The sequence below is a fragment of the Pseudomonas extremorientalis genome, assembly GCF_024584605.1.
Taxonomy (GTDB): domain Bacteria; phylum Pseudomonadota; class Gammaproteobacteria; order Pseudomonadales; family Pseudomonadaceae; genus Aquipseudomonas; species Aquipseudomonas extremorientalis.
Genome location: NZ_CP089519.1, coordinates 2,700,872 through 2,758,060, shown reverse-complemented (window position 1 = coordinate 2,758,060; position 57,189 = coordinate 2,700,872). Strand labels below are relative to the sequence as shown.

General features: G+C 61.3%; 52 protein-coding genes and 1 pseudogene (2 of these 53 only partly in view). 17 read left to right on the top strand and 36 right to left on the bottom strand.

From position 1 onward, the window contains the following. The 4 genes and pseudogenes from LUU92_RS12290 to LUU92_RS12275 form a co-directional block, all read right to left on the bottom strand. Positions 1-117 (bottom strand): annotated as a pseudogene (locus LUU92_RS12290) (aldo/keto reductase) (its annotated part extends 33 nt beyond the left edge of the window); the annotation flags it as partial. Between the two features lie 72 nt (positions 118-189). Further along, positions 190-1,485: an NAD(P)/FAD-dependent oxidoreductase gene (locus tag LUU92_RS12285; protein WP_257103712.1), complete on the bottom strand. Its 1,296-nt coding sequence runs from the start codon at positions 1,483-1,485 to the stop codon at positions 190-192. Beyond that, positions 1,482-2,570, bottom strand: a complete 1,089-nt coding sequence (locus LUU92_RS12280; RefSeq protein ID WP_257103711.1) for a polyamine ABC transporter substrate-binding protein — start codon at positions 2,568-2,570, stop codon at positions 1,482-1,484. Before LUU92_RS12280 ends, LUU92_RS12285 begins: the two co-directional genes overlap by 4 nt. 23 nt (positions 2,571-2,593) lie before the next feature. Then, positions 2,594-3,952, bottom strand: coding sequence for a glutamine synthetase family protein (locus LUU92_RS12275; RefSeq protein WP_071490077.1), 1,359 nt, complete (start codon positions 3,950-3,952; stop codon positions 2,594-2,596). Between the two features lie 139 nt (positions 3,953-4,091). On the opposite strand from LUU92_RS12275, the gene LUU92_RS12270 reads away from it, so the two are divergent. After that, positions 4,092-4,979, top strand: a complete 888-nt coding sequence (locus LUU92_RS12270; RefSeq protein WP_071490078.1) for a helix-turn-helix domain-containing protein — start codon at positions 4,092-4,094, stop codon at positions 4,977-4,979. Between the two features lie 115 nt (positions 4,980-5,094). Here the strand turns inward: LUU92_RS12270 and LUU92_RS12265 are convergent, their stop codons facing one another. Genes LUU92_RS12265 through LUU92_RS12255 form a run of 3 tightly spaced genes read right to left on the bottom strand, consistent with a single transcriptional unit; the run spans position 5,095 to position 8,218 of the window. Further along, positions 5,095-6,198, bottom strand: a complete 1,104-nt coding sequence (locus LUU92_RS12265) for an acetoin dehydrogenase dihydrolipoyllysine-residue acetyltransferase subunit (RefSeq protein ID WP_071490079.1) — start codon at positions 6,196-6,198, stop codon at positions 5,095-5,097. Further along, entirely contained in the window at positions 6,195-7,214 is a 1,020-nt protein-coding gene (locus tag LUU92_RS12260) for an alpha-ketoacid dehydrogenase subunit beta (protein ID WP_071490080.1), read from the bottom strand. Before LUU92_RS12260 ends, LUU92_RS12265 begins: the two co-directional genes overlap by 4 nt. A gap of 23 nt (positions 7,215-7,237) precedes the next feature. Next, the gene (locus LUU92_RS12255; protein ID WP_257103710.1) at positions 7,238-8,218 is read right to left on the bottom strand and encodes a thiamine pyrophosphate-dependent dehydrogenase E1 component subunit alpha; all 981 of its coding nucleotides are present in this window, start codon (positions 8,216-8,218) and stop codon (positions 7,238-7,240) included. 298 nt (positions 8,219-8,516) lie between these two features. Between LUU92_RS12255 and LUU92_RS12250 the strand changes: the two genes are divergently transcribed. Then, entirely contained in the window at positions 8,517-10,379 is a 1,863-nt protein-coding gene (locus LUU92_RS12250; RefSeq protein ID WP_257103709.1) for a sigma-54-dependent Fis family transcriptional regulator, read from the top strand. Positions 10,380-10,509: 130 nt separating this feature from the next. Here the strand turns inward: LUU92_RS12250 and LUU92_RS12245 are convergent, their stop codons facing one another. Next, entirely contained in the window at positions 10,510-11,289 is a 780-nt protein-coding gene (locus LUU92_RS12245; RefSeq protein WP_058425756.1) for an acetoin reductase, read from the bottom strand. A gap of 184 nt (positions 11,290-11,473) precedes the next feature. Here LUU92_RS12245 and LUU92_RS12240 point away from each other — a divergent pair, with 184 nt between their 5' ends. Further along, positions 11,474-13,627, top strand: coding sequence for a TonB-dependent siderophore receptor (locus tag LUU92_RS12240; protein WP_257103708.1), 2,154 nt, complete (start codon positions 11,474-11,476; stop codon positions 13,625-13,627). A gap of 3 nt (positions 13,628-13,630) precedes the next feature. Here LUU92_RS12240 and LUU92_RS12235 read toward each other — a convergent pair whose 3' ends face one another. Together LUU92_RS12235 and LUU92_RS12230 are read right to left on the bottom strand one after the other, a co-directional pair. Continuing rightward, positions 13,631-14,068, bottom strand: a complete 438-nt coding sequence (locus LUU92_RS12235) for a carboxymuconolactone decarboxylase family protein (RefSeq protein ID WP_257103707.1) — start codon at positions 14,066-14,068, stop codon at positions 13,631-13,633. A 767-nt stretch (positions 14,069-14,835) separates the two neighbouring features. Beyond that, complete coding sequence (locus LUU92_RS12230) at positions 14,836-15,744, bottom strand: LysR family transcriptional regulator (protein WP_071490112.1); 909 nt, start codon at positions 15,742-15,744, stop codon at positions 14,836-14,838. Positions 15,745-15,948: 204 nt separating this feature from the next. Between LUU92_RS12230 and LUU92_RS12225 the strand changes: the two genes are divergently transcribed. Beyond that, positions 15,949-16,347, top strand: a complete 399-nt coding sequence (locus LUU92_RS12225) for a helix-turn-helix domain-containing protein (protein ID WP_071490086.1) — start codon at positions 15,949-15,951, stop codon at positions 16,345-16,347. A 58-nt stretch (positions 16,348-16,405) separates the two neighbouring features. Beyond that, complete coding sequence (locus LUU92_RS12220) at positions 16,406-19,168, top strand: ATP-binding protein (RefSeq protein WP_257103706.1); 2,763 nt, start codon at positions 16,406-16,408, stop codon at positions 19,166-19,168. Here the strand turns inward: LUU92_RS12220 and LUU92_RS12215 are convergent. Both LUU92_RS12215 and LUU92_RS12210 read right to left on the bottom strand, forming a co-directional pair. Next, the gene (locus LUU92_RS12215) at positions 19,115-20,584 is read right to left on the bottom strand and encodes an ATP-binding protein (protein ID WP_257103705.1); all 1,470 of its coding nucleotides are present in this window, start codon (positions 20,582-20,584) and stop codon (positions 19,115-19,117) included. The genes LUU92_RS12220 and LUU92_RS12215 overlap by 54 nt on opposite strands. A gap of 149 nt (positions 20,585-20,733) precedes the next feature. Beyond that, positions 20,734-21,684 carry a GlxA family transcriptional regulator gene (locus LUU92_RS12210; protein ID WP_257103704.1) on the bottom strand — a complete coding sequence of 317 codons (951 nt, stop codon included), beginning with the start codon at positions 21,682-21,684 and terminating at the stop codon, positions 20,734-20,736. A gap of 180 nt (positions 21,685-21,864) precedes the next feature. On the opposite strand from LUU92_RS12210, the gene LUU92_RS12205 reads away from it, so the two are divergent. Further along, positions 21,865-22,587 carry a pirin family protein gene (locus LUU92_RS12205; RefSeq protein ID WP_071490090.1) on the top strand — a complete coding sequence of 241 codons (723 nt, stop codon included), beginning with the start codon at positions 21,865-21,867 and terminating at the stop codon, positions 22,585-22,587. Between the two features lie 146 nt (positions 22,588-22,733). Next, positions 22,734-23,159 (top strand): hypothetical protein, encoded by a 426-nt coding sequence (locus tag LUU92_RS12200; RefSeq protein ID WP_083351443.1) that lies wholly within the window; start codon positions 22,734-22,736, stop codon positions 23,157-23,159. A 122-nt stretch (positions 23,160-23,281) separates the two neighbouring features. Here LUU92_RS12200 and LUU92_RS12195 read toward each other — a convergent pair whose 3' ends face one another. Next, entirely contained in the window at positions 23,282-24,241 is a 960-nt protein-coding gene (locus LUU92_RS12195; RefSeq protein WP_257103703.1) for a GlxA family transcriptional regulator, read from the bottom strand. Positions 24,242-24,350: 109 nt separating this feature from the next. Between LUU92_RS12195 and LUU92_RS12190 the strand changes: the two genes are divergently transcribed. The 5 genes from LUU92_RS12190 (at position 24,351) to LUU92_RS12170 (ending at position 28,936) form a co-directional block, all read left to right on the top strand. After that, the gene (locus tag LUU92_RS12190) at positions 24,351-24,893 is read left to right on the top strand and encodes an acyl-CoA thioesterase (RefSeq protein ID WP_257103702.1); all 543 of its coding nucleotides are present in this window, start codon (positions 24,351-24,353) and stop codon (positions 24,891-24,893) included. 297 nt (positions 24,894-25,190) lie between these two features. Next, positions 25,191-25,919, top strand: coding sequence for a winged helix-turn-helix domain-containing protein (locus tag LUU92_RS12185; RefSeq protein WP_214497587.1), 729 nt, complete (start codon positions 25,191-25,193; stop codon positions 25,917-25,919). Further along, complete coding sequence (locus LUU92_RS12180) at positions 25,912-26,607, top strand: YuxH family protein (protein WP_257103701.1); 696 nt, start codon at positions 25,912-25,914, stop codon at positions 26,605-26,607. The genes LUU92_RS12185 and LUU92_RS12180 overlap by 8 nt, the downstream gene beginning before the upstream one ends. A gap of 31 nt (positions 26,608-26,638) precedes the next feature. After that, positions 26,639-27,298: a winged helix-turn-helix domain-containing protein gene (locus LUU92_RS12175; protein ID WP_257103700.1), complete on the top strand. Its 660-nt coding sequence runs from the start codon at positions 26,639-26,641 to the stop codon at positions 27,296-27,298. A 246-nt stretch (positions 27,299-27,544) separates the two neighbouring features. Then, positions 27,545-28,936, top strand: a complete 1,392-nt coding sequence (locus LUU92_RS12170) for an undecaprenyl-phosphate glucose phosphotransferase (RefSeq protein ID WP_257103699.1) — start codon at positions 27,545-27,547, stop codon at positions 28,934-28,936. Positions 28,937-28,975: 39 nt separating this feature from the next. On the opposite strand, the gene LUU92_RS12165 is transcribed toward LUU92_RS12170, so the two are convergent. From LUU92_RS12165 to LUU92_RS12070, 20 genes are all read right to left on the bottom strand, one after another. Next, positions 28,976-31,051 carry a YjbH domain-containing protein gene (locus LUU92_RS12165; RefSeq protein ID WP_257103698.1) on the bottom strand — a complete coding sequence of 692 codons (2,076 nt, stop codon included), beginning with the start codon at positions 31,049-31,051 and terminating at the stop codon, positions 28,976-28,978. Further along, positions 31,048-31,815, bottom strand: coding sequence for a capsule biosynthesis GfcC family protein (locus tag LUU92_RS12160; protein ID WP_257103697.1), 768 nt, complete (start codon positions 31,813-31,815; stop codon positions 31,048-31,050). The genes LUU92_RS12165 and LUU92_RS12160 overlap by 4 nt, the downstream gene beginning before the upstream one ends. Continuing rightward, on the bottom strand, positions 31,812-32,465 hold the full coding sequence (locus LUU92_RS12155; protein WP_306459264.1) for a YjbF family lipoprotein: 654 nt from the start codon (positions 32,463-32,465) through the stop codon (positions 31,812-31,814). Before LUU92_RS12155 ends, LUU92_RS12160 begins: the two co-directional genes overlap by 4 nt. A 12-nt stretch (positions 32,466-32,477) precedes the next feature. Beyond that, positions 32,478-33,590, bottom strand: coding sequence for a polysaccharide biosynthesis/export family protein (locus LUU92_RS12150; protein WP_257103696.1), 1,113 nt, complete (start codon positions 33,588-33,590; stop codon positions 32,478-32,480). Between the two features lie 87 nt (positions 33,591-33,677). Further along, positions 33,678-33,917: a hypothetical protein gene (locus tag LUU92_RS12145; protein ID WP_058425523.1), complete on the bottom strand. Its 240-nt coding sequence runs from the start codon at positions 33,915-33,917 to the stop codon at positions 33,678-33,680. Between the two features lie 180 nt (positions 33,918-34,097). Next, positions 34,098-35,507, bottom strand: coding sequence for a mannose-1-phosphate guanylyltransferase/mannose-6-phosphate isomerase (locus tag LUU92_RS12140; protein WP_257103695.1), 1,410 nt, complete (start codon positions 35,505-35,507; stop codon positions 34,098-34,100). A gap of 23 nt (positions 35,508-35,530) precedes the next feature. Continuing rightward, on the bottom strand, positions 35,531-35,989 hold the full coding sequence (locus LUU92_RS12135) for a GDP-mannose mannosyl hydrolase (protein WP_257103694.1): 459 nt from the start codon (positions 35,987-35,989) through the stop codon (positions 35,531-35,533). Between the two features lie 5 nt (positions 35,990-35,994). Further along, positions 35,995-37,203, bottom strand: coding sequence for a glycosyltransferase WbuB (locus tag LUU92_RS12130; protein WP_257103693.1), 1,209 nt, complete (start codon positions 37,201-37,203; stop codon positions 35,995-35,997). Continuing rightward, positions 37,203-38,180 carry a GDP-L-fucose synthase gene (fcl, locus tag LUU92_RS12125; protein ID WP_214497579.1) on the bottom strand — a complete coding sequence of 326 codons (978 nt, stop codon included), beginning with the start codon at positions 38,178-38,180 and terminating at the stop codon, positions 37,203-37,205. Before fcl ends, LUU92_RS12130 begins: the two co-directional genes overlap by 1 nt. Before the next feature lie 2 nt (positions 38,181-38,182). Then, positions 38,183-39,304, bottom strand: a complete 1,122-nt coding sequence (gene gmd, locus LUU92_RS12120) for a GDP-mannose 4,6-dehydratase (protein ID WP_214497578.1) — start codon at positions 39,302-39,304, stop codon at positions 38,183-38,185. Positions 39,305-39,373: 69 nt separating this feature from the next. Then, complete coding sequence (locus LUU92_RS12115) at positions 39,374-40,309, bottom strand: glycosyltransferase family 2 protein (RefSeq protein WP_257103692.1); 936 nt, start codon at positions 40,307-40,309, stop codon at positions 39,374-39,376. Then, positions 40,306-40,875, bottom strand: a complete 570-nt coding sequence (locus LUU92_RS12110; RefSeq protein ID WP_257103691.1) for an LbetaH domain-containing protein — start codon at positions 40,873-40,875, stop codon at positions 40,306-40,308. Before LUU92_RS12110 ends, LUU92_RS12115 begins: the two co-directional genes overlap by 4 nt. Further along, positions 40,872-42,017, bottom strand: coding sequence for a glycosyltransferase (locus tag LUU92_RS12105; RefSeq protein WP_214497575.1), 1,146 nt, complete (start codon positions 42,015-42,017; stop codon positions 40,872-40,874). The genes LUU92_RS12110 and LUU92_RS12105 overlap by 4 nt, the downstream gene beginning before the upstream one ends. Before the next feature lie 31 nt (positions 42,018-42,048). Then, entirely contained in the window at positions 42,049-43,371 is a 1,323-nt protein-coding gene (locus tag LUU92_RS12100; protein ID WP_257103690.1) for an O-antigen ligase family protein, read from the bottom strand. Then, complete coding sequence (locus tag LUU92_RS12095) at positions 43,349-44,581, bottom strand: glycosyltransferase family 4 protein (protein ID WP_257103689.1); 1,233 nt, start codon at positions 44,579-44,581, stop codon at positions 43,349-43,351. The genes LUU92_RS12100 and LUU92_RS12095 overlap by 23 nt, the downstream gene beginning before the upstream one ends. Position 44,582: 1 nt before the next feature. Beyond that, positions 44,583-45,176 (bottom strand): acyltransferase, encoded by a 594-nt coding sequence (locus LUU92_RS29015; RefSeq protein ID WP_306459263.1) that lies wholly within the window; start codon positions 45,174-45,176, stop codon positions 44,583-44,585. Then, entirely contained in the window at positions 45,166-46,467 is a 1,302-nt protein-coding gene (locus tag LUU92_RS12085) for a lipopolysaccharide biosynthesis protein (protein ID WP_257103688.1), read from the bottom strand. The genes LUU92_RS29015 and LUU92_RS12085 overlap by 11 nt, the downstream gene beginning before the upstream one ends. A gap of 8 nt (positions 46,468-46,475) precedes the next feature. Then, entirely contained in the window at positions 46,476-47,813 is a 1,338-nt protein-coding gene (locus tag LUU92_RS12080) for a UDP-glucose dehydrogenase family protein (protein WP_257103687.1), read from the bottom strand. 73 nt (positions 47,814-47,886) lie between these two features. Continuing rightward, positions 47,887-50,109, bottom strand: a complete 2,223-nt coding sequence (locus tag LUU92_RS12075) for a polysaccharide biosynthesis tyrosine autokinase (protein ID WP_257103686.1) — start codon at positions 50,107-50,109, stop codon at positions 47,887-47,889. Between the two features lie 170 nt (positions 50,110-50,279). After that, the gene (locus tag LUU92_RS12070; protein WP_257103685.1) at positions 50,280-50,729 is read right to left on the bottom strand and encodes a low molecular weight protein-tyrosine-phosphatase; all 450 of its coding nucleotides are present in this window, start codon (positions 50,727-50,729) and stop codon (positions 50,280-50,282) included. A 220-nt stretch (positions 50,730-50,949) separates the two neighbouring features. Here LUU92_RS12070 and LUU92_RS12065 point away from each other — a divergent pair, with 220 nt between their 5' ends. Both LUU92_RS12065 and LUU92_RS12060 read left to right on the top strand, forming a co-directional pair. Then, positions 50,950-51,258: a phosphomannomutase gene (locus LUU92_RS12065; protein WP_250883603.1), complete on the top strand. Its 309-nt coding sequence runs from the start codon at positions 50,950-50,952 to the stop codon at positions 51,256-51,258. Continuing rightward, entirely contained in the window at positions 51,255-51,587 is a 333-nt protein-coding gene (locus LUU92_RS12060; protein WP_252993991.1) for a hypothetical protein, read from the top strand. The genes LUU92_RS12065 and LUU92_RS12060 overlap by 4 nt, the downstream gene beginning before the upstream one ends. Here the strand turns inward: LUU92_RS12060 and LUU92_RS12055 are convergent. Further along, positions 51,539-52,159, bottom strand: coding sequence for a hypothetical protein (locus LUU92_RS12055; protein WP_257103684.1), 621 nt, complete (start codon positions 52,157-52,159; stop codon positions 51,539-51,541). The genes LUU92_RS12060 and LUU92_RS12055 overlap by 49 nt on opposite strands. A gap of 291 nt (positions 52,160-52,450) precedes the next feature. Between LUU92_RS12055 and LUU92_RS12050 the strand changes: the two genes are divergently transcribed. Further along, entirely contained in the window at positions 52,451-53,533 is a 1,083-nt protein-coding gene (locus LUU92_RS12050) for an LLM class flavin-dependent oxidoreductase (protein ID WP_092245654.1), read from the top strand. Positions 53,534-53,583: 50 nt separating this feature from the next. On the opposite strand, the gene LUU92_RS12045 is transcribed toward LUU92_RS12050, so the two are convergent. Together LUU92_RS12045 and LUU92_RS12040 are read right to left on the bottom strand one after the other, a co-directional pair. Beyond that, a complete protein-coding gene (locus LUU92_RS12045; protein ID WP_071490093.1) occupies positions 53,584-54,381 on the bottom strand; it encodes a class II aldolase/adducin family protein in 798 nt (265 codons plus the stop codon). A gap of 107 nt (positions 54,382-54,488) precedes the next feature. Further along, positions 54,489-55,394, bottom strand: a complete 906-nt coding sequence (locus tag LUU92_RS12040) for a LysR family transcriptional regulator (RefSeq protein WP_071490094.1) — start codon at positions 55,392-55,394, stop codon at positions 54,489-54,491. A 217-nt stretch (positions 55,395-55,611) separates the two neighbouring features. Between LUU92_RS12040 and LUU92_RS12035 the strand changes: the two genes are divergently transcribed. Together LUU92_RS12035 and LUU92_RS12030 are read left to right on the top strand one after the other, a co-directional pair. Beyond that, positions 55,612-56,223: a cysteine dioxygenase family protein gene (locus tag LUU92_RS12035; protein WP_071490095.1), complete on the top strand. Its 612-nt coding sequence runs from the start codon at positions 55,612-55,614 to the stop codon at positions 56,221-56,223. Then, on the top strand, positions 56,220-57,189 hold the 5' portion of the coding sequence (locus LUU92_RS12030) for a rhodanese-related sulfurtransferase (protein ID WP_071490096.1). The gene runs 614 nt beyond the window's last position; 970 of the gene's 1,584 nt are visible here — the first part of the coding sequence; the start codon lies at positions 56,220-56,222; its stop codon lies off the right edge, out of view. The genes LUU92_RS12035 and LUU92_RS12030 overlap by 4 nt, the downstream gene beginning before the upstream one ends.

The following is a 57,189-nucleotide window of genomic DNA, read 5'->3' as shown; positions in this document are numbered from 1 at the left end:
TCGGGCCTCGCGCAGGGCCTGCCAGAAGGCTGCCGGGATCTGTTCAGACAACGCCGCGACGTCTTCGGCAATCCGCCCCGGACGACTGGCACCTGGAATCACCAGAGGTGCAAAGGGTCGCTGTGGTCGTTGAGCAGATTCTAGACTGCGGAGATCTTCAGGAAGGTGCTGACCAAGCCCACAGTCTGATCACCCCATCAGTTCCCGCAACCGAAACCACATCATCCCCAACGCCAACAGCGGTGACCGCAATGCCTTCCCCCCCGGGAAGGTCATATGCGGCACCTGGCTGAAAATATCCAGGCCAGGGCTCACACCCGCGTGAATTCCCTCGGCCAGCAACCTTGCGCACCAGTGCGTCACGTTCAACCCATGCCCGGAATACCCCTGGGCATAAAACACATTGGGGTACTGCTTGAGCCTACCCACCTGCGGAAAACGATTAGCGGTGATGCCGATCTTCCCGCCCCACTGAAACTCGATGGCGGTCTGCGCCAGTTGCGGGAACACCTTGAGCATTTTCGGGCGCATGTAGGCGGCGATGTCCGCCGGATCGCGTCCGGAGTAATGGCAGGCGCCGCCGAACAACAGGCGCCGGTCAGCGGACAATCGGTAGTAATCCAACCCGACTTTCTGGTCGCACAGCGCCAGGTTCTGCGGGATCAACTGCTGGGCGACGGCCTCCGATAATGGCTCGGTGGCGATGATGTAGCTGCCGGCCGGAAGCACCTTGCCGCTCAAACGCGATTCCAGCTCCTCCAAATGCGCATTGCAGGCCAGCACCAGGCTGGCCGCGCGCACCGTGCCGCCGGCGCAGCGCACTTGCACCGTGTCGCCGTGAATGAGCTGCAGCACTTCGGTGTGCTCGAAAATCCGCACGCCAAGGGACTCGGCCAACTGCGCTTCACCCAGCACCAGGTTCAGCGGATGCAAATGCCCGGAGCCCATGTCCACCAGCCCCCCGGCATACACCGTCGAACCGACCACGTGCGGCATATCTTGCGGGCCGACCAGGCGCGTTTCATGGGTATACCCCAGCGCCGCCAGGTGCGCTTGCTCGCCCTTGAACGCGGCGAACTGCGCGGGCGTATTGGCCAATTCGCAAAAGCCCCAGCGCAGGTCGCAGTCAATCCCGTGCTCGCGGATGCGCTGGCCCACCAGGGCCACCGACTCAATCCCGGCGCGCTCCAGGTAGCGCACGCCCTCCTCGCCCACGTACTTGGCGAACCCCGACACGTCATGGCCGATGCCGCGAATCAGTTGCCCGCCGTTGCGCCCGCTGGCGCCCCAGCCGATGCGCCGGGCTTCCAGCAGGATCACCGAGAGCCCGCGTTGCGCCAGCTCGATGGCGGTGTTGACGCCGGTGAAGCCGCCGCCGATCACGCACACATCGGCGGTCAGGTCGCCGCCCAGTGCAGGGCGCTCGGGCATGGCGCTGGCCGTAGCCCGGTAGTAAGACCGGGCGTGGTCGGTTGACTGCATCATTTGTTGGTCTTCACTTTGCTCCAGGCGCGGGTCATCAGGCGCATGGTCGCCGGGGTCGGCGTGGTCGAAATGTAGAGTTTGTCGAGCACCGCCTGCGGCGGGTACACCTCGGGGTTGTTCACCAGTTCCGGGGCCATGAACGCCTTGGCCGCCGGGTTGGCGTTGGCATAGCCCACCGAGGCGCTGACCTTGGCGATCACCTCAGGATCGAGCAGGTAATTGATAAACGCATGAGCTTCCTTGGGGTTGCTCGCATCGGCGGGAATCGCCAGCAGGTCGAACCACAGGTTGGAACCTTCCTTGGGAATCGAATAGGCGATGTTCACGCCGTTCTTGGCCTCCCTGGCGCGGTTGGCGGCCTGGAACACGTCGCCGGAATACCCGAACGCCACGCAGATATCACCGTTGGCCAGGTCCGAGATGTACTTGGACGAATGGAAGTAGGTGATGTACGGCCGCAGCGTCAGCAGCTTGGCCTCGGCCTGCTTGTAGTCCTCCGGGTTCTCGCTGCGCGGGTCCTTGCCCATGTAGTTGAGGATCGCCGGGAACAGCTCATCTGCCGAATCGAGGAAGGCCACGCCGCACTGGTTGAGCTTCTTGATGTTCTCCGGTTCGAACAGCACCGCCCATGAATCGATGTGGTCGATGCCCAGCACCTGCTTGACCTTGTCGACGTTGTAGCCGATGCCGTTGGTGCCCCACAGGTACGGCACCGAATGCGCGTTACCCGGATCGTTTTTCTCCAGCAGCGCGAGCAGCTTGGGATCGAGGTTCCTGAAGTTGGGCAATTGCGCACGATCCAACGTGAGGAACGCGCCGGCCTTGACCTGGCGCGCCAGGAAGTGATTCGACGGCACCACCACGTCATAACCGGTGCGGCCGGCGAGCAACTTGCCTTCCAGGGTTTCGTTGGAGTCGAACACATCGTAGATCGGCTTGATCCCGGTCTTGGCCTGGAAGTCGGCCAGGGTGGTCTCGCCGATATAGTCGGTCCAGTTATAAATACTGACTGTCGGCGCCGCCTGGCCGCCAGCGCTGAACGCGGCCATCAGGGCCAGCGGGAGAAGCTGTTTCACTAGACGCATATCGACACCCCTTTATTGGTTTTTTAGACGCTCAACAGCAGGAACTCACGCTCCCAGGAACTGATCACCCGCTTGAAGTTCTCGTGCTCGGCGCGTTTGACCGCGACGTAGCCGCGCACGAATTTATCGCCCAGGTACTGCTTGACCGTGTCGCAGTCCTCCATGCGTGCCAGCGCATCCTCGAGGGTGAACGGCAGGCGCAGGTTACGACGCTCGTAGGCGCGGCCTTCCACCGCTGCGCTCGGTTCGATCTGCTCGACCATGCCCAGGTAGCCACACAGCAGACTAGCCGCAATCGCCAGATACGGATTGGCATCGGCGCCGGGCAAGCGGTTTTCCACGCGCATGGCGTCCGGGCTGGAAGTAGGCACGCGCAGGCCGACGGTGCGGTTTTCTTCGCCCCACTCGACATTGACCGGCGCCGAAGTGTCCGGCAGGAAGCGGCGGAACGAGTTCACGTTGGGCGCGAACATCGGCAGCAGCTTGGGGATGTACTTCTGCAGGCCCCCAATGTGATGCAGGAACAACGGGCTAATGTTGCCTTCGGCGTCGACGAACACCGGTTTGCCGGTGGCTATGTCGACCACACTCTGGTGCAGGTGCATGGCGCTGCCTGGCTCGTCGGCCACCGGTTTGGCCATGAAGGTCGCAGCCACGTTGTGCTTGAGCGCGGCCTCGCGCAGGGTGCGCTTGAACACGGTGATCTGGTCGGCCAGGTCGAGGGCGTCGCCATGGCGGAAGTTGATTTCCATCTGCGCCGGGCCGTCCTCGTGGATCAACGTATCGAGGTCCAGGCCCTGGGCTTCGCACCAGTCGTAGACGTCTTCGAACAACGGGTCGAATTCGTTGGCGGCGTCGATGGAAAACGACTGGCGGCCTGTCTCCGCGCGGCCGGAGCGGCCAATGGGGGTTTTCAGCGGCAGGTCCGGGTCTTCGCAGCGCTGGGTCAGGTAGAACTCCATTTCCGGCGCGACAATCGGCTGCCAGCCTTTGTCGGTGTAGAGCTGCAGGACTTTCTTCAGCACATTGCGTGGCGACAGCTCGATGGGGTTGCCCTGTTTGTCGAAGGTGTCGTGGATCACGATCGCGGTGGGCTCGATGGCCCACGGCACCACATAAGTGGCGTGGGCCACCGGGCGACAGACCATGTCGATGTCGGCGGGGTCGAGCAGGTCGTAGTAGATCTCGTCGTCGACAAAGTCCCCGGTTACCGTTTGCAGCAGCACACTTTCCGGCAGGCGCATGCCTCGCTCATGCAGGAACTTATTGGTGGGCGCAATCTTGCCGCGGGCGATGCCAGTCAAATCACTGATCACGCATTCGACTTCGGTAATCTTGTGTTCTTTCAGCCAGGCGGACAGCTGATCGAAGGGGGCGTTCATAAGGACCTCGTCATGGGTTGGGTGCATGCACCGGCTTGTACTCCTGGCGCATTGAGGTCTATCTTGAGGCCGCCGCACCCCGGCATCTATCCACTTTGCACGCACCACAACGCACCAATAGAGTGCGCCCAGGCTTCCCATGACACAGGCAACCGCTTTGCGCGTACAGGCCTTCACCACCGGTGATGTGGCCGCTCAATGCAGTGCGACACCCGGTTGGGTGCAGCAGTACCAACAGATGTCCCCGGGGCATTTTGCCGGGCGCATCCGCTACCTCGACCTGCAAGGCGTGGAGGTGTACGAAGAGTGCATGAACACCCGCGTCGAGCAGCATTTCAATGCGCCCGCCGGCTCCCTGGCGTTCTGTTTCGACGGCAGCGACAACGCGCTGTACCTGCTCAATGGCGAAAGCCGCAACACCTGGATCACCCCGGAAAACTACCGTGAAGTAGCGGTGGTGTTCGGCCCGCAGTTCGTGCAGCGCCATGGGTTGGAGGTGGCGACGCTGGAAGGTTTGTTCATGGCGCCGCTGACCGGCCAGCAGAACGCGTTGTTCGCCCGTTGGCTCAGTGGCACGCTGACACGCTTGTCCACGGTCAGCGACCCTGCCGCGCTTATCCAGCAATTGCTCGACGATTGCCTGTTCATCCTCGACAACGCCTGCGTGTGCCTGGACCGCAGCTCCTTGCAGCGCCGCAACGAAGAACGCCGGCTGATGGCGCGCATCGGCGAATGGGCAGCAGACGCGCCGGACGAAACGGTCAACCTGCTGGAACTGGCGCAGATTGCCGGGGTGCCGTTGCGCCAATTGCAACAGGGGTTCAAGACCTACACCGGGATGAGCCCGGCGCAGTGGTTGCGCTTGCGCAGGTTGAATGGGGCGCGGCGGGAGTTGCTCAATTCAACCGGGACCACCGTGGCCGAGGTGGCGATGAATTGGTCGTTCTGGCATTTGGGGCGGTTTTCCAACAGCTACCGCGCCCTGTTCAAAGAGCTTCCCAGCGAAACCCTGAAGCGTTCCGTTTGAAATCCAATCCAAATGGTGGGAGGGGGCTTGCCCCGATTGCAGTGTGTCAGTCGCCACAAAGATTGACTGAACCACCGCTATCGGGGGCAAGCCCCCTCCCACAGTTGATTGCATTTCAAGGTTGGGATTTGAGGAAGGCGGCCATCACCTGGTTGACCCGCTCCGCCGCCTCCAACTGCACCATATGCCCCTGCCCCGGCAGAATCTCCACCTGGGCATCCAACCCCTCGGCATGCCGGGCCGGGATGATCGCATCGTCACTGCCCCAGATCACCAGGCTCGGCTGCCGGCCCACGCGATGACGTAAGTCCAGCTTCTGTCGTCCGCCCTCGAACAACGCGGTATTGAGCTGCTGCAGCGCCTTGTCCACCCCTTCCAGGCGCTTGAACTTGAGCATGTCCTCCAGCATCTGCCGCGTCACCAGCGCGGGGTCGCTGAACAGTTGGGTCAGTGGCGGCTTGAGCGCATTGCGGTTGCTGGCGTCGGCAAACCCTTGCAAGTAATCGCCGTTGATCTCCTGGCCGAGGCCGGCGCTGGCGATCAGAGTCAATGAGGCAACACGCGCGGGCGCCTGGTCGGCAACGGTCAGTGCGACCAGCCCGCCCATGGAATGCCCGGCCAGGTGTACGCGGTCGAGCCTGAGGTGATCGAGCAAGGCCAGCACCGCAAGGCTCAGCTCCTCGGCATCGCCGCTGCGCAGTTGCTTGCCCGACTCGCCATGCCCTGGCAGGTCCAGGGCAATTACCCGGCGTTCGGCGGCCAATACCGGTTGGTTGAACAGCCAGTTGTTCAGATCCCCCCCGAATCCGTGAATCAGTACCAACGGCGTGCCACCCTCGCCCAGCTCGAGATAGCGCAACAGACGCCCGCCTATCTCGACTTTCTGCGCACTCGGTCCCGAAGCTTCGGTTTCGGCGCTGCTGGAGACAAACCCGGCATTGAAGCTGTCGATCACCGCATCGATTTCCTCTTCGGTGGCTTCGCCCTCCACCACAATCCCCAGCAACGCGCCCACCGGCAGGGTTTCGTCGCTCAGTGCCAACACACGGCGCAGGACGCCACTGAACGGCGCCTCGACACTGCTGGAGAGCTTATCGGTCTCCACGTCCAGCACTTCTTCGCCCTTCTCCACCCGGTCGCCAGGTTGCTTGAGCCAGACATCGATGCGCCCCTCGGTCATCGACAGCCCCCACTTGGGCATGGTCAAGGTATGGATCATGCGGCGTTCCTCTTGTCGGCGATCTTCAGCACCGCGGCTTCGATCTTCGCGGCGTTGGGGATGTACAGGTCTTCCAGCGCATCGGAGAACGGCACCGGCGTGTGCGGCGCGGTGACCATTTCGATTGGCGCGCGCAGGAAAGAAAAACCCTGCTGGGCGACCAATGCACTGATATCGGTGGCAATCGAGCAGCGCGGGTTGGACTCGTCGATCACCACCAGGCGCCCGGTTTTTTCCACGCTTTCGAGGATGCTGTCTGCATCCAACGGACTGGTGGTGCGCAGGTCCAGCACCTCGCAATCGATGCCTTGTCGCGCCAGGCTGGTCGCGGCTTCCAGGGCGATGTGCACCATTCGCCCGTAGGTCACCAGGGTCACATCCCTGCCCTCGCGGACAAAATTGGCTTCACCGAAAGGCACGGTGTACAGCTCTTCGGGCACTTCGCCCTGCAGGCTGTAGAGCATCTTGTGCTCGAGGAAGATCACCGGGTCATTGTCGCGGATCGCCTGGATCAACATGCCCTTGGCGTCATAGGGCGTGGCCGGGCACACCACCTTGAGGCCGGGAATGTGGGTCCACATCGAGGTGAGCATCTGCGAATGCTGGGCGGCCGCCCGCAGCCCGGCGCCGTACATGGCGCGCACTACCAGCGGCGTGGTGGTCTTGCCGCCGAACATGTAGCGGAACTTGGCGGCCTGGTTGAGCAACTGGTCGAGGCAGCAGCCGATAAAGTCGACGAACATCAGTTCGCACACCGGGCGCATGCCACGGGTGGCTGCGCCGACGGCCATGCCCACGTAGCCGACTTCGGACAGCGGCGCATCGAGCACGCGGTCGGGAAACTCCGGGTACAGGCCCTTGGTCACGCCAAGCACACCGCCCCAGGCGTCCTGCTCGCCAGGGGAACCGGTGCCGCCGGACACGTCCTGGCCGATGATGAACACGCTCTGGTCGCGGCGCATTTCCTGGGCCAGGGCTTCGTTGATTGCCTGCTGGTAGCTGATTTTGCGAGCCATGAAATTCTCTCCACGAATTGTTGTTATGAGTGGTAGGCGACGTAGACATCGCTGAGCAGGTCGGCGGCCTGGGGCTTGGGATCCGACTTGGCCAGGCGCACGGCGTCGTCGATGAGCTGGGCGATCTCGCCATCGATGCGCTCGAATTGCGCCGCGTCCAGCCAGCCTTCAGTGCTGCAACGATGGCGGAACAGCGCCAGGCAATCGGCGTGTTCCCGCAGGTTCTTCACTTCATCGGGGCCGCGATAGGTTTGTGCATCGCCTTCGAAATGGCCGTAGAAGCGGCTCAATTTCACTTCGACCAAGGTTGGCCCGTCGCCCTTGCGCGCACGTTCCACGGCAACACCAAGCGCTGCGTGCACGGCGAAGAAATCATTGCCATCGACGATCACCCCCGGCATGCCAAACCCCACGGCACGCTCGGCGATGTCCTTGCACGCTACCGACCAACCGGATCCGGTGGCCTCGGCATAGCCGTTGTTTTCCGCAACGAACAGGCACGGCAGTTTCATGATCGAGGCCAGGTTCATCGCTTCGAACACCGCACCTTCGTTGGAGCCACCGTCGCCAAAGAACGCCACGGCCACGCCCTGGCTGCCCTTGAGCCTGGAGGCCAGCGCCGCACCGGCCGCCAACGGTGCACCCGCGCCGACAATGCCGTTGGCGCCGAGCATGCCCTTCTCCTGGTCGGCAATGTGCATGGAGCCGCCTTTACCGCCACACACACCGGTTTTCTTGCCGTAGATCTCGGCCATCATGCCGAACACATCCACGCCCTTGGCGATGCAATGGCCGTGGCCACGGTGGTTGGAGGCGATGCAATCTTCATCGTTGAGGTGAGCCATGACTCCGGCGGCACTGGCTTCCTGGCCGGCGTAGAGGTGCACGAAACCGGGGATCTCGCCGGTGGCGAATTCCACGTGCAGGCGTTCTTCGAAATCACGGATGGTGCGCATCACGGTGTAGGCATGCAGCAGTTGATCGGTGGACAGCTGAGTGGACATCTTGTTGTTCTCCAGGTTGTCTCGACACACAAAAGGCTGATCGTGGTCAGCTACAGGGCCTTCAGCACAGCCTGTGCCAAGGCCGTAAAAAACCTGGCATAACCTTGATCCAGAGCGGTTGTCGCAACCGGGCCGGGATCGCAGAATGAGACGCGGCATTGCGACTCGAAGGCGGCGTCTCAGCCGGTTTGAGACGCTGCGTCTCAGCCCGGGCTGTTGGTCAGGCCGCGCTTGTCGCGCCCGACGCATGCGCGCTTAATGGCGGGCATAACAACAAAGACCGAGAACCGGAGGCCTTATGCTCGCCGCGAACTCCAGGGAGCACGTCGACTGCGTCAGTCGCGTGGTCCGCAATGCCGACCGCCTGCCCCAGGCGCCGGTGCCGTCGCTGATCTTCGATTCGTGGCGGCGCTCCATGGAGCAACACCACCTGGACCCCGGCTCCCTGCAGGGGCCACGCATCCTCAGCGAACCCTTGCTCAAGGAATGCCGCGAACGCGCCGAACTGTTCATGCGCATTGCCGGCGAAGCCGTCGGGCAACTGCATCACCGTGTGCGCCAGGCCGACTACTGCGTGATGCTCACCGATGCCCAGGGCCAGACCATCGACCACCGCGTGGACGCCTCGATCCGCAGCGATTGCCGCAAGGCCGGCCTGTACCTCGGCACCTGCTGGTCGGAAGCCGAAGAAGGCACCTGCGGCGTGGCCACCGTGCTCACCAGTCAATCGGCGGTGACGGTGCACAAACGCGACCACTTCCGCGCAGCCTTCATCGGCCTGACCTGCTCCGCCGCGCCGATCTTCGATCCCCAGGGCAACCTGCTGGGAGTGATGGACGCCTCGGCGCTCAAATCGCCGGATGACCGCCGCAGCCAGCACCTGATACGCCAGTTGGTGGCGCACAGTGCCGAGGCCATCGAGAACGCCTTCTTCATGCACAGCGCCCAGCAGCACTGGGTGCTGCAAGCGCACAGCACGCCGGGTTATGTGGACAGCCAGCCCGACCTGCTGCTGGCCTGGGACCAGGACGGCCGCCTGCAGGCCTTGAACAGCAAGGCGCGCCAGGCCTTGCGCCGGCGCTTTGGCCAGGTGCCGGCGCACATTGGCGAGGTGTTCGACCTGAACGCCTTGCGCACCGTCACCGACCAGTCCACCCAGCAACTGCATTGGCTGGGAGAACCGGGTGCGCTGCACGTGCGGGTCAACGCGCCCCGACGCAAACAGGCGCGTGCGCCGCTGGTGCCTTTGGTGGATGCCCGTGTCGAAGAACACCTGCGCCTGGCCGTGCGGGTCAAGGACCGCAACCTGCCGGTACTGGTGCAAGGCGAAACCGGCGCCGGCAAGGAAGTCTTCGCCCGCCAACTGCACGAGCGCAGCGCCCGGCGCGGTGGGCCGTTCGTGGCGGTGAACTGCGCAGCGATTCCGGAAAACCTGATCGAGAGCGAGTTGTTCGGCTATGTGGCCGGCGCCTTTACCGGCGCCGCCAGCAAAGGCATGCCCGGGCTGCTGGTGCAGGCCAATGGCGGCACCTTGTTCCTCGATGAAATCGGCGACATGCCTCTGGCCCTGCAGACGCGCCTGCTGAGGGTGATGGCTGAAGGTGAAGTGGCACCGTTGGGCGCGGCGAAAACCCGCACCGTCGATATCCAGGTGATTTGCGCCAGTCACCGCGATTTGTCGGTGTTGGTCAATGAGGGCCGCTTTCGCGAGGACCTGTACTTTCGCCTCGGCTGCGCGCGCTTCTGCCTGCCGCCGCTGCGCGAGCGCACCGACAAACTGGCGCTGATCAACCGTTTGCTGGAACAGGAAGCGCGCAACAGCGGTATCACGGTGGGTATCGGCCAGGTGGCATTGGAGTTGCTGTTGGGGTACGCGTGGCCGGGCAATGTGCGGCAACTGCGACATGTGCTGGCGTATGCCTGTGCGGTGTGTGAGGGCGGGACGGTGCAGGTGGCGGATTTGCCGGTGGAGGTGCGTGGGGAACAGGTTGAAGCATTGACGGAAGATCGCGCGAGCCCGGAGCGCCAGGTGGTGCTGGATGCGCTGATTCGGCATCGCTGGAAGCCGATACCGACCGCGCAGGCGCTGGGAATCTCAAGGGCGACCCTGTACCGCCGCGTCAACCAACTGGGCATCGACATGCCGAACAAAACCCGCTGATACAACGGGGTCAACACTGTGGGAGGGGGCTTGCCCCCGATGGCGGTGGACCAGCTAATACTTCCAGTGGCTGACACACTGCTATCGGGGGCAAGCCCCCTCCCACATTGGACTGGGTACATCTGAGATGTCAGCGGTAGACAAGGCCACCGTCGATCAGCGGCGATTGCCCGGTCATGTAGTCCGCATCCGGCCCGGCCAGGTACGCGACCAGCCCTGCCACATCCTCCGGCGTCTGCGCCCGGCCCAAGGCGATGCCATCCACATACTTCTTGTAGGTCGCACCGACTTCGGCGCCGGTGATCTCGGCCATGCGCTTGTCGATCTCGACCCACATATCGGTGCCCACCACGCCCGGACAGTAGGCGTTTACGGTAATCCCGGCGCTCGCCAACTCCTTGGCCGCCGCCTGGGTCAAGGCACGTACGGCAAACTTGGTGGCCGAGTACACCCCCAGCAGCGCAAAACCTTCATGGCCAGCGATGGAGCAGGCGTTGATGATCTTGCCCTTCTGCTTGAGCGCCTTGAATTTCTTGCCGGCGGCCTGGATGCCCCACAACACGCCCTGCACGTTGATGCCCAGGGTGCGCTCGACCTGTTCCGGGCTGACGTCCAACAGCGAATCGATCTGCGCCACACCGGCATTGTTGACGATGATGTGGAAGCCACCCAGGGTCAGGTGCGCATGCTCCACCGCCGCCACCACCTGTTCGCGCTTGGACACGTCAGCGACGAACACCGAGGCCTTGCGGCCCAGCGCGACGACTTCGGCGGCCACGGCTTCGAGCTTGGCGCCATTGATGTCCACCAGGGCGATATCGGCACCGTCCTGTGCCAGGCGCAAGGCGATGGCCCGGCCAATGCCCTGCCCGGCGCCGGTCACCAGCGCGACTTTTCCAGCAATACTCATGGGGTTCTCCTGCAATTGATGAGGGACGCCTTGTCTATCGCAGGTGCGCTGCGGGCTGTCGAGGTGCACATGGATGGGCATGCGGCCTGAGACGGGATGTCTCAAGGTGCGAATCATTCTTGTAAAAGTGCGCACTTATGCCTAGCTTATGCGCCCCCCGCCCGCGCTTTAAGGCCCTGCCCCCATGGTTTTGCGTTTTCGTCCCGTCGTCACCTCACGTTTCGCCCTCGGTCTGCTGCTCAGCGGGGGCATCGGTCACAGCCTGGCGGCAGACCTTGAACTGCCGGCGGTGAAGGTCCAGGGCCAGGATGCATCCGGCTACCGCAGCGACACCGCCTCGGTGAGCGGCGTCGACGAAGCGCCACTGCTCGACACCCCGGCCTCGATCACGGTGATCAACGCCGCACTGATCAAGGACCAGCAAGCGCGCCTGCTCAGTGAAGTACTGCGCAACGACGCCTCGGTGGGCGACAGCTATGCGCCCATCGGCTACTACGAAAACTTTGTGGTGCGCGGCTTTTCGCTGAATGCGGCGAGCAGCTACAAGATCAATGGACGCACCATCACCGGCGAGCAGAACGTCGCGCTGGAGAACAAGCAGCAGGTCGAAGTGCTCAAGGGCCTGGCCGGCCTGCAGAGCGGGATTTCCGAGCCCAGCGGCGTGATCAACTACGTGACCAAGCGCCCGGAAGATGTGCGCTCAGTGACCGTTTCCACCGATGATCGCGGCAGCGGCTATGTCGCCACCGACGTCGGTGGCTGGTTCGGCAGCGAGCAACAATTCGGCCTGCGCGCCAACGTCGCCCACGAAGACCTCGCCTCCTACGTGGAACACGCCAATGGCCAGCGCGATTTTGTGTCCCTGGCCTTTGACTGGAACATCAGCCCCGATGCCGTATTGCAACTGGACGCCGAGTACCAGGACAAGCAACAACGCTCGGTGCCGGGCTACCAATTGCTGGGCGGCACCGAGGTGCCACACGGGGCCTCACCGAAGAAACTGCTGGGGCACCAGAGCGGGTCCAGGCAGGTGGGCATTGATTCGCTGAATCTCAACGGCAAGTTTGAATACCGCTTCAATGATCGGTGGAAAGGCAGTGTGAGCGCGGCGCGCAGCAAGGTGGTGATCGATGACTACAGTTCGTTCGCCTATGGTTGCTTCTATGTGACCGATTGCGGCACCGCCTTCTTCAGCCCCACCGGCGACTACGACGTCTACGACTACCGCAGCCCCGACGACACCCGCCGCGACGACGAAGTGCAGGCGGCCATGACCGGGCTGTTCAACACGGGCAGCCTGGGTCATGAACTGACGTTTGGCACCAGCGCCTTTCGCCGGATAGTCGACAAGCGCAAGTCGGTCAACGAATACATCGGCAGCACCAATATCAACGTCGACGCCCCAACTTTCACCCCCACCGACAAGCCGCTGAACGACAGCCATCGCAACCTCGACAGTCGCCAGTACGGCCTGTTCGTCACCGACCGCATCCGCCTCAACGAGCAATGGCAAACCATCCTCGGTGGCCGCGAAGTGCGTCTGGACGAACAAGCCTTCGACGGTACCTCTGGTGACGAGGTACGGCATACCCAGCAGTACGTGTTCCTGCCCCAGGCGTCGTTGATCTACAAACCGGTCGAAAACATCTCGCTCTACACCAGCTACAGCAAAGGCCTGTCCTTGGGCGGTCAGGCGCCGTGGACAACCCGAAACGAAGGCGAAACCCTCGCCCCCACCACCTCACGCCAAATCGAAGCCGGGGTGAAATACGACTGGCGCCGCATCAGCTTCGCCGCCGCCGTGTTCCAGACCCGCCAGGCCTATCAGTACGCCAAGCCAGATGGCGCGGGCAAATTCGACTACGTACAGCAAGGCGAGCAAAAGAACACCGGGCTGGAATTGTCAGCCAACGGCTGGGCCACCGAACGCCTGCAGATCGCAACCAGCGTGGCGGCGATTCGTGCGCGAGTGACCGGCAGCGGCACAGCGGACTACGAAGGCCACCAGGCGATCAACGTGCCCAAGCTGCGCGCCAGTGTGTATGCCGACTATGCGTTGCCCTGGGTGAACGGCCTGGCGGTGCTGGGCGGCGTGCAATACAGCGCCAAGAAGTACGCCAACCGCAGCGGCAATGTGCAAGTGGGAGATTACGCGGTGGTGAATGTGGGCAGCCGCTACACCACCCAGGTGAGCGGCTATGACACGGTGTTCCGCCTGAGCGTCGACAACCTGTTCGACAAGCGCTACTGGCGCGACGCGGGCGAGTACATGGGCGATGACTACCTGTTCCAGGGCGCGCCATTGACGGCGCGCCTGAGTGCCTCGGTGAATTTCTGAGGCTTACTTCGGCATCTTGCGGAAACCCACGGCCAGGCGGTTCCAGCTGTTGATGGTGGCGATGGCCACGCTGAGGTCGACCTGTTCCTTGGGGCTGAACTCGGCGGCCAGTGCGTTGAAGTCTTCATCCGGCGCGTGGGTGTGGCTGATCAGGGTCAGGCTTTCAGCCCAAGCCAATGCAGCGCGTTCACGCGGGGTGAAGAACGGCGTTTCGCGCCAGGCTGACACGGTGTACAGGCGACGTTCGGTCTCGCCACCTTTGCGGGCGTCGGCGGTGTGCATGTCGAGGCAGAAGGCACAGCCGTTGATCTGCGATACCCGCAGGCGTACCAGCTCCAGCAGTGGCAGCTCGATGGAGAGTTTGCCGACGGCGGCTTCCAGGGCGAGCATGGCTTTCATGGCGTCTGGGGAGGCGGTGTAGAAGTCGGTACGGGGTTGCATGGTGATGCTCCAGGGCAGTGGGGATTGATGGCTAGGTTAGTCATCGGGCCTTGGGGGAGGAATAGCCAATTCGGGGTAAGAATGGGTGACCAATTTTTGTGAGTACATATCCGTTATTTAGGTAACGGCCGCTTATGGTTCCGCCCTTAGATCGGCTCACTTTGGAAAAGCCGGAATGCCGGCCCAGCCCAAAGTAAGCAAAGGGCTCTTGCCCCAACACTCGGCACCTCGCCTAGGCTCGGTGTGCCCGTAATCCGACAGTGATTTGGGGGGCCTAAGATCAAAATCAAAAGCAGATCAAAAGCCAGAGCCAGAGCAAACCACCCTTCAACTGATACATGAAGATCAAACTGTGGGAGGGGGCTTGCCCCCGATGGCGGTGCCAGCCAACTCATCAGTGACTGACACACTGCCATCGGGGGCAAGCCCCCTCCCACACTTTGACCGAGTACCGGCCATTCAATCCGGTCGGCTCTAAGGCCGCCGCGCTCTTGCTTTTGATCTTAGGCGCCCCGTCAAACACGCTGGCCGAACGCAGGCTTGAATCCGTGGGTAACCCGGCAGGACGCCGGGTTAGCCGCACTGGGCCATGGATGGCCCATTGCGGCGGCCCACGGATTCAAGCCGGAGAGAGGGCACACCGAGCCTAGGCGAGGTGCCGAGTGTTGGGGCAAGAGCGTTTTGCTTACTTTGCGCTCTTCAAAAGTGAGCCGCTGTAAGAGCGGAACCATAAGTAGCCGTTACCGAAGCATCGGATATGTACTCAGTCAAACCACCCGAGCCATATGCTCCCCAATCCTGCCCCTCAACCACCGCTCCGCCGGGTCATTGTCATGCACCCCACTCCACACCATCGACAACTCCGCCGCATCGATCGCAAACGGCGGGTCCTGCGCCCGTAGCGACGTGCCCTCCGTCAACGCACACGCAGCATAATCCGGCACCGTCGCAATAATCTGCGTACCGGCAAGCAACGCCCGCAACCCACTGAACTGCGGCACCGCCAGCACCACCCGGCGGGTACGACCAATGCGCGCCAGGTCCAGGTCGATGTTGCCGCTCAAATCCCCCGAAAACGACACCATCGCATGGGGCCGTTCGCAGTAGTCGTCGAGGGTCAACGGTTCAACACCGTCATCCCCACGCAAGACCTTGCACGGAATATCCCGCAGTTTCTTGCGCTTGGCATTCGCCGGCAATTCCGTGGTGTAGCTCACCCCCACCGAAATCTCGCCGCTGGCCAGCAGCGACGACATCAACAGGTAATTGGCCCGACGCACCACCACGATGATCCCCGGTGCCTCTTCGCGCAGTTGGCTGAGCAACGGTGGGAACAGGCCAAATTCAGCGTCGTCCGAGAGGCCAATGCGAAACACTGCACAACTGGTGGAAGGGTCGAAATCCTTGGCACGGCTGACCGCGCCGGAAATGGTGTCCATGGCCGGTTGCAACTCCTTGAGTATCGCCACGGCGCGTGGCGTGGGTTCCATGCCCCGCCCGTTGCGCAGCAGCAACGGGTCGTCGAACAGATCGCGCAAGCGTCCCAGTGCCGCACTCACCGCCGGTTGGCCCATGAAGAGTTTTTCGGCGACCCGGGTCAGGTTCTTCTCGAACATCAACGCCTCGAAAATCACCAGCAGGTTCATGTCGACGCGGCGCAGGTCGTTGCGATTCATGATGATATCCACACGGTTGGCAAGCTCACAGATAACCACGCCAGGCGCCGGCCACATTGCACGCCTGTGCTGTCTTTTCCTGGTCGGCACCTGGCGAAATTAACAACGATTAACTCGTCAGCCGGACGGTCCGGCAACAAGATTGGCCACGTCTACACTGCATCCATCCACCGGGAACGCTCCCATCGACTGCGGATATCTGTCATGGCCCGACTCGATCAATACACCCCTCGCTTGTCCGCCACCGGGGGCCTGTGCCCCCGGCGCGAGCGCATCGCCAAGCAACTGATCCTGGCCAATCTCGGCGAAAGCCTGGCCATTGCCGACATCGCCCAGGCCTGCGCCCTGTCGCGCAGCCATTTTTCCCGTGCCTTCAAGTGCACCACCGGGCTGTCGCCGCAGGAATGGATCCGCCAACAGCGCATCCAGCGGGCCAAGGAACTGATTGCCCAGTCATCCTTGAGCCTGACGCAAATCAGCCTGGAATGCGGCTTCTGCGACCAGGCGCACTTTTGTCATATGTTCACCCGTAGCGAAGGCGTCAACCCGATGACCTGGCGAAATCACCACTCTCGCCCTAAACCGCAAGTGATCGCGGCCTAGTGGTCCTGGCCTGCCTGGCCTATGCTGGCCGCTCATCCCGTTCCGAGCATGGCCACCCATGAACGACCTCAGCGACCAGGCCGTGCATTTCGGCCCCTACCGCATCCACCCGCGCCAGCGCCTGGTGCTGGAGGCCGGTCGACCGTTGCGGCTGGGCCGGCGTGCGGTGGATATCCTGCTGATCCTGCTGGAACAGGCCGGCAATGTGGTGAGCAAGCAGGAACTGATTGCCCGCGTCTGGCCCAGGAGCGTGGTGGAAGACGGCAACCTGCGGGTGCACATGGCGGCGTTGCGCAAGGCATTGGGCGATGGCCAGGCCGGGCAGCGCTATATCGTGACCGTAGCCCAGCGGGGCTACAGTTTTGTTGCGCCACTGAGCATCGAGCCGATGACCCTGCCAACCGAAGGTGCCCCCCAACGCCCGTGCCACAATTTGCCGCTGCGCCGTACGCGCATGCTCGGCCGCCAGGCCCTGATCGACAGCCTGGTACAGCAACTGCCCGAGCAACGCTTTATCACCCTGACCGGCGCCGGCGGCATCGGCAAGACCACAGTGGCGCTGCGGGTGGCGGAATTGCTGATCGGGCACTACCGCGACGGCATCCGCTTACTGGACCTGGCGCCACTGAGCGCGCCATCGATGATCCTGCCCAACCTTGCCGCCCTGCTCGACCTTACCCACGCTGAGCACGAAGCCCTGCCCACGTTTGCGCGGCGCTTGCAGGAGCACCAGTTGCTGCTGGTGATCGACAATTGCGAACACGTGCTCGACGACATCGCCCTGATCAGTGAAACCCTGCTGCGCCACGCGCCCCGATTGCACATCCTGGCCACCAGCCGCGAGGCATTGCGCGCCGAGGGCGAACACGTGCAGCGCCTGGAGCCCCTGGCCTGCCCGCCCGCCACCGGCAACCGCGCCCAGGCGCTGGGCTACCCGGCCCTGCAATTGTTGATCGAGCGGGCCATGTCCCATCAGGACAGCTTTGAACTGAGCGAGGCCGAGCTGCCGCTGGCGATTGATATCTGCCAGCGCCTGGACGGTATTCCCCTGGCCATCGAACTCGTGGCGGCGCAGATCGAACGCTTCGGCCTGCCCGGACTGCTGGTGCAAATGGAAGACAACTTTCGCCTGCTCACCCGAGGCCGGCGCAGCGCCCTGCCCCGTCATCAAACCCTGCGCGCCACCCTGGACTGGAGCTTTGCGCTACTGACCGCCTGCGAACAGATCTGCCTGCGTCGCCTGGCGGTATTTCGCGGAGGGTTCAGCCTGGCCAGCGCAGCGGCGGTGATTGCCGGGGAGCAGATTGCACCACACGAAGTGCTGGGTTCGATCACCCAGTTGGTCGCCAAGTCCTTGCTCAATGTGGAAGCCGGCGATGACGAGATGGTCTACCGCCTGCTGGACATCACCCGCACCTATGCCCTGGAAAAACTCAGCGTCGCCCAGGAACTCCACGCTACCCGCCAGCGCCACGCCGAGCGCTGCCTGGCGCTGATGAACCAGGCCCAGGACGATTGGGAGCTGATCGCAACCCAGACCTGGATCGACCGTTATGCGCCGCTGCGCGAAGACATCCGCGCCGCCCTCGACTGGGGCCTGGGCGACCAGGGTGCGCACCTGCTGGGCATTCGCCTGACGGTGAGTGCGATGCCGTTGTGGCAGGAGTTGTCGCTGCTGCGCGAACATGGCTTGTATGTGGGCAAGGCCCTGGCGCGACTGAGGCAATCGAATGCGCCGAGCCAGCGCTTGAACATGGCCTTGCAGCTGGCGCTGGGCAGTTTTTCCTATCACACCCAGGGCGGCACGCCGCAGACCATTGCAGCATTCAGTTGCGCGCGTCGCCTGGCGGAAGCCGGCAAGGACCTGGCCGGCCAGTTACGTGCGGTGTCGGGGCACATGGCGGTAAACCTGTGCTGCGGCAACTACCTGGAGGCCTTGGCGCAGAGCCTGCACTTCGACCAGCTCGGCCCCCGTGCCGAGCCTTTGCTGTCCCTCAGTGCCCAGCGCCTGCGGGTGTTGGCGCAGCACTTCGCCGGTCACCAGGCCCTCGCGCAGCACAATGCCGAGCAAGTGATCCAGCGCATGGCCCAGAGCGGCCATCTCAACCGCTTTACCCATGGCTTTGGCGTGCAGTACGACCAGAGCGTCGCCTCGCTGACCATCCTTGCACGCATCCTGTGGCTGCGCGGTTATCCGGAGCGTGCGTGGCGTACGGCGAGCCAGGCGCTGGCGCTGGCCTTGCAAATCAATCACGGTACGTCGATCTGCTACACCCTGGCATTGGCCGGGGTGGTCATCGCTCGCTACAACGGCGACAGCGCCATGGCCCACGAACACCAGGATCAACTGCTGCAGCAAGCGCAAAAGCACTCGGTGCAGTTGTTTCACACCTGGGCGCGTTGTTATGAGGGCACGCTACCCATCGCGGATGTGCAGGGGTTGGGCCTGGTCGAGGATATCCTGGTGACCTTCAATGCAATCGAGGTCAGTGACGCGGCCTTCGAGCGCGCCAGAAGTGGCGCAGCCGGCTGGTGCACCCCGGAAATCCTGCGAGTGCGCGCCGAAAGCCTGGCCGACAGCCGTGCGGCAGAAGCCCTGCTGCTAGAAGCCCTGGGCCTGGCGCGCCAGCAAGGCGCGCTGGCCTGGGAATTACGCAGTGCAACCTCGTTGGCAAGCCTGTGGCAGACGCAAGGCCGCGTACAGGCGGCGCGCGATTTGCTGGGTTCGATCTACGCCCGCTTCACCGAAGGCTTTGCCACCCAGGACCTAGTCCGCGTACGCAGCCTGCTCGACCAGTTGCAGGACAAACGGCCGGCCTGAAAACGGCCCTAGGTAATGCCCGTAGCCCTGCTGCAAACGCGCCACCTGCAACGGGTCGCGCAGTTGCGCCAGGGCGTAGCTGCGCACGCAATTGAGCAGGCGGTAACGCGGGCTGCCTGGGCCCGGTTCCAGGGTCAGCAGCGACGCACCCACCAAGCGCCCCAGCAGGTAGGACAGGTCGGCGTGTTCCAACTCGGTCCCGGCGACCAGTTCACTCAAGGTGGGCACGGTCACGGCCATCTTGAATAAACCCAATTGCAGGAATAGCCAGCGCTCCGGCAGGCTCAGGCGCTGGTAGCTCCAGTCCAGGGCCGCCGTCAGGGATTGGTGGCGTTCCACCGCGGTGCGCCGGCCTCGGGTCAGCACCTGCAAGCCCGCGCGCAACTGCTGCTGCAAACCGCGCACACCGAGGGCATCGACTTGGGCGGCGGCCAACTCCAAGGCCAGTGGGATACCGTCCAGACGCCGACAGATGTCTCGCAGCGGCGCCAGGTCATGGAGGCGCAGCGCGAACCCTTGCTGGCCGGCACGCACCCGCGCAACAAATAACTGCACCGCCGGGTAAGCCATCGCCTGTTCGATACTGCCCATGGCCGCCGGCGCCGGGATCGCCAGCCTCGGCACACGCTGTACCCATTCACCGGGGACTTGCAGGCTTTCACGGCTGGTCACCAGCACGCTGACCTGAGGCGCGGTTTCGCGCAGCACACGCACCAGATGCCGGCAGGCGCCGAGCAGCAGGTCTGCGCCGTCGAGCACCAGCAACAGTTGGCGCGAGGCCAATTGACGGCACAGCTCGCTGGCGTGGGCGCAGGGTTCCAGGTGCAGCGCGGCAGCCAGGTCGCGCAGCATGGTCATCGGTGCTTCCACCGTGGCCAGGTCAACCCACCACACACCGTCCCGGTAGCCCGGCAACACGCGCTGGGCCAATGCCAGGGCCAGGGTGCTTTTGCCGACACCGGCGCACCCGGTGAGGGTCATCAGGTGTTGCCCGGACAGACGCCGAACCAGCACGCCCAACACCTCGTCACGGCCCACCACCGCACTGAGCCGCGCCGTCAGGTTGTGCCGAGGCAGCGCGGCGGGCTGCGCGCCCTGCAGCGGGGCTGCGAAACAGTAGCCGCGCAGAGGGTCATTAAGAATGAACTGCTGCCCATCGAGCACGCGACGCAGTGCGGCGATGTGCACCCTCAGGTTGTTTTCTTCCACCACGCTGTTCGGCCAGACCCGCTCGATCAGAGTGGCTTTGCTGATGAACTGCCCGGGCGCTTCGAGCAGCGCCGTGAGGATATCCAGCGCACGCCCGCCCACAGGCACCGGCCAACCCGACTTGCTGACCAACCGCTGCTGCCGGTGAAACACATAGGCACCGAAGCGTACCGTGCCATCAGCGTCAATCGCCTGAGGATTGTTCATGTGTGCAATAGCGCTGAAACGCCCGGCCCTGGGCGTTTGCGCATCCTTTTCCGTGGGCTTGACGCTATCTTGCCAGCTACCCGTGACAGGACAATGCTGGCACAGGGAGCGATACGGACATTCGGGTGCGCGAGACGGACATTCTGTCGTTAACTGAACTGCTGTCGGTATTGGGTCGGGTTGAGGCCCAGTTTTTCACTGAACAGAAAGCGCATATGCCGCACGCTACCGAAGCCTGCGTGAAAAGCCACGGTCTTGAGCGGCAGGTCGGTGGTTTCCAGCAATTGCCGGGCGCGGTCGATGCGTGCACCTTGCAGGAAGACCATGGGCGTCATCTGCACTTCCTTGGCGAACAGCCGCGCAAAATGGCGGGCGCTCATGCCGGCCAACTCAGCCATGGACTCGATGGTGAACGGTTGGTCCAGATGCGCCAGCACATGGTTCTGTACCCGGGTAATCGTGGTTTCCTGCGGTGCCACCGCCGCCGTCATCGGGCTGAACTGCGCCTGGCCGCCCTGGCGTTTCATCACCACCAGCAACACCTTGGCCACGTCCACGGCGACTTGTTTGCCATGGTCCTGGGCCACCACCGACAGCGCCAGGTCGATGCCGGCCGTGACGCCGCCCGAAGTGATCAGGCGCCCGTCCTGCAGGTAGATGCGATCCGTTTCGACCATTGCCTTGGGAAACGCCTTGATCAGTCGCTCGGTGTAGTGCCAGTGCGTGGTCACGCGGTGACCGTCCAGCAGCCCGGCATGCCCCAGCACAAAGGCCCCGGTGCAGATCGAACCGAAGCGCCGCGCCCGCGGAGCCGCGGCCCTCAGCCACGGCAGCAGCGCCGGATGACATTCGTTATAGGCACCGGGGCCGCCGGGCACCAGCAGCAGGTCATAGGCATCCTGGGCCTGGTCCAGCAGCAGGTCAGTCTGCACGGCTACGCCATTGGAGGCGCGCAATGGACCGGGCTCGGTGCCGAGGGTGAGGATCTGGTAGTGCGCCGACGCTGGCAGGTAACGGTTGGCAATGGAAAACACCTCGAGCGGCCCTGCCATATCGAGCAGGAGGAAGTCCGGAAACAGCACCATGGCCACGGTTTTCATAGCGGGAAAGGTCCATCGGGAAGGAGTACGGCAGGCATTATGACACGCTTGAAACTGTCAACTTTAAAGCGACAGTAATTCAGTTTTCATCTTCTTAATGAATATTCCAGTAACCATTAACCTTCTTCTCAACGCAAGAGCCCTGCATGCCGCAGCCCGCTCTCACTTGAGGACAAGACCATGCTGACCCTTCGCAAAGCTTCCGAACGCGGCGCCGCCAATCACGGTTGGTTGAAGTCGTTCCACACCTTCTCGTTCGCCAACTACTGGAACCCGAACGAACAAGGGTTTTCCGACCTGCTGGTGATCAACGATGACCGTGTCGCCGCCGGCAAAGGTTTCGGCCAGCACCCACACCGCGATATGGAGATCTTCTCTTATGTGCTCGAAGGCGCCCTGGAACACAAGGACACCCTGGGCACCGGCTCGGTGATCCGCCCCGGCGATGTGCAACTGATGAGCGCCGGCAGCGGCGTGGCCCACAGCGAGTTCAACCACAGCCAGACCCGTGGCGTGCACTTCCTGCAAATCTGGATCGTGCCTGCCGTGGCCGGTGCCGAACCACGCTACCAGCAGGAACACTTCAGCGAGGCCCAGAAACGTGGGCGCCTGCAGTTGATCATCTCGCCGGACGGTGCCGATGGCTCCCTCAGCGTGCGCCAGGACGCACGGGTGTATGCCGGGCTGTTCAACGGTGATGAAACCGCGACCCTGGACCTGCCGCCCGATCGCCATGTGTACCTCCATGTGGCCCGGGGCAGCGTTGAAATCAACGGCCAGCGCTTGCGCGAAGGCGACGGCGCCCGGGTGCGGGATGAACGGCAGATCCGCTTGAGCCACGGTGAAGATGCCGAGGTGCTGGTGTTCGACCTGCGCCCGCAGGAACTGCCGCAGATGCCATGACCGGCCCCGCGATGGCTCGCAAAAACGAGCCATCGCTGGCGTCGATAGTCACCATCAGCCCAATGAAGTTCTCTTGAAAAATGCAACGCGTAACATCAACCCCATACCAGGCAACACCCCAACCAACACACTCGGAGCACACTCTCATGAAACGCCAAATCTTGCTTAGCCTCGCTTTCTCGGTACTCGCTGCCAATGCTTTTGCCCACCCGGTCGTGGCTGAAGGCGGTTCGGATCGCCTGATTGAAAGCCGCGTCGCCGAGGGTGGTGCTGACCGCCTGCAAGGCAACCGTGTTGCCGAAGGTGGTTCGGACCGCCTGCTGGAACGCCGTGTCGCCGAAGGTGGCGCTGATCGCCTGCAGGAACGTGGCCTGGCCGAAGGCGGTGCTGATCGTCTGCAGGAACGTGGCCTGGCCGAAGGCGGTGCTGATCGTCTGCAGGAACGTGGCCTGGCCGAAGGCGGTGCTGATCGTCTGCAGGAACGTGGACTGGCCGAAGGCGGTGCTGATCGTCTGCAGGAACGTGGACTGGCCGAAGGCGGTGCTGATCGCCTGCAAGGCAACAACGCATAATCCCGCGCTGTTTGCGGGAACCCCAAACCGGCCTGATCAGCCGGTTTTTTTTCGTCTGTGATTAATGCAGGTCACGGTCGATCCACAGCAACGCCTTGCCGATCTGTTGCCGCACCCCTGAGTCAAACCGGCCGGACCAGGAACTTCTTGCGATACGCCGCCGGCAACATACCTACCCGTTGCTGGAACAGGCGGCGGAATGAATTGCTGTCTTCGTAGCCCACCGCGTAGGTGATGCTTTCCAGGGTCATGCGGGTCGACTCCAGCATTTGCTTAGCCCGTTCCAGGCGCAAGGTCTGCAGGTAGGCAATAGGCGTGAAGCCAGTGGCCTCCTTGAAGCGTCGCTTGAAATTGCGCACACCAAAACTGAATTGCCGGGCCACCTCGTCAATCACCACGGGTTCGGCAAAGTGTTGTTCCAGCCAGTGCTGTACCCGCAGGATCTCAGCGTCGCCATGGCTTTTGGGCAGTGACCACATGGCATACACCGATTGTTCGCTGCGTACGTTATCGATCAGCAGGTATCGGCCACAGGTATGGGCCAGTTCCGGTGAGCCGAAACGGCGGATCAGGTGCAGCATCAAGTCCATCGCTGCACTCGCCCCGCCGCTGGTGATCACCCGGTTCTCTTCGCAGAGAAGCTGCGCGTCCTCCAGGCTCACGTCGGTGTAGCGTCGCCGGAACAACTCGGCAAACGCCCAGTGGGTCGTGGCGCGCAGGCCCTGGAGCACGCCGGATTCAGCCAATAGAAAAGCTGCGGTGCACATCGAAGCCAATACCGCGCCGCGTGCGTGCTGTTCGCGCAGCCAGGGCGCGTAGGCAGGAAAGGTCGGCAGGGCTTCCTTTAGCGTGAACAGAAAGCCCGGGATCAAGACCAGGTCAGTCCGCACGATCTGCGCCAGCGCGTGATCAACCTGCAGGCGTTGACCACCCCAGGCCACCACGACGTGACCGTCCAGGGAAGCCACTGCGACTTCGAAAGGCGGTGAGTCGGCAAACAGGTTGGCGGCGCTGAGCATCTCCAGGGCCGTGGTGGCGCTGGCGGCGGAGCAGCGATCAGCCAGAAGCAAGGTGATATGCATGATAAAAACCCGATTGCGTTTTTCGCATGTAATAAGTCATTTATGCATATACCTTAGCGGATTCCACGCCCCTACAGTGCTGCTTTTGATCAACTGTCAGGAGCTTTGGATGAATCTGTGGTTTCGCTTGCTCTTAATGCTGTCCCGGCGCCCCTGGCGCAAACCTGTGCATGGCCTGGACACCACGGTGGTGCGCATGCGCGTCTGGCCGCTGGACCTGGATATCAACCGGCACGTCACCAATGGCCGGTATTTTTCCCTGGCAGACGTTGCCCGGATGGATTTCGTATTGCGTACCGGGGCCTTTCGCGTGGCATTGCGCAATAAGGCGCTGCCGATCGTCGGCGATACCTGGGGCAAATTCCGTCGCGAGCTGAAGCTGTTCGAAGTGTTTGAGGTGCACACACGCATGCTCGGTTGGGACCACAAGTGGAGCCTGATGGAGCACCGCTTCGTGAGCAACGGCCGGGTGGTCGGCGTGGTGGTGATGCGCGGGCTGTTCCGTTCGGCCAAGGGCACCCTGCCGCCGGGCGACTTTGTGAAGGAACTGGGCCTGGATGAGACCTCGCCACCGATGCCGCAATGGCTCAGCGACTGGGCGAAAAACTGCGATGACATGAGTGTGCAATTGCGGGGGGAGCAGCAGATTTGAATGCAGGCGCGTGGCGCGCGCCTCTGCCGTCCCTCCTTAGCGATGCAAGGGTTTCCCCGATTCAGCAAAAAAACCGTTTGGGCTAAAATACTTATCGCACATTAAGAGTTTGCACTAGCATATGTGTACGCCCGTGCAAAACCCCTCGCAATAACCGCGCACTACCCCATTCCTTTCTGAAAAACAAAGTGGCGAATGTTAAAATTTGTCACGTTTTACCGTATTCAATTCGATTAGTATCTAAACGCTAGCAGCGATTGAACTGACGGCCTTGCATGCCGGAAAAGGGAGTAGGTGATGCATTTTTCCAACGTCCTCGCTATTGCACGGACTCCATCTAAATCGGAGGATTTTCGAGAGCTTATAGTTCGCACTGTAGCGGATGATTTGAAAGTCGATACACGTTACTACGAACAACTCGTTGACACCCAGGAAAGCCACGCAAGCTACCGCGCCATCATCATAGAAATCGACACCCCCGCGGCGAGCAATCAAACCCTGGACATAATAAGAAAAACCCGAAACAGCCACCCCAACTGCACCATATTTGTCGTCGTCACATTCGCCTCCAGTTTGAGCAAGACCAAATACTATCTGGCTGGCGCGGATTACTGCATCAAAGTGGCAGAGGCGTCCCCTGAAAAAAAGTTAAGCCTGTTCGATGCTTTTCTCAGTGAAGGTGAACGACTGAATCGTTGTGGCCTGGTGCTCGATCAGGATCGCATGTGCCTTTATGGTAACGGCAAGAAACTTGAAATATCCTTCGTCGAAATGAAAGTTCTGGACGCGCTTATACAGCGCCGACTGCTCAGCCACAATGAAATTGCCGAAGTCATGGGCCTTAATACCAAGTACTACGACTCGCGTGCCCTGGAAAAGTCCATCAGCCGACTGCGCAGTAAAATCAAGGCGCACTACGGTGACAACATTATTCAGAATATCCGTGGTTATGGGTACAAACTCAGCCGGGGAGTTATATGTGCCAGCCATTTTCAAACCGCCAAGGAAAGACCCCATCGTGAATAGCGAAAAGGTAGCCCCTGCCGATGCTGTGGACTTCAGGCTTGCCAGGCAAGCCATCGTTGATCGCAGCCATGCACTTTGGGGCAGCGAAGTGAGCGTCGGCTCACTGCAGGATCACCAAGTACCCGACAGCGCCTACCACAAGGCGCTGCAACGTATCAGCGCACCACACAAAGCCTGCAACTCCGTTGTCAGCCGCAAGTTACTGCGGATCGATCAAGCCGCCTTGATGAATGAAGATCTCCACAAGAGCATTGTTCAGACCGCCCAGTCACTGGAAAAACACAGACAGCCCTTTACGCTCAGTATTACCAATCCTCTGGATGCCCTGCCCGGCCCTGTCGAACGCCGAGCGATGGTGCGTCAGTTATATAAGTTAAAAGACCAGTGCGCTGTCACCCTGGCCTACAACAATTACAGACTCGATACAAAACCGGCAGACCTGCTGATCGACCTCAAGCTTTACGACTACGTGAAAATGCCTTTTCCGGACTCCGCCCTGCGGCTGAGCCTGAATACGCGTTCCGGTCTGTTCGATCGGCTGTACGACCGCATGCTAGAGCTGATCAGTGCAACCCGGGTGTGCTTCATCGCCGACACAGTGGAATTTGCCGACAGCGCCATGCTGGCTAAAAACCTGCCGTTCGAATACTTTCAGGGCGGTTACTACTCCCCTGCCGACTGCTTATAAAAACCGCACTTTCATACTAACGGTGGACACTATGAGCTCCCTCAAGAAACACGCCTTCACCCCCACACTTGCGGCCATCGCACTGCGAGACTTTACGCCCAATGCCGAATTGTTTCATTACGACTTGAATACATTCGCGCCAATAGAAACAGACCCTAAAATCCGTGCAAACAACCCTCAACACTGCAACTCCGATGACAACCGTCGCCTGACAACCTATGTCATTACCCACACACTTGGCTTACCCTCACACTCTTTTAACGCTGTGCGACAAGAATCCAGACTACCCATGCCAACGGGTCACGACAGCACGCCCAATAGCCCCACTCAGCCTGCTGATATAACCTCTGAGCGAACTCAACTTTATCCTCAGGATTTCTGGCTATTGACACAACATGACCGCACCCTGGTCAAAGGCGGCTTACGTATTTCGCTGACAACCATTGAATCGGCGTTGATTAAAAAGATGCTGCACCATGAAGAGCGTGTTGTCAGCAAAGAGGAACTGATCCGTAATATCGGACGCGAACCTGATCTATATCGCGGGTTGGAAATGTGCCTGAGCCGGCTCCAAGAAAAGTTCAAGCGTGTCAACGATGGCGAACGCTTGTTTCGTGCGGTGAGAAACCGTGGCTATTGCCTTACACAAAAAATCAAGAAACCCTTGGACCTCACTCAGTCACGCCGTTAAAACAAAAAAAAGAACGGATACTTTGATACCCACCCTGCCTATCAATACACACTTTTTTACCTGCCCATTTATAACACCCTCACACTAAGACGCCGCTGCCCCTGTTATAAGTCGTCAGCCAATGCCTCCTGCCGTTCATTACTATCCGTGGGTACGCGAGTCCGCGTGCCTATCTTTTAGTGCGGGTATTCCACCGCGTGATTAGACCCTGCCACCACCTGCGTGGTCACCACCGGGAGCAGAACTATGCTGAATAACACTAGAATGCATCGCAACCTGACCCCCAAGGGTTTGACGTTCTGGGGTCAGTGGATGCTTGCCTCGGGTTTGGTCGTTGCACTGTTATTTATGTTGGTCGTGTTCAGGACCGGCCAACTTGAGTACAACTACCGTGTGCTCGCGGCGTTTACCATACTGGCTTCATTACCGGCGTACAGTCTGTGTGATGTCTACAGCAAGAAAGATGACTATGGCGTGGGCTTGGGACGGCTGTTCATGGGATGGTTACTCACCGCTTTAATAGTGTTCGCAGTGGGTATCGCCTGCAATGCCACCTCATTGTTTCCATTGGATATCTTGTTGCTCTGGGCGGCGGTTAGTTACCCTCTGCTGGCCCTGTGTTATATCCCGCTGCACAGCCTGTCCCGGTATTACCATCGCCAACTTCACCAACGGCATAAGTCACTGATAGTGGGCACCGGCAAACTTGCCGTCGACCTGGCGAACACCCTGTCTCGCCAAAAGCGCTCACCGTTGGTGGGGCTCGTCGGCAGCCATGCCGAGGCCGCGCCGGATGCACAGGCGCAGATCCTTGGCGAGCTGCCGCAATTGCCGCAACTGATCCGCCAGCATGGCATTCGCCGCCTGTACATCACCCACTCGTTGCAGGACGCCACCCACATCGAGTCGTTGTACCTCAACCTGCTGGAGATCAGCGTGGATGTGATCTGGGTGCCCGACCTCAACAACATGCTGCTGCTCAACCATTGCGTCGCCGAAGTGGACGGGCTGCCAGCGATCTTCCTCAATGAAAGCCCGCTGACCAGCCGCCCCACAGCCGCCCTGAGCAAAGCGTTGCTGGACAAGAGCATCGCGCTACTGGCCATCCTGGTGCTGAGCCCGGTGCTCCTGGCGTTTGCCCTGCTGATCAAGCTCACCTCCCCCGGCCCGGTGATCTTCAAACAGGACCGCCACGGCTGGAATGGCCAGGTGATCAAGGTGTGGAAGTTCCGCTCGATGCGCGTGCATGACGACCACGAGGTACGCCAGGCCAGCCGCAACGATTCGCGCATCACCCCGGTCGGCCGGTTTATCCGCCGCACCTCTATCGATGAATTGCCGCAATTGTTCAACGTGTTGCAAGGGCATATGGCCCTGGTCGGTCCACGCCCCCACGCCATCGCACACAACGACTATTACTCGAGCAAGATTCACGCGTACATGGCGCGCCATCGCATCAAGCCCGGCATCACCGGGCTGGCGCAGATCAATGGATGCCGGGGTGAGACCGAGACACTGGAGAAGATGCAAAAACGCGTCGACATCGACCTGCGCTACATCAACACCTGGTCGTTGTGGCTGGATATCAAGATCCTGCTGAAGACACCGTTTACGCTGCTGTCCAAGGACATCTACTAACCCCCTGTACCTGTAGGAGCAAGTTCGCTCCTACAGGCCTTACTCAGTGATCTTGTCGATATTCTTGTAGAACAATGCACTGTCGCGCCCATCCGTCATCGAATGCAGCGAATACGCGCGATTCAGGCGCGCGCCGCCATCGCGGGTCAGCGGTGCCCACACCAGGTTGGCGCGGCGCATCGTCGACAGGCTCATCAACTCATCAAACGGAATGGACAGGTAGAGGCCCTTGTCGAAGGCGCCTTCGCCAAACTCTTGCTTGGACACGTTGGTGCGAGTGATCCACGCACCAATCCGCACGCCATTGTTGAACTCCCGCGAAAGATCCAGCGTTGCACCCCAGTCCCGAGCCAGGTAGCGACCGACACTCAAGGCCCCCTGCAGGTTGAATGGCAGGTCGGTATACCCGGTGATATGCCCGGTCACCGTGCGATAGTCACGCAGGCTCAAATCCTGCTCGAAACCGCGCTGACGCACATAGTTCACATCGGCACCCACCGCCCAGCCCTGGCCCATCGGCCTGTACAGCACTTCACTGCCCACACCGGCATACATCGATTCCAGCAAGCCACCGTAGACCATGCCGTACAGGTCCTGGTCCAGGCGCTGCGCATGGTTGAGCTGGAAGGTCGGCAGGGTCACGTCGGCGCTGGTCATGTACTTGCGCAGGTCGGTGCGAACCCGCGGCAAGCCCGTGGGCGCGTCGTAGGTGAACCCATCGTAGTTGTTCAGCAGGTTGACGCTGAGCAAACCACTCCACCAGGTGTTGCGGGTAAAGCGGTACTCGGCATCGAGGTCGGCGGAAACCTGGTAGAGCAAACCATCCGGCCCGCCGACGTTCTGCTTGTAGCCCAGGCCCAGCCCATAGCTGAGGGGCTTCGGCGTTTGGGTGTAGAGCACGGTCTGCGTGCGCTCGCTGGCACGATTGACCTCGACCTGGCGGTGCAGGTCCTGCAGGGCTTCGCGCTGGTTGACCACCTCGCGAAAGGTCTTGCGCGGCACGCTGGTTTCCTCGATCGGCATGGCATAGCGTTCGCTGACCAGGGTGAACCAGTCGATCTGGTCATTCACGCTGTTGTCCAGAATACGACTGGCGCGCCCCACCGCCTTGGCGCTGTAGAAATAGCGCTGCTGTTCGCCATACACCAGCAACTCCGGACCACGCTGGGTAATGCGTTGCACATTGTAGCCGGCGTTATCGTGCAGGCGCAGGGACACGGCGGCCCAATCCACCTGGTCCGGCGGTGTGGTTGGTGGCTTCGCCGGCAACGGGGGGGCCGGTGGGTCATAGGTCTTGGCCGGTGCCTTGCGGCTGACAAAATTGGTGTGCAGCGTAATGCCGAACATCGCGGTATTGCCCCGCTCCCACGCAGCGCTCACATCGACCGCATCGGCGAGCTTGTAGACCAGGCCCAGGTTGACCGGTGAAGCCTGGCGAAAGCTGTTGCTGCGTGGTTCATTTTTGTAGTCGTTGCCTTCCACTTCAAGCTTGAGGCTCAACGGCGCCCAGGGCGTCTGGTAGGCAATACCGCCAAACAGCGCGGGCCGGCCACGGAAATAGCCGTTGGAAAAACTGCCGGATCCTTCAGCGTTGGGACGCTCGTTGAATCGATCATCCAGCACGCCTAGCGGGTTGCCTAAGTCACCACGGCTGCCCAGGTAACCCCAGGCGATACCAGCGCTGAAATCCACGTCGCCATACCGCTTGTTGGCCACCAGGTATTCACTGGAAAACAGCCCGGTGCCGCCCAGGTCCATGAACCCCAGCGCCACTTCAGGCAACCAGTGGGTTTCCTGGTTCAAGCGCACCTTGGCGTCGACGGCCTTGTCCTTGTAACTCTGGCCGCCGCTGAACGACTCAGCGCCATAGGGCCGGTTAGTGATCGCGGTGTAGCGGAACGTGCCTTCCAGCCAGTCCAGTGGTTGCGCAGAAAAACTGTAGCGGCTGTAGGGCTCGGTGCGGTTGGCGTTCACGCTGAGTTCGCCGGCGGGCGCCATGCGGGCGGTAGGCGTCTGCAGCAGCCCCACGCCGCCGAAATCGCTTTGGGTGTAACGGGGATCACCATGCACGACGCCACAAGGCACCAGCAGCACGGCCGCAATACATAATTTCAAGGCGTGACCTCGGCCAGGGGTTGGGTGGCGAGAAACTCGGCCAGTTGCTGATTCAGGTCAGGGGTGGGCGCGCTCAGGTCGTCACTGCGGATCGGCACCAGCAGCGTGGCGCCGGGCGCTGGGGGGGCGCCCTCTTCGCGGTTCCAGGGCGCAATGCCCAGGCGCGAGACCTTCCCGTCAGGCTGGATCACCCACAAATAATCAGCATCCGCCTCCACCAGTGGCGGGCACGCGGTGAGGTAATCGCGGGCTGCCCGCAGCGGCTCGAACGCCAGGCTGCACGCCGCAACGACAGCCCCCACCACGCGCACCTGCGTGGGCCGTGGCGGGTATACCAGGCGGTCGCCATCGCTGAGCGGCAGGTTCGGCGCAAAGCCGACTTCCACCGCCACCGGGTCCAGCACCGCCACCTGGCGGCCAGTGACAGGTAAGGGCTGCACCTGCCGATACAAGCGTTCGGCACTATGAGCCCGGCCCTCAAGCCCTTCAGCCAACGCGGCCTGGTGCAGGGTTTGCAAATCAAACAGCACGCCGGCCTTGAGCCGCGCCTGGCGTTCCAGCAAGGGTTGATGCAACCAGGCTGCTCCCAGCCAATAACCCTGGGCATCCGGTTGCGACGGAATGATCGCGTCCAGCAAACGTGCATCGGGTGGCAGCGCGATAGGCCCTGGGGTGCGCACCTGGCCGCTGACGGTCACGGCGGCCTGGCTCGTACTGACGCAACTCCAGAACAGCAGCAGCGCCGTGAGTATTCGACCGATCATCGGGCGTCCTTGCGAGTGGGTTGCAGCTGGGTGATGGTCAGGGTCAGGTCGGGCGTGAGGTGCTGTTCGCTCTGCACGATAAAGCCGTCGACGGGGTCGACCCAGTAACGGTTGCGCGCCTGAAAGCCGCTGGCCTCGACGTCTTCGTCCACCCGCAACAAGGCGTAGGGCTTGCCGAGGATCTCAACCGTTTCGATGCCCTTGCGGGTCATACGGCTGGTAAGCGTGATGCCCATGCGATAGCCGTCCACCCCATCGATCTGCCGCGTGCTGCGGTAGCCATCCGGCACACGGTGCAAGCCTTGCTGGAACGGCGACTGGTCCTGCCAGTGCGTGCCATTGAGGTCCACGCCCAGGCCGACCGTGCGTACCACCAGACCATTACGCACCAACAGCACCTGCTTGCCGGAAGCCACCCAGAACTGCAGGTCGCCACGCTGGCGAATCAGCGCCATCACCCCTTCGCTGGACACCGTGGTGACCTTGATCTGGGCAAACGGCACTGCGTCCACCTGGGCCTGGGTCAGCTCCAGCGGCGCCGGTCCGCCCACGGCCGCCTTGAAGGTATCGAGGGAGGCGGTCATCAGTGGATTGCAGCCAGCCAACAGCCACGCCAACCCCATGTAAGCAGCGATTTTATGAGTGTTCACGCAGGTTCCACCCTATCGGCTGCTGGCTTCGCTCAGGTTGTTCTGGGTGGACGCGCCAATGCCGACGATTGTGGCCGAAGGGATCAACTGGCTGATGAAGCGGTTCCAGCGCGTGATATTCGCCGGGCCGACAAACACCACATCCTGGGGCTGCACATCAAAGCGCGTGGCCAGGGCCATGGCCGAAGGGGACGCAGCTTCCAGCTGGAACACCTTGGCCGGCTCGTTGGCGATGTTATGCGCGCCGCGAATCACATAGATCGCGTCCGCGTTAGAGGTGTTCTGATTGACCCCACCCACCGAGCCGAGCACGTCGGAGAGGTTCATGCTGCGGGTCTTGAAGGTCAGGGCGCGGGGCTGCATGACTTCGCCCATCACATAGATGCGCTTGCGGTCGTTGTAGGCCAGGTACAGCTGGTCGCCGTCCTTGAGGTAGATGTCGTTCAGGCGCGACTGCGCCAGGTTGAGCGTGTCGAGGTCCAGGGTGTAGCGCTTGCCGCCCCGGCTGAGCGTGAGGTTGGACAGGTCGGCATTGAGCGGGTCGATCCCGGCGGCGCCCATGGCTTCCATCACGTTCAGCGGGATGGTGGTGATCGGCACCGGCCCGGCCTTGGCTACTGCGCCGGTGATCACCACGCGCTGGCTGGCGAAGCGCAATACGCTGACGTCCACCTGGGGGCTGTCGATGTATTGGCGCAGCTTGTCGGTGATCTCACTGCGCAGCGCTTCAATGGATCGCCCCTTGGCAACCAACTCACCCACGTAGGGGTAGAACAGCTTGCCCTCGGGGCTGACCAACCGGCCGTTGGCGTCGATCTGTTGTTGCGGGCCGGACGGTGCCGTGAGTTCAGGGTGATCCCATACAGTGATATACAACGCGTCATTGGCGCCGATCAAATACGGGCCCGGCTTGTAACTCAATAGTTCCGCGGGAATGGAATAAGGCACTTGGCTGGCCGCGTCCATGGCAAGTAACTTTGGCGTGATCGGAATCAAATCCACCCGGCTGTTTTGCGCGCCGCCACTTTCAGTCAACGCCGCCGTGTCCATGTATTGGCCCGGTGCAAACATGCAGCCCTGTAACAATGCAGCGGCCACGGCCGCCACAGAAAAAATACGCATCATAGTGCTCGGACACTCGCGATAAACGACAAGAAAAAAAGACTACTCGGGTGGGGAATCCAAGCAGTCTGAAAAGCGGAAGGTGGTGGATCAGTTGCCGGTGCCGGTGGTTCCGGTCGTACCGGTGGTCCCGGTGGTGGTGCCGCCGTTGGAACTGCCGCCGCTGTTGGACGCAGCCGCCACGCCGGCAACAATGGCGCTAGCGACCAGCAGGGTTTCCCCGACTGTCACCGAACCCGCGACCTTGGTACTGAGCCCCAACGGCAACTCGTCGGCCAACACCGTCGTACTCATGACACTGAGCACAATAACCGCCAGTGCTTTTCTCATAACAGACTCCTTATCGTCAGTGAGTAGCCGGGCCGATAGTGCCATCCAACTAAACAGCACACCAGACGGGTAACTTCCAGGTGCATTAGTTGAAAATAACGTTTTACCGGCAAAGTGCCCGGCCCTCACTGCATTGCCGATGTTTGAAGTTATTCGGAACGTTATTAATTGTCGGAAACTTCAGGCCCTGCCGTACTTGTCTTCAAACCGGACAATGTCGTCTTCGCCCAGGTAAGACCCCGACTGCACTTCGATCAACTCCAAAGGAATCACCCCAGGATTCTCCAGCGCATGCACCTGGCCGATGGGGATATAGGTCGACTGGTTTTCCGCGACCAGGTAGGTCTGCTCGCCATTGGTGACCCGGGCCGTGCCGCTGACCACGATCCAGTGTTCGGCGCGGTGGTGATGCATCTGCACCGACAATTTGGCTCCCGGCTTCACGGTGATGCGTTTGACCTGATACCGCGCGCCGCTGTCCACCGAGTCATACATGCCCCACGGCCGATACACCTCTCGGTGGTTGAGGTGCTCGTGCCGCCCGGCCTGCTTGAGCTGATCGACGATCCCCTTGACCTGCTGCACCTGATCCTTGTGAGCCACCAGCACGGCGTCCTTGGTCTCGACGATGATCAAGTCGTGCACCCCGACGGTGGCGACCAGGCGGCTGTCGGCGTGCACATAGCTATCGCGGGTATCGAGCAGCAACCCATCACCGCGCAGCACATTGCCGCCGGCGTCTTTTGCACTGGCCTCCCACAGGGCCGACCACGAGCCGATATCGCTCCAGCCGGCGTGCAAGGGCACCATCACCGCGTCATCGGTTTTTTCCATCACGGCGTAGTCGATGGAGTCGTCCGGACATGTGGCGAAGGTTGCCGCATGCACGCGGGTAAACGGCAGGTCCTGGCTACCGCCCTCCAGCGCCACGCGGCAGGCTTCGAGCATGGCCGGCTGGAAGCGTTCGAGTTCTGCCAGGTAGCGGCTGGCGCGGAACATGAACATGCCGCTGTTCCAGGCGTAATAACCGCTCGCCACATACTGCGCGGCCGTGGCGGCGTCCGGCTTCTCGACAAAGCGCTTGACCCGGTAACTGCCCTCGCCCACCGCCGTGCCCTGCTCGATGTAGCCATAGCCGGTATGCGCGCAGGTCGGGGTGATGCCGAAGGTCACCAGCTTGCCGGCCCTGGCCAGGGGCAGCGCCACTTCGAGGCTGGCATGGAACGCGGGCACATCTTCGATCAAATGGTCGGCGGCCAGCACCAGCAGGATCGGGTCCTGGTCCTCGGCAACCGCCTTGCACGCTGCCAGGGCGATGGCCGGCGCGGTGTTGCGCCCCACCGGCTCCAGCAGGATGCTCGCCTGCTCCATGCCGAGCTGGCGCAACTGCTCGGCCACCTGGAAACGATGCTGCTCGTTACAGATCAACTGCGGCAAGGCGACGTTGGCGCCCTCCAGGCGCTGGATGGTCTGCTGCAGCATCGACAGGTGCGCATCGGTCAGGCGCAGGAACTGCTTGGGGTTCAGTTGCCGCGACAGCGGCCACAGGCGCGACCCCGAACCGCCTGCCATAATCACGGGTAACAACATAAATGCATCCTCGAGGCAGAGCGTCAGAAATAGGCGCGGCTGTTTTCATGCACGCGCGGGCTGACGCGCAGTTCATCCTGTGGCCACCAACGGTACTGCTGATGTTGCTCGGTTGGCAGCAAGAGAGTCTGCCCATCTTCCAGGTCCAGGCAATAGCCGAGCACCACATAGTGGGTATCCGGCCCGCTGCCGGCATTGGCGAACACGCTGTCATCGTAGAAGTGCTCGTACACCCCGAGCAGACGTGCATTGGCCCGTTCAAACGTGCGTCCCAGCTCTTCGCCGGTGATGCGCCGGAACGCGCTGTCGAGGCTTTCGTTCTTGCGGATACGCCCCCCGGGCACGAACCAGAAACCAAAGGCTGGCCGGTTGACGCGCAAACCGAGCAAGACTTCGCCACGGCTGTTTCTCACCACTAGGTCAATCGCCACCAACGGCGTCGAAGCCACGACCGTTTGGAAGGTCGGTAAATCAAGCCACATACCCATCAAACCTGTGCCAGAAAACGTTGCAGAATGCGTTCCTTGTCGAGGAACTCCTTGGCGTAATTCAACGCCACCTCATTACGCGTCGGCATTGCCAGTGCCCGCTCGATACCCGTGCTCAGTGCCGTGACCGATTCCGGCTCGATCAACACCGCAATGCCCTGATGTTCCTCGCACAGGCGGCCGAGTGTGGTATCGGGGTCGGCGGTGATAATTGCGTTGCCGCCCACGGCCAGAATGTTGGTGAGCTTGGACGGCAACACCGCATCTGCCACGCCACGCTTCTGGATCACCAGGTGCACATCGGCCGAGGCCAGCAGCGCCGGTAAATCCTCGTAGGCCTGCAACGGCGCGAACAGCACATTGCGCAGCCCGTCACGCTGGACACGTTCGAGCAGACGCGCCTTGCCGGTGCCCTGGCCGACGATCAGGAACACCCACTCCGTGCGCTGGGCATGGGCCTGGGCGACATCGAGGATCAGCTCCAGGCCTTGCTTCTCGCCGAGGTTGCCGGAGTACAACAACACCTTGGTTCCCGGCGGCACGCCCAGGCGTTGCAGCAACGCGCGGTCGCGCGGCACATCGCGAAAGCGTGCGGTCTCCGACCAGTTCGGAAAGAACATCAGCCGCTGGCTGTACACGCCCTTGCCCCGTGCCTTGTGGAGCATGCCGCTGGAAATCGTCGAGACCCGATCAAAGCGCCGCAGCAGCCAGCGCTCCACACCCAACGCCAGGCGCCGCAACAGCGAACCGCCGCCAATGCCCAGGCCGAGCATCGCATCCACTTCATAGTCCTGGACATGCAACACCGACCGCGCGCCACTGAGCTTGGCCAACAGCAACGCCTGAGGCGCACAGAACAGCGTGGGCACCACCAGGATCACCAGGTCCGGCTTCCAGCGCAGTTGCCCCAGCACCGCCACACACGAGCTGGCGGAAAAACTCATCAGGTGCAGCAGACGCGTCATCGCCGTGGGCTGGCGTGGTACGTAAAGCGGACAACGGATCACCGTCACGCCGGCATCCAGCTCGGTACGAAAACGCCACGGCGAATAGCCCTCGCCCACCTGCCACTGCGGGTAATACGGCGGCGCCGTGACTACGCGGACCTGATGACCTTGCACCGCCAGCCAGCGCGCCTGTTCACCGCTGTACTTGCCGATACCGGTCAGCTCCGGGCTGTAATTGATGCCGTACAAAAGCACTTTCATCACTGGCCCCGAGGCTGTTCGAGCGCCGCGAGATAGGCGTTGTAGGCGTCACGCAAGCCCTCCTCCAGCGGCACGTAGGCTTCCCAGCCAAGGGCGTTGATACGGCTGACATCGAGCAACTTGCGCGGCGCACCGTCGGGTTTGTCGGTGTCGAAACGCAGGCGCCCCTGGAAGCCGGTGACCCGCACCAGCGCCTCGGCCAACTCGGCGATGGTGCAATCCACGCCGGTGCCTACGTTCAGGTGCGAGCGCATCGGCTGGGTCTGTTCGCGGTAGCGCGCCGCATCGAGTTCCATCACATGCACGCTGGCCGCCGCCATGTCATCCACGTGCAAGAATTCCCGTCGCGGTCGGCCACTGCCCCAGATCACCACCTCGTCATCGCCGCGCTGGGTCGCTTCGTGGAAGCGCCGTAACAAGGCGGCGATCACATGGCTGTTTTGCGGATGGTAGTTATCGCCCGGCCCATACAGATTGGTCGGCATCACACTGCGGTAATCGCGGCCGTGCTGGCGGTTGTAGCTTTCGCACAGCTTGATCCCGGCGATCTTGGCCACGGCGTAGGGCTCGTTGGTGGGTTCCAGTGCACCGTCCAGCAACACCGCTTCGATCATCGGTTGCGGCGCATGCACCGGGTAGATGCATGACGAGCCGAGGAACAACAGTTGCTGCACGTCATGGCTGTGGGCAGCGTGGATCACATTGGCCTGGATCATCAGGTTCTGGTAGATGAAGTCGGCCGGGTATGTGGCGTTGGCATGAATCCCACCCACCTTTGCGGCCGCCAGGTACACCTGGTCGATACGGTGCCTGGCGAAGTACGCCTGCACGGCCGCCGGGTCGAGCAGGTCCAGTTCATCGCGGCCCGCCGTGAGTATCTGCGTGTAGCCCAACGCCCAGAGGCGCCGCACGATGGCCGAACCGACCATGCCGCGATGGCCGGCGACAAAAATCCGCGCATCAAGATCACGTGCCATGTTCAGTTCTCCACCGCAATCGGTGCGTCATGCCCGTGCAGGCGCAGCAAGGCGTGGCGCTGGGCGATCTTGAGGTCTTCGCGGACCATCTCCGCACACATCGCCTGCGCACTGATTTCAGGCACCCAACCGAGCACGCGCTTGGCCTTGGACGGGTCGCCCAGCAGCGTCTCCACCTCGGCCGGGCGGAAGTAACGCGGGTCCACCCGGACAATCACGTCGCCCACCAGAATGCCCGGCGCCAGGTCGCCGTCGATGTGCTCGACCACCGCCACCTCCTCCACGCCTTCACCCACAAAGCGCAGGCGTAGCCCAAGCTCCGCCGCCGACCAGCGAATGAAGTCACGCACCGAATACTGCACACCGGTGGCGATCACGAAATCTTGCGGGCTGTCCTGCTGCAACATCATCCACTGCATGCGCACATAGTCCTTGGCATGCCCCCAGTCGCGCAGGGCATCCATGTTGCCCATGTACAGGCACGGCTCCAGGCCCAGCGCGATGTTGGTCAGGGCGCGGGTGATCTTGCGCGTCACGAAGGTTTCCCCGCGGCGTGGCGACTCGTGGTTGAACAGGATGCCGTTGCACGCATACAGGCCGTAGGCTTCACGGAAGTTCACGGTGATCCAGTAGGCGTACAACTTGGCTACTGCATAGGGCGAGCGCGGGTAGAACGGCGTGGTTTCCTTCTGCGGGGTTTCCTGCACCAAGCCATACAACTCGGAGGTCGAGGCCTGGTAGAAGCGGGTCTTTTTTTCCAGGCCCAACAGGCGGATCGCTTCAAGAATACGCAAGGTGCCCAGGGCGTCCACATCGGCGGTGTATTCCGGTGAATCGAAGCTCACCGCCACATGGGATTGCGCGCCGAGGTTGTAGATTTCGTCGGGCTGGACCTGCTGGATGATGCGCGTCAAGTTCGACGAGTCCGCCAGGTCGCCGTAGTGTAGGATCAGGTTTTTATGCAGGGCCTGCGGGTCCTGGTAAATATGATCGATGCGCTGGGTATTGAACGACGACGAACGGCGCTTGAGGCCGTGCACCGTATAGCCTTTTTCCAGCAGCAGCTCCGCCAGGTACGAGCCATCCTGGCCGGTAATACCGGTGATAAGCGCAACTTTGTTCATGTCTGTCTCCCGATTGATAGGCGAGCGAAGGCCGACACCCAAACTTGGGTGTTTGTTAAAAACGGTCAGTTACTTCTGTTTGGGCAGGTTCAAGTTATGGCCGGTCAACTTCGAGAGTTCCCGGACAATGGCTTCCTTATCGTTTAAATGGGCAATTGCGGTTTCCAGCTCCAGCACCTTGGCGCCCACCAGGAAGCGGTACCAATAGCCCTGGAGCAGGTGATAGACCAGGCCGCTGCGGCCATCGAGAAACCCCAGCTGGATGATGTAGCGCCACAAGAAATAGGCGGTCGAACTCAGGGTGAACGGCACGCGGTTATAGAGGCGGTTCTTGATCAGGCGCTTGGCCTTGGTCTGGAACGAACTCTGCCCCGTGTGCAGTTCATCGCGGATCGCAAACAACCCCAGCCGCGTGTTGAGCACTTCAATCGCTTCGCGGGTGGCGTACTGGTTGTGCTTGTGGGTGAAGAAGGTCAAGTCATGCAAGTTATGGTCGGCGAACCCACCTTCCAGAGTGATGGTGCGACCCTCGGCCACCGAGATGTGCTCGTCCATCCAGCGGTCTTCCATGCGCCCGAACCCGGTGCGCCACAGCCGTAGCATCCGCAACGGGTAACGCCCGCCATGCCGCACCCAGCGCCCCATGAAAATGTGCTTGCGCTTGAAGTTGATGCCGGTGATATCGCTGGCCAACGTCGGCAAGCGTGCGTTGATCTCGGCAGCGAGGTCGGCCTCGATGATCTCGTCGGCATCCAGGCGCAGCGTCCAGTTGCCGGTAATCGGCAGGTTGTCCAGCGCCCACTGGAACTGCTTGGCCTGGTTGACGAACGGGTGCTGCACCACCCACGCGCCATGGGCACGGGCGATGTCGCAGGTGCTGTCGGTGGAGAATGAGTCCACCACCAGCACTTCGTCGCTGAAAGCCCGCACCGAGTCGATGGCCCGGGCGATGTGCAGGCTTTCGTTGTAGGTGAGGATGATCACGGTGATGGTTTCGCGCTTCATGGCGTGGGCTCCTGCACAAGCTGGGTACGCAGGCCGATCTGGCGGGACGGATGCCCGGCATGCACGGTCCAGGGCTGCGCGATGCTCTTGATCACCAGGGTGCGGGCCCCCACCACCACGCCGTCAGCCACACTGACGCCTGGGGTGATGAACGCCTCGGCACACACCCACACGTGCTCCCCCAGCACGATGGGTTTTGCATACAGCTGGAAGTTCTTGCTGTTGTAGTCGTGGGAGCCGCCGCACAAATGCGCGCCCTGGGAAACCACGCTGTAGCGCCCAATGCGGATCAACGCCATGCTGTACAACGTGGTGCCATCGGCAATGCCGACATGGTCACCCAGCTCCAGGTTCCAGGGCGCCCAGACCTTGGCCCGTGGATACACGTGCACCCCCTTGCCCAACCGCGCACCGAACAGCCGCAGCAGAAAGGCCCTCCACGCATGGAACGGGCGCGGGCTGGTGCGAAACAGCACCACGTACACCATGTTCCAGAGCTGGCGGCGCAGCCGATGGCCCAATGAGAACGAGGCCGAACGGTGCGGGTCATTGCCTTGAAGAATCACGGGAAGCACTCCCGCACAATCTCCAGCAGGCGCTGCGCACCGCGACGGATATGAAAGCGTTCGGCAAAACACGCCCTGGCCCGCTCGGACATTTGCGCGTAAGCGGGCGCATCCAGCTGCAACCAGCGTTGCAGGTTGTGCAGGGCGCCGTCGGCGGTGTCGTCACTGACAAAGCCCACGCGATCCTTGTCGATTTCACGCCAGATATTGACCTTGTTGCTGATCAGCACGGGCTTGCCGCACGCCAGCGCTTCCGCCACCACCACGCCGAAATTTTCCTGGTGCGAAGGAAGGCAAAACACTTCGGCGGCGTAAAACGCGCCCCACTTTGCAGTCCCCTGCAACATGCCGGGCCAGCTGATGCGATGGGCAATGCCCGACTTTTCGGCCTGATCCTGCAGCGCCTGTACCCAACCGCCCTGATCGGGGCCGGCCATGACCAGGTGCAGCCGCTCGTCTTGCCCGGCGACCTGGGCAAATGCCTGCAGCAGGTGGTCGCACCCCTTCTTCTTATGGATGCGACTCAGGAACAGCACTACCCGCTTGCCCTTGAGTTCCGGGTGACCGGTGATGAAGTCCCGCGCCAGGCGCGCCCCATCGGCCGGTGGGCTGGCAGTGCCATACGCCGTGATCGTTTCATGGGCGCGATACAGCCAGAACGACTCACGCGCGCGGATTTGCTCTTCTTCACTGGTAAACACCACCCGCCGCGCATCCCTCAGCACCCGGTATTCGCCCCATGGCCAGTAGAGCCATTTCTTCAGATGCTTGAGCGGGTATTCGTGCTTGAACCAGGGATCCAGCATGCCGTGGGTATACACGATGTAAGGTCGTCCCAACTTATTCAGCACCTGGCGGGCGACAAACCCGTGGTACTGCCACAAGCCGTTGATAATGAAAAAATCATAGTGCCGGGCGTGCTGCTCCAGCCATTCGCGGATGTTGCCGTTCAAGCCGTAGCCGAATCGGCTTGGCCCCATGAAATGCACGGTGCCGGGATAGTCCACCGCGAACTCGGCATCCAGCGTCAGGACATCCACGCGATGCCCCTCCTGGGCGAGCACCGTGTCGATTTCCCGGGCCGCGTTGATCGGGCCGCCTTTTTCCGGTCTGACCGAAGAGATGATTCTTAGTAACTTCACGTGCTGTCGTCCGCTGATGCATTAAGTAGGTTCAGGTTTTCTTGCAGGCCGCGAGAATCAGGCAGGCATACAGCACGCCAAACGCCAGGAATGTGCCCTGCATGGTCATGACCCCGTTGAACAGGATCGGCGCCAGGAAACCGCACAGCAGCAACGGCACCCCGGTGCCTTGCCTGACCAGCGCCGTGTAGGACTTGAGCAGTAACCAGAGCAGCACGAGGATCCTGAACAGGATGAACATCAGCCCGGCGGGCAGGCCCATTTCCAGCACGATGCGTGACCATTCATCTTCGGCCAGTAAAAAACCTGCGCCCTGCTCCCGCCCTGCGCGCAGGATCGTCGAGGCGGCGTTGGTGCCCGAACCTATCCCGTGGCCCCACAACGGCGCGTCATCGACCACACGCGTGAACGCATACAGGCTGGAGAACGCGCGAGTGACCGGCGAGCCTTCACTGGCCACGGCGCTGCGGTTGCGCTCCACCAGCACCTGGTAGCTGTCGGTGGACATGAAGATCAGCAGGCTGACAAACAACGCGGCCGCCAGGAAAAACAACGACAACAGGTTGCGTTGCGATTTCTTGATCAAGGCGACCATCAACGCCGCCAGCAGCACAATCGCAGCGTACGCATAGATCGCCCTGGACCCCGTGAGAAAACACATCACCGCCACCGCAGCCGCCGACACGCCAAACAGCCCATAGCGCCGGGCGAACACGGCACGGAACAAGGCCTTGTCAAACACCGCCGCGACCAGGAATGCAAAGCAGGCCGACACGTACACCACATGCCCGGCCGTGAACGTGAAGGTGCCGTAGGGCCGCACGACACCGTCGGCAATCATGAAAATGAAGTCATCATCACCAATGCCTTTGTTCACATACGCCTGGGGTCCGGACGAATACTGCAGCACCACCAGCACGCTGATCGGGATCGCCGCGAACAGCGTGATACGGGCGAACCGATAGACATCCGTCAACCTGAGCGTCTTGCCAGCGACAAATATCAACGGGAAATACAGCAGGTAGTTGCGCACGCCGTAGCCGTAGATGACGAAGCCTTCAGGGCTGCTCAACAGAAACGCGGCCACCAGCAGGAAGAACACCATGACCAGCACGACAAAGTAGGCCGACACCAGGTTTTTCGAGAAAAAACCGAACCGGTAGGCGCACCAGTAGATGTAAAGGACGATCGGGTCCTTGATGAAATAGATGACCGAACTGAGGCTCGGCATCACCCACTTGCGCAAGACCCCTTCGAACAGGATGAACAGGTAGATAAGCACGAAGGCGCTGACCACCCGCGTGCGGTAGCGCTCATGCAGGCTGACCCTGTCAGGAATGGCCAAGGATTGCATCCATCACCTCCCTGGCGTAGCTGTCCCAGGTGGTTCCACCGGCAGACAACACAGCGTTGTGCTGCAACGCCCTGAGCTTGTCCTTGTCTTCGGCCAGCTCAACCAGACGGCTGGCGATCGCTTCGGCAGAACGGATCGGCACCACATAACCGTTGAAACCCTCGACGACCAGGTCGGCCGCACCGCAGTTCTGCGACACGATCACCGCTGTGCCCGTGGACAAGGCTTCACCTACCACCAGGCCAAACGCCTCGGCGACCGACGGCAGCACCAGCACATCGGCCTCCAGCAAGTGGCGGATAACGTCATCGTGGGACGCGGAACTGAACCACTGGTACTTTTTCAGCTCGGCATTGAGCACGGGGTTGCGACCGTTGGCGTAGTCGCCACCGATCACCGTGACGTCCAGGGCAACGCTGCTCGCCGCAAGATTCAACGCGTCGAAAAAGTACGAAATGCCCTTTTGCTGGGTCAGCGCGCCGACATAAATCACTTTCAGTCGTGTACCTGGCCGGGCGCTTGCTTCATGACGCACCATCGGCGCCGGCGCGCCATAGGGCGTGATCGCAACCTTGCCTGGCGCAACGCCGTGCTCACCCAGGGTGCGCTTGGCAAAGGTACTCGCCACTATGATCCGGTCTGCCAAGGCCAACTCGGCCGTCTGTTTGCGCATGGTGTCATTGCTGATATCGGGAATGCTGGCACGCCAGGCAGGGTTGGCCTCGCGCTCATGCTCAAGCATCCTGCAGGCGTAGGCGATGGAGCCGAAGGCCGCCTCATAATTGAGGGTGATGTCGCCGATGTCGCGGGCGGCGCTGAACAAGCCCAGGCACTTGCCGTCATAGCCGTACACCTGGCTGGGTTTGCGCGGGGTGTTGTAGAGGAAAGCGGCGCTGGCCTGGTCAATGTGGTTGTAGACGTTTTCCGGGCAGAAGATGCCGGTGTTGCGGCGTGTCAGGCGATACCACTTCAGTTTGTCGCAGATCACACGCGGCACGTCATAACGCGGGTAACTATGCAGCAACGCGCCATCGACCTGATCGAACGTACGCCGCAGGCACTCCTTGCCCACCACCGGCAGACGGCAGAGGAACGACCCCTTATGCAGTGCCAGCGAGGTATGGAACGAGTGCAGCAACTGCCGTTGATTCAACGCGCGCAGCAACGCGCGGACATTCTGATTACCAACGGGATGAGCGACCAGAATCATCTTATTTACCCATCCAGGCTTCGACGACGGCACTTGAGCGGACCGGGCTGTAGGTAAACGCATGCGCCCCACGCGACCTGATGACCCGTGCCGGATTGCCCGCTACCACGCTGTACGGCGCCACATTGCGCCCGACCACACTGCCGGCACCGACGACGGCACCTTCACCGATCGTCACGCCCGGCAGGATGATCGCGTCGGTGGCGACCCAGGCGTAGTCGCCGATCACCACCGGGGCGACTTTCAAGCGCCAGGCAGGATCTTCCAGGCCATGGGTACCCGTGAGAATACGCACGCCTTCATTGATCGCCACATGGGCACCCACACGGACGGCGGCGTGCAATTGGATAAAGGTGCGCTTGCCGATAAAGCTGCCGGTGCCCACGCTGAAACACGCGACGGAGCCTTCGAATTCCACGGCATTGATCATCACCAGCGGAGCCAGGCTGGCCCCCTGTCGGCGCAACGTGCGCTGGCGGCGATCGGCCTTGAGCAAGCGGCCCAGCAACAGCACGCGCTTGGCCAGGTACTTGAGCCCCTCAGGCGTCAGCAGGCTGACTTTCAATCGATGGCGGATCAGGTGATTAATCAGCACGGGCCATCCTCAGTTCAAGACGATGGAAACCGCGCCTGGCAAAGCAGAACAGGACGACTTCGGTGGCCACCAACACATAGCAGACACCGAGCAGGCCATAGTCCGGTGCCAGGTAGAACACCGCCAGACTGCTGGCGACCGATACCAGCATGAACACCACGGCAAACGACGAATAGGATGCGGTGGCCATCAGCGCCACCCAATACACCTGCCAGGCCACGTGGGTCAGCGCACCGATGATCAGCACCAGCATGATGCGGGAGGAATAATCGTCTTTGCGGCCCGACCACACATCAAAGATCGTCCCGCCGAATATCACCACCAGCGCGCCCAGCACACAGGCGATGGGCAGCGAGAACCGCAAGGCATAGCGGATCATTTTGCGGACCAGTTGGTTGTCACCGATGGAGAACGCATAGGAAATCTCCGGCCACAGGGATTGGTTCACCACGGTCGAGAACTGCACCAACACCCTGGAAATCGTGCGGTACAAACCGAATATCGCCGCGTGCGCCGGAGACAGCAGCACCGACAACAGAATGATCAGCCCCTGCACGTTCAACGCCAGGCCAATCGGAAAGGCCAGCGAAGCCAGTGACGGTTTGATCAACGTCACAAATGCCCGCCTGCCGATCGCAGAAACGTTGAAACACAAGGCGATCCCCAACCGGTTGGCGATCAGGTTCTTGCTGACGATGCCCGTCGCGCGCACGGCCAACAGCACCAGGCTGGTGGCGACCAGGCTGTGGCTCAGGTAAGCGCACAGCAACGCAGCCGACCATTCCAGCATGCGGATGACGTTCATGATGAATGCCGACAACGGCAAGGCCTTATTGGCCCGGTAGCGGATCGAAATCATGTTGGTAAACAGGCAAAGCAGCGAGTAGCCGGTCAACGCCGAGAGAATCAGCACCCCGTCGCCGCTCTTGATCGACTGGAGGTTGAGCACGCTGAACAGGTCAAACAACGCCAGGGCGCCCAGGGTCAGCAACAGCACACTGAGTCCCGCCAGGGATAGAAACGCAAAGCTGGTGCTGTACACCGCACTCGCGACCTTCAACCGTCCGCGCTCGTGCCAGATCACGACCTTGCTCGATGCCGCCGTGGTCACACCCAGGTCAGACAGCGCCAGGTAGGTCGGAATCGCAGACAGCACCACCCATTCGCTGTAGGCGCCAAAGCCCCAACTGGCAATCAGCACCGGCACACTCACCACCTGGATCAGCAGGTTTACCACCTGGCCAAACGAATTGGCGCCAATGCCGCTGACGATTCTTTTAAGCACACTCATGGGAAGACCTATACCGGGTTGAGAGGTCGCCCAACGGATACGTAGTGAATACCTTTCTTCTGCACACTGACGGGGTCGAACAGGTTGCGTCCGTCAAAGATCAGCGGTTGCTTGAGCTGCTGTTTGATCACCGTGAAGTCCGGTGCCTTGAAGACCTGCCACTCCGTGACGATCAGCAAGGCATCGGCCCCTTTCAGGCAGGCTTCCTTGGTACCGCACAGGCGCAGGTCTTCGCGGTCGCCATAGAGACGCTGGGTTTCTTCCATCGATTCCGGATCAAAGGCCTGCACGTTTGCCCCGGCACGCCACAAGGCCTCCATCAACACGCGGCTAGGGGCTTCGCGCATGTCATCGGTATTGGGTTTGAAACTGAGCCCCCAGAGCGCGAAAGTCTTGCCCGCCAGTTGCGCGTTGAAGTGCGTGGACAGTTTGTTGAACAGGCTGTTTTTCTGTTCGGCATTGCGTCGCTCCACAGCCTTGAGCAGCGTGGCATCGAAGTCGAGGGTCTCGGCGGTCTGGATCAAGGCCTGGACATCCTTGGGGAAACACGACCCGCCATACCCCACGCCTGCGTACAGAAAGTGATAGCCGATACGCGGGTCGGACCCGATGCCCTGACGCACCATCTCGATGTCGGCACCCAGTCTCTCGGCCAGGTTGGCCATCTCGTTCATGAAGCTGATCTTGGTGGCGAGCAGGCAATTGGCAGCATATTTGGTCAACTCGGCGCTGCGCACATCCATCACGATGATTTTTTCGTGGTTGCGGTTGAACGGCGCGTAGAGCTCGCGCATCACCGCCTCCGCATGCCGGCTGGCGGTGCCGATGACAATGCGGTCCGGCCGGATGCAATCAGCCACCGCAGAGCCTTCCTTGAGAAACTCCGGGTTGGACACCATGTCGAAGGCCAGGTCGGTGCGCTCACGCAGCGCGAGCATGGCAGCCACCCGTGCACTGACCTTGTCGGCGGTGCCCACGGGAACGGTGGATTTGTCGATGATGGTCAGCGGGGCCAGCATGTGCTGCCCAATGGTCTCGGCCACCGCCAGCACGTACTTCAAGTCGGCCGAGCCGTCTTCATCTGGCGGTGTCCCCACCGCGATAAACTGCACTTCACCATGCTTGACTGCAGCCACGGCGTCGGCGGTGAAATTCAAGCGGCCGGCCGCATGATTTTCCCTGACAAGAGCTTCCAGGCCTGGCTCGTAGATCGGGATATGCCCCTGTTTGAGACGCTCAACCCGCTGCGCATCAATATCGACACACAGCACATCGTGGCCGACTTCGGCAAGAACGGCGCCCTGGACCAGCCCTACATAACCAATGCCAAAAACTGTGACTTTCATAGCGTTTCTCGTTGAACCTGCGGCCAGTGGTAGACGTGCTGCGCGTTGGACTTCAAATGCCTGGCGTCCAGGATCAAACGCTGTCTGACGTGTACTCGTAGTGGTAATAGCTGTAGGCGCCGTATCCGTATTTGGCGGATGAGCGCTTCTCGATACCGTTGAAAATCGCGCCTTTGAGTTCAATGCCGTTCTGTTGATAGCGACGCATCGTCAGCTCCACCTCGCGCACAGAGTTCAATTCGAAACGGGCCACGATCAGATTGGTGCCGGACTGGCGCCCGACGATGGTTGCATCGGTGACCGCCAGAAATGGCGGTGTATCCAGAATCACCAGGTCGTACAGCGCGCTGACCTGGTCCAGGAATTCGCTGAAGTTGGCGTGCATCAGCAGTTCCGATGGGTTCGGCGGGATCCGCCCACGGCTGAGGACGTGAAGGTTCTCGACCTCCGTGGTATGGATCGCTGTGCCGAGCTCGCAGTGTTTGGCGAGCAGGTCGGAAAGACCGTTTTCTGCCGCAACACCAAAGACTTTGTGCAAGTAACCCTTGCGCATGTCTACGTCCACCAACAACACACGCTGCCCCGAATGCGCGACCACAGCGGCCAGGTTCGCCGAGACGAATGTCTTGCCCACCTGCGGGCTCGGCCCGGAGATCATCAAGCGGTTGTTGCCCGCTTCCAACATGGCGAAATGCAGACTCGTGCGCAGGCTGCGCAGCCCTTCAATGGCCAGGTCCGTTGGGTTGCTGAGGGCCAGCAACTGTGTGGAGCCCACCTTGTTGCTGCGAAAGAGCTTCTGGTCCATGTCCTTCTGGATGGCACTGAACGGAATGGCCGCATACACCGGCAAGCCGAGTTTTTCCAACTCGTTGGGGTTGGACACGCCCCGATTGAGCGCCTTGCGAAACAGCACCAGCGCGACTGCCACAAAGGCACCGAGCAGCGTGGCGATCACAACAATCAACGCTTTCTGCGGCCTGACCGGGTTCCTCAGGTCGACATCGGCGGTATCGATCAAGCGCACGTTACCGACCGTGCCGGCGCGCATCACGTCCAACTCCTGATACTTGTTGAGCAGTTGCGTGTAGATCTCGGTGCTGACTTTCAGGTCGCGGGTCAGGCTCAACAACTCTTGCTGGGTGGTCGGCAGGCTTTCGACCTTCTTGGCCAGCTCGCTCTGGCGGGCCGTGAGTTCTGCCAGTTGCGTCAGGAGCGCGCGGTACACCGGGTGCTGGGGGGTGAACTTTCGCTCGATCTCGGCCTGCTGCATCTTGAGCTCGGAAATGCTCGCATCCAGCGCCACGATCTGGTCAAGAATGGCCTTGGCCTCAAGGCTGATGTCGATGGTTTTGTTGCGGATCTGAAACTGGTTCAGCGCCGTCTCAGCCTGCTCGACATCCTTGCGCACCTGGGGCAATTGGTCTTTGAGGAACGCCAGGCTCTGGGCCGCCTCGGCGGAGGTGCGCTCAATGTTCTGGCGTACATAGATACGGGCGACCTCATTGAGTACCTGAATGGCCGCCTCGGGCCGCGTGCTTTCCAGCGCCAGGCCAATGATCCCCGACTCCTTGCCGCGCTCCGCCACATCCAGCAGCTTCTGATAGCGCAGAATGCTGGTGAGGCGTGGCCAACGCACAACGCTGAATTGCGCGCCAGGGTTGGCATCCAGCGTTTCGACCTGCAGCTGGAAGCCACTGCTTTCATAGAAGCGACCCACCTGCCCCGTCAGCAAAACGTTTTGGTCCTGGTCCGACAGGGTAAAGGTGCTGCCACTACCGGCAGTCAAGGTCAGTTCCTGGCCCAGCAAGTCGGCCGGAAGGCGTAACCGCGAAAACGTCAGGGCCTCGCCACCCCAACCGTAACTGTCGAGGCCGAGCCAGGGGCTCGCCACCTCATGGGCCTGCGTCGGCTTGAAGCGACGCGCCATGAAATCACCGATCAACGGGAAGCGCCTGGGCTTCACCTCAAGATCCAGGTTCAGGTTATCGACGGCAGTGCCAACGGTGATCCGTGAGCGGATCAACTCGACCTCCGTGACCGTGGGCGACTCCTTGCCGAGCAGACTGCCGACATCGGAGAAGCCGAGCATGTCGCCTTTTTTCGGTTCGACCTGAATGAGTGCGGTGGCTTGATAGACCGGAGGCGTCAACACGGCATAGGCCACACCCAGCGCCATAAAGACGATACTGACGCCACCGATCAGCCACTTGTGATCGAGCAACGTGCCCAACAACATCATGAAATCCAGATCAGTTTCTTCGCCGTTATGCGACGCTGTTGCGGGTGTTGATTGCATAAGTCAGTTCTTTTTTCCAACCAATAGTCAAGGAATGGCACAGGGTGCAAGACGCCCGGTTCCATGCACGTTTAACGGCTTCACTCAATACCCATACGCTGGCTCGTGGCCGACAACACACGCTTTCACACAATTAACGCAGAACTTATCAAGTGTGCGACATGACAACTTCAACCCACTTGACCGACCAACTTTTGCGCCCACGCCTGAGCCGCTTGTTCTATTAACGCATAGGCATGAACAAAGGCTGGTTTGCCTTGACGATAAGGGTCCATGATCTCGCGGTTGTATTGCCATTTACCCAGCAGGAACACTTTGCCCCGTGCTTCAGGGGCGAGGCTGAGTACCCCGCGGATATGCCGTTGCTCCATCACTAATACAAGATCCGCGTCACTCACCGCAGCGCTTGTCAGTTGACGTGCCCTGTGTGAAACCGGTGCATGCCCATGCTCTTCCAGCACCTGCAGAGCCGTGGGCTCCAGCGGGCTGTCACGCAATGCGGCCAACCCCGCAGAACTCACTTCTATCGCAGAGTGCGCCAGCGCATTGCGCAATAATTGTTCTGCCGTGGGGCTGCGACAAATATTGCCGACACACACAATCAAAATCCTATTGAACAAGGCAACCTCCCACGCGCCGACTGTATTAACCCGGTAGTAAAAGGGATGACCTTACTTCAAGCAGCGAGGCGATTATGGTCACAACCTCGGCACTTCGACCACCTGCCGAGGCAGACTAAAAATAACAACACCCGGCATAACCGACTAAAAATAACATTCCAATACTTTTGCCCTCCCACAGAATAAAGTGCCGCCTGACCGCAACAACCAAGAGACGGCCATGAACATGTCAAAGTTATTGGTAGAGCGTATTGGTCTATTTCCTTCTTCGGGAAATATTCATGTCGAAGTGAATAACTCCACCCGCGTCGTCGAGCGCATGCAGGTGTTATACCGCGACAATTCCCTGGACAGCGATGAGTCCTGTTCTGGACTGTCGATGGTGTTCGCCGATTGGCGTTTCAAGTTGCAGGTGAGTGATGCACTGTCGGTGTGCCTGTGCGTGGAAAGTCGCGGTGACAGCCAGTTCATGCTGGTCAAGACCGCCGAGTTGCTGGCGAACATCTGCGGCACCGAGAAGCGGCCATGAGCCTGTTGGATGATGTGATACGTAGCTATGCGCTGAGAAAACTCACCGGGATGTTCGAAGGTTTCGCCGAGCCGCCAGTGGGTACGCAATACCGGCGCAATACCCAGGCCATCGGCCGTTGGCTGGAGCAGTTGCACGGCAGCTCACCGCAGCAGATCACCCATACGCTACTAAAGCAGATGAACGAGGCGCGGCGGCGCGGCGACATGCGGCGTTTCAATGCGCAGACGGTGTTGCTGGAACTGATGGTGGACAGCCACCGGGCGCTGGACCTGGTGACTTACTCGGCCTTTGTGTGTGCCGCATCCAGCCGCCAGGAAGGCGTTTGATGGGCCTGGTCGGCACCTGACAAGGTGATGGCAACCCGGTTGAGCAGCAACTCGGCATTGAACTTGGGCACCAGTGCGCAGGCCAGCAACACCACCAGCCCACCGCCGATGAACGAGGGGGACACCCTGACGTGGGTGGTCTCAATGCGCCAGAGAAAGGCAATCGCCGCGACAGCACCCACGGTGACACCGGCCAGTGCTTCATTGAGTGGATGTATGTACGGCGCAACACAGTAAGCACCAAACCAGGCACCGGCGAGTAACCCCGCACCTGCCGCCGGCCAGCGCACTGCCGGATTGAACTGGCGGACCACCAGGCTCAGCGCCACGGTAAGCATCAGGCAGGTATTCATGGCATGGCCGCTGATAACGGCAATGTCCAAGTGCTGAAATGACAGGCCCCAGCCCTTGAACAGCAACTTGCTGAGCGCGACCACTGAATAAGCCACACCGACCGTTATGATCCAGGCCCTCAGTGCCCGAGGGTTGGAATACCGCAACCACACGGCGATGATGATAGCGGCCGGAATCATGACGGTAATGCCGCCATATTGCGCAAGTTCTGCCCGCATAGTTCCCCAATCCGGCAAGCCCGTTTCGGCGCCCATCAGACCTCAGTGCCGGGGAAAATACAACGTTATCTAAAGTCAGCCTTGGCACATGAAAAGCCGGCGGCTGATTCGACCAAATATTCTGAAGATGCAATTTACTGATAAATAACCAATTTAATAATTCCATATTTTAATAATTAGGTTAGAACCAATCGGCATTTTACAGACCCCGCCCCTGCCCCTACTTTGGACGCGAATAACCGACCCCCTGCCCGGTGGAGGTGGTAATCACACCCAAGACAAGGACAGACCATGAGCATCGAATTCATCGGCTACATTGGCGGCCATCACGCTTCCGAGATCCATCCGCGCAGCGGCCCTACCCTGCAACCCGACTATGTCGAGAGCGTGGCCCGCGCCCACGAAGAGGCCGGTTTCGACCGTGCCCTGGTGGCCTTCCACTCCAACAGCCCGGACAGCACGCTGATCGCCTCCCACGCCGCCAGCGTGACCACCAGGCTGCAATTTCTCATCGCCCATCGCCCCGGTTTCGCCCAGCCCACACTGGCCGCGCGCCAATTCACCACCCTTGATGTATTCAACGGCGGGCGTACGGCGGTGCACATCATCACCGGCGGTGACGACCGCGAACTGCGCGCCGATGGCAGCCATATCGGCAAGGACGAACGCTACGCCCGCACCGACGAATACCTGAGCGTGGTACGCCAGGAATGGACCAGCGAACAGCCCTTCGACTTCAAGGGCACCTACTATCAGGTCGAAGGTGCGCACTCCACGGTGAAGTCGCCGCAGCAGCCGCATATCCCGCTGTATTTCGGCGGCTCGTCCAAAGCCGCAATCGAAGTGGCGGGCAAGCATGCCGACGTGTATGCGCTGTGGGGCGAAACTTACGAGCAGGTGCGCGAGATCGTGACCCAGGTACGCGCCGAAGCAGCCAGGCATGGGCGTACGATCCGTTTCAGCTTGTCGTTGCGGCCGATCCTCGCCGAGACCGAAGAGCTGGCATGGGCCCGGGCCGAGCGCATCCTGCAGCAGGCGACCGAGCTGGCCGAGAAAAACGGCTTTGTGCGGCGTGAACCGCCCAACGAAGGCTCGCGCCGCCTGCTCGCCGCAGCGGCTCAAGGTGCCCGGCTGGATAAACGCTTGTGGACCGGGATTGCCGGGTTGCTCGGTGCACAGGGCAATTCCACCTCGCTGGTGGGCACCGCTGAGCAGGTCGCGGAAGCCTTGGTGGATTACTACGACCTGGGGATCACCACGTTCCTGATTCGCGGGTTCGACCCGCTCAATGATGCGATCGATTACGGCAAGCGCCTGATCCCCCTCACCCGCCAATTGATCGCAGAACGCGAACAGGCACAACAAGTAGCCTGAGAAAAACGCAAAACCAATGTGGGAGGGGCTTGCCCTCTCCCACATCAAGCTCAGTTTTTGTAGTCGGTATCGCTACGCTCCAACTGACGGACCAGCGCATTCCAATGCCGCGCCACGCCCGGACCTTCGCCGCTGGCGTGCGCCTTGGCCTGTTGCTCGACTTTGCCCACCACTTCCTGCGGCGGGAAGATCAACTCCGCATTCCCCGCTGCCTGGGCTGCAATCTGGATATTGCAGGCCCGCTCCAGTTGCTGCAGTTGCTGAAACGCATGCTCTACGCTGACGCCCGCGGTCAACAACCCATGATTGCGCAGGATCATCACACTTTTGTCGCCCAGGTCAGCGACCAACCGCTCGCGCTCGTCAAGGTCGAGGGCAATCCCTTCATAACCGTGATAGGCCACGCGCCCGGAAAAACCGATGGAGTGCTGGGAGATCGGCAGCAAGCCGTCTTTTTGCGCCGATACCGCAATGCCGTCCCGGGTGTGGGTGTGCAGCACGGCTTGCAGGTCGTGACGCGCGCCATGGATGGCGCTGTGGATCACATAGCCGGCGTAGTTGATGCCCAGGCCCGTCGGGTCATCCACGATAGTGCCGTCGAGGTCGACCTTGACCAGGTTGGACGCACTGATTTCATCGAACAGCAGCCCAAAGGCATTGATCAGGAAATGCTCCTCCGGGCCCGGCACGCGGGCGGAGAAGTGGGTATAGATGTGGTCGGTCCACTTGTATAAGGCCGCCAGACGATAGGCGGCGGCCAGCTTGACGCGCACTTCCCATTCTTCTGGCGTGACGCGTTGTCGGACGGTGTTGCTGGAAACGCTGGAAATCGAGGTGACGCTGCTCATGGCAAAACTTCCTGAATGGCCTTAAGGACTTCCAGGCAAGCCTAGGGGATGCAAAAAAATAATAAAAAGCACATTTTAATCTAAGCTAATTATTATTTTTTTTCATATCATGCAGCCTCCTTGATCTTGTGCAACGAGGCAGCGACCAGCTTGCCAAACGCATCCACCGGCCCCTGCAGGTTGCCCAGGAAATGCGGATAGATCAGCCACAGATCCATCACCGGCTTGAAGTCCTTGAGCGGCATCACCGCCAGGTGTTCGCGATGGGCGCTGCGCTCCAGCAACGGTCGCGGCACCAACCCCAGGCCCAGGCCGTCCGCCACCAGGCCCAATTGCAGCTCGGTGCCGAAGGTTTCCAGGTTGACCCGCAACGCCAGGCCCTGGTCAGACAAGGTGCGCTGCAGACCGGCGCGGAAGCCGCAACCATCCGGGTTGAGAACCCAGCCGTTCTGGTACACATCCGCCAGCTTGCACGGCTTCTTCGGCAACTGCGCCTTGGCGCACACCACCACCAGTTCCATCTTGCCGATGGACTCGCCGACGATGTTGTCCGGGAAAATCTTGCCCGCCGGGAACAACGCCGCCGCCGCATCCAGCTCGCCGCGCTCGATCTTGCCCACCAGTTGGCTGCCCCACCCCGTAGCGACCTGGGCACGCAGGTCGGGGTATTCGGTGCGCAGGTGCTTGAGGGCATCCAGCAGCACCACGTCGCCGATGGTCTGCGGCACGCCCAGGCGCAACAGGCCAGTGGGGGGAGCATCGGTGGCTACCAGTTCGCGCAGCGCGTCCATCTCGCGCAGGATCAACCGGCACTGCTCGTAGACGCGGGTGCCGATCAACGTGGGCTTGAGGGGCTTGGTGTTGCGGTCGAACAACTCCACCCCCAATGCCTGCTCGAAGTTCTGCACGCGACGGGTAATGGCCGGCTGGGTCAGTTGCAACGACTCGGCGGCGTGGCTGATGGACTGGCAACGAATCACTTCGACAAAGGCATCGATATCGTCAATTTTCATTTGGGCCGCACATAGAGAACAGTCATTAAGATGTGTGCGAAGCATAGTTGCAGGAAAGCTGCCTGGATAGCCCGCGCTGTGATCGATAACGTCTAACGCTATTCAGACCAGTTCTAAATTACCTTCAGCTATAAGCTAATCATTAAAAAATAGCATATTAACTATAAACATTATGCTTAGATAAGCCCATCACCACCGACCGCACGATGGAACTGTCATGACCCAGGCCCGACACCCCGAGAGACTCAGAGCCTTCATAGGCGCCCTGGCGGAATTGATCGACGGTAATCCACGCGAAGGCGACCTGCTGCACCGTGGCGGCAAGCTGCTGGCGCAACTGGTCAGCCACGACGACTGGCTTCCCGACGAATTCGCCCAACCCGATCCCGAGCGCTACCAGCAGTTCCTGCTGCATGCCGATTCACGCCAGCGTTTCAGTGTCGTCAGCTTTGTGTGGGGGCCGGGGCAAAGCACACCGATCCATGACCACCGGGTATGGGGCCTGATTGGCATGCTGCGCGGCTCAGAGTTTTCCCAAGGGTTTGAACGCGCCCCTGACGGCAGCCTGGTGGCTGAAGGCAAGCCGATACGGCTGGTGCCGGGCCAGGTTGAAGCGGTGTCGCCCAAGGTCGGCGACATCCACCAGGTGAGCAACGCCCATAGCGACCAGGTGTCCATCAGTATCCATGTGTACGGCGCCAATATCGGTGCGGTGCGCCGCGCGGTGTACCAGCCCGACGGCAGCGAGAAACTGTTTATCTCCGGTTATTCCAACGCCTTTCTCCCGAATATCTGGGATTTGTCCAAAGAAAAGAGCCCTGCCCTATGACCACCCTCTCCACCCGCAGCTTTGCGCGGATTCGCCAAGCCCTGTTGGACCAAGAAGAAGTCGCCCTGATCGATGTGCGCGAAGAAGCGCCGTTCGCCGAATCCCATCCACTGTTTGCCGCGAACATCCCGCTGTCCAAGCTGGAACTGGAGGTGTATGCGCGCATTCCGCGGCGCGATACCCAGGTCACCGTGTATGACAATGGTGAAGGCCTGGCTGCCCGCGCTGCCGAACGCCTGGTTGCCTTGGGCTACACCCAGGTCAGCCTGCTTGAAGGAGGCCTGGACGGTTGGCGCAAGGCCGGTGGCGAGCTGTTCATCGACGTCAACGTACCGAGCAAGGCGTTCGGCGAACTGGTGGAAAGCGAACGCCATACGCCGTCCCTGGCCGCTGAAGAGGTGCAGGCGCTGCTCGACAGCCAGGCCGACGTAGTGGTGCTCGACGCCCGGCGTTTCGACGAATACCAGACCATGAGCATTCCCACCGGCATCAGCGTGCCGGGGGCCGAACTGGTGTTGCGCGCCCGCGAACTGGCGCCGGACCCGGCCACCCGCATCATCGTCAACTGCGCCGGGCGTACCCGCAGCATTATCGGCACTCAGTCGCTGATCAATGCCGGCGTGGCCAACCCGGTGTCGGCCCTGCGCAACGGCACCATCGGCTGGACCCTGGCCGGGCAGAAGCTTGCCCATGGCCAATCTCGACGTTTTGCGCCGACCAGCGAGGAGCATCGCCTGGCCGCCGCCATCGATGCACGCCGCGTGGCCGACAAGGCCCGCGTTGGCCGTGCCACCCTGAGCGACCTGCGTACCTGGCAGCAGGACACCACACGCACCACCTACCTGTTCGATGTCCGCACCCCGGAAGAATTCGAAGCCGGCCACCTGCCAGGCGCGCGCTCCACACCGGGCGGGCAACTGGTGCAGGAAACCGATCACGTTGCCAGCGTGCGCGGTGCGCGGCTGG

What these genes read in the sequence shown, in the direction of transcription:
- LUU92_RS12285 (WP_257103712.1), bottom strand. Translation starts at nt 1,485, where the DNA reads ATGATGCAGTCAACCGACCACGCCCGGTCTTACTACCGGGCTACGGCC.
- LUU92_RS12280 (WP_257103711.1), bottom strand. Translation starts at nt 2,570, where the DNA reads ATGCGTCTAGTGAAACAGCTTCTCCCGCTGGCCCTGATGGCCGCGTTC.
- LUU92_RS12275 (WP_071490077.1), bottom strand. Translation starts at nt 3,952, where the DNA reads ATGAACGCCCCCTTCGATCAGCTGTCCGCCTGGCTGAAAGAACACAAG.
- LUU92_RS12270 (WP_071490078.1), top strand. Translation starts at nt 4,092, where the DNA reads ATGACACAGGCAACCGCTTTGCGCGTACAGGCCTTCACCACCGGTGAT.
- LUU92_RS12265 (WP_071490079.1), bottom strand. Translation starts at nt 6,198, where the DNA reads ATGATCCATACCTTGACCATGCCCAAGTGGGGGCTGTCGATGACCGAG.
- LUU92_RS12260 (WP_071490080.1), bottom strand. Translation starts at nt 7,214, where the DNA reads ATGGCTCGCAAAATCAGCTACCAGCAGGCAATCAACGAAGCCCTGGCC.
- LUU92_RS12255 (WP_257103710.1), bottom strand. Translation starts at nt 8,218, where the DNA reads ATGTCCACTCAGCTGTCCACCGATCAACTGCTGCATGCCTACACCGTG.
- LUU92_RS12250 (WP_257103709.1), top strand. Translation starts at nt 8,517, where the DNA reads ATGCTCGCCGCGAACTCCAGGGAGCACGTCGACTGCGTCAGTCGCGTG.
- LUU92_RS12245 (WP_058425756.1), bottom strand. Translation starts at nt 11,289, where the DNA reads ATGAGTATTGCTGGAAAAGTCGCGCTGGTGACCGGCGCCGGGCAGGGC.
- LUU92_RS12240 (WP_257103708.1), top strand. Translation starts at nt 11,474, where the DNA reads ATGGTTTTGCGTTTTCGTCCCGTCGTCACCTCACGTTTCGCCCTCGGT.
- LUU92_RS12235 (WP_257103707.1), bottom strand. Translation starts at nt 14,068, where the DNA reads ATGCAACCCCGTACCGACTTCTACACCGCCTCCCCAGACGCCATGAAA.
- LUU92_RS12230 (WP_071490112.1), bottom strand. Translation starts at nt 15,744, where the DNA reads ATGAATCGCAACGACCTGCGCCGCGTCGACATGAACCTGCTGGTGATT.
- LUU92_RS12225 (WP_071490086.1), top strand. Translation starts at nt 15,949, where the DNA reads ATGGCCCGACTCGATCAATACACCCCTCGCTTGTCCGCCACCGGGGGC.
- LUU92_RS12220 (WP_257103706.1), top strand. Translation starts at nt 16,406, where the DNA reads ATGAACGACCTCAGCGACCAGGCCGTGCATTTCGGCCCCTACCGCATC.
- LUU92_RS12215 (WP_257103705.1), bottom strand. Translation starts at nt 20,584, where the DNA reads ATGAACAATCCTCAGGCGATTGACGCTGATGGCACGGTACGCTTCGGT.
- LUU92_RS12210 (WP_257103704.1), bottom strand. Translation starts at nt 21,684, where the DNA reads ATGAAAACCGTGGCCATGGTGCTGTTTCCGGACTTCCTCCTGCTCGAT.
- LUU92_RS12205 (WP_071490090.1), top strand. Translation starts at nt 21,865, where the DNA reads ATGCTGACCCTTCGCAAAGCTTCCGAACGCGGCGCCGCCAATCACGGT.
- LUU92_RS12200 (WP_083351443.1), top strand. Translation starts at nt 22,734, where the DNA reads ATGAAACGCCAAATCTTGCTTAGCCTCGCTTTCTCGGTACTCGCTGCC.
- LUU92_RS12195 (WP_257103703.1), bottom strand. Translation starts at nt 24,241, where the DNA reads ATGCATATCACCTTGCTTCTGGCTGATCGCTGCTCCGCCGCCAGCGCC.
- LUU92_RS12190 (WP_257103702.1), top strand. Translation starts at nt 24,351, where the DNA reads ATGAATCTGTGGTTTCGCTTGCTCTTAATGCTGTCCCGGCGCCCCTGG.
- LUU92_RS12185 (WP_214497587.1), top strand. Translation starts at nt 25,191, where the DNA reads ATGCATTTTTCCAACGTCCTCGCTATTGCACGGACTCCATCTAAATCG.
- LUU92_RS12175 (WP_257103700.1), top strand. Translation starts at nt 26,639, where the DNA reads ATGAGCTCCCTCAAGAAACACGCCTTCACCCCCACACTTGCGGCCATC.
- LUU92_RS12170 (WP_257103699.1), top strand. Translation starts at nt 27,545, where the DNA reads ATGCTGAATAACACTAGAATGCATCGCAACCTGACCCCCAAGGGTTTG.
- LUU92_RS12160 (WP_257103697.1), bottom strand. Translation starts at nt 31,815, where the DNA reads ATGATCGGTCGAATACTCACGGCGCTGCTGCTGTTCTGGAGTTGCGTC.
- LUU92_RS12150 (WP_257103696.1), bottom strand. Translation starts at nt 33,590, where the DNA reads ATGATGCGTATTTTTTCTGTGGCGGCCGTGGCCGCTGCATTGTTACAG.
- LUU92_RS12145 (WP_058425523.1), bottom strand. Translation starts at nt 33,917, where the DNA reads ATGAGAAAAGCACTGGCGGTTATTGTGCTCAGTGTCATGAGTACGACG.
- LUU92_RS12140 (WP_257103695.1), bottom strand. Translation starts at nt 35,507, where the DNA reads ATGTTGTTACCCGTGATTATGGCAGGCGGTTCGGGGTCGCGCCTGTGG.
- LUU92_RS12135 (WP_257103694.1), bottom strand. Translation starts at nt 35,989, where the DNA reads ATGTGGCTTGATTTACCGACCTTCCAAACGGTCGTGGCTTCGACGCCG.
- LUU92_RS12130 (WP_257103693.1), bottom strand. Translation starts at nt 37,203, where the DNA reads ATGAAAGTGCTTTTGTACGGCATCAATTACAGCCCGGAGCTGACCGGT.
- fcl (WP_214497579.1), bottom strand. Translation starts at nt 38,180, where the DNA reads ATGGCACGTGATCTTGATGCGCGGATTTTTGTCGCCGGCCATCGCGGC.
- gmd (WP_214497578.1), bottom strand. Translation starts at nt 39,304, where the DNA reads ATGAACAAAGTTGCGCTTATCACCGGTATTACCGGCCAGGATGGCTCG.
- LUU92_RS12115 (WP_257103692.1), bottom strand. Translation starts at nt 40,309, where the DNA reads ATGAAGCGCGAAACCATCACCGTGATCATCCTCACCTACAACGAAAGC.
- LUU92_RS12100 (WP_257103690.1), bottom strand. Translation starts at nt 43,371, where the DNA reads ATGCAATCCTTGGCCATTCCTGACAGGGTCAGCCTGCATGAGCGCTAC.
- LUU92_RS12095 (WP_257103689.1), bottom strand. Translation starts at nt 44,581, where the DNA reads ATGATTCTGGTCGCTCATCCCGTTGGTAATCAGAATGTCCGCGCGTTG.
- LUU92_RS12085 (WP_257103688.1), bottom strand. Translation starts at nt 46,467, where the DNA reads ATGAGTGTGCTTAAAAGAATCGTCAGCGGCATTGGCGCCAATTCGTTT.
- LUU92_RS12080 (WP_257103687.1), bottom strand. Translation starts at nt 47,813, where the DNA reads ATGAAAGTCACAGTTTTTGGCATTGGTTATGTAGGGCTGGTCCAGGGC.
- LUU92_RS12075 (WP_257103686.1), bottom strand. Translation starts at nt 50,109, where the DNA reads ATGCAATCAACACCCGCAACAGCGTCGCATAACGGCGAAGAAACTGAT.
- LUU92_RS12065 (WP_250883603.1), top strand. Translation starts at nt 50,950, where the DNA reads ATGAACATGTCAAAGTTATTGGTAGAGCGTATTGGTCTATTTCCTTCT.
- LUU92_RS12060 (WP_252993991.1), top strand. Translation starts at nt 51,255, where the DNA reads ATGAGCCTGTTGGATGATGTGATACGTAGCTATGCGCTGAGAAAACTC.
- LUU92_RS12055 (WP_257103684.1), bottom strand. Translation starts at nt 52,159, where the DNA reads ATGCGGGCAGAACTTGCGCAATATGGCGGCATTACCGTCATGATTCCG.
- LUU92_RS12050 (WP_092245654.1), top strand. Translation starts at nt 52,451, where the DNA reads ATGAGCATCGAATTCATCGGCTACATTGGCGGCCATCACGCTTCCGAG.
- LUU92_RS12045 (WP_071490093.1), bottom strand. Translation starts at nt 54,381, where the DNA reads ATGAGCAGCGTCACCTCGATTTCCAGCGTTTCCAGCAACACCGTCCGA.
- LUU92_RS12040 (WP_071490094.1), bottom strand. Translation starts at nt 55,394, where the DNA reads ATGAAAATTGACGATATCGATGCCTTTGTCGAAGTGATTCGTTGCCAG.
- LUU92_RS12035 (WP_071490095.1), top strand. Translation starts at nt 55,612, where the DNA reads ATGACCCAGGCCCGACACCCCGAGAGACTCAGAGCCTTCATAGGCGCC.